The sequence below is a fragment of the Bdellovibrionales bacterium genome, from assembly GCA_016714165.1.
Classification (GTDB): domain Bacteria; phylum Bdellovibrionota; class Bdellovibrionia; order Bdellovibrionales; family UBA1609; genus JADJVA01.
On sequence record JADJNU010000001.1, the window covers coordinates 1,787,817 to 1,845,487 of the forward strand.

47 protein-coding genes and 1 pseudogene (2 of these 48 cut by a window edge) are annotated in these 57,671 nt (G+C 45.3%); 15 read left to right on the top strand and 33 right to left on the bottom strand.

Going from position 1 to position 57,671, the window contains the following annotated elements:
• From nuoF to IPJ71_08035, 4 genes and pseudogenes are all read right to left on the bottom strand, one after another.
• Positions 1-865, bottom strand: a pseudogene (gene nuoF, locus IPJ71_08020) (NADH-quinone oxidoreductase subunit NuoF); it reaches 423 nt to the left of the window's first position.
• A 1-nt stretch (position 866) separates the two neighbouring features.
• Complete coding sequence (locus IPJ71_08025; protein MBK7843624.1) at positions 867-1,340, bottom strand: NAD(P)H-dependent oxidoreductase subunit E; 474 nt, start codon at positions 1,338-1,340, stop codon at positions 867-869.
• A 12-nt stretch (positions 1,341-1,352) separates the two neighbouring features.
• On the bottom strand, positions 1,353-3,029 hold the full coding sequence (gene nuoD, locus IPJ71_08030) for an NADH dehydrogenase (quinone) subunit D (GenBank protein MBK7843625.1): 1,677 nt from the start codon (positions 3,027-3,029) through the stop codon (positions 1,353-1,355).
• 5 nt (positions 3,030-3,034) lie between these two features.
• The gene (locus IPJ71_08035) at positions 3,035-3,547 is read right to left on the bottom strand and encodes an NADH-quinone oxidoreductase subunit B (protein MBK7843626.1); all 513 of its coding nucleotides are present in this window, start codon (positions 3,545-3,547) and stop codon (positions 3,035-3,037) included.
• Positions 3,548-4,109: 562 nt separating this feature from the next.
• Between IPJ71_08035 and IPJ71_08040 the strand changes: the two genes are divergently transcribed.
• The 8 genes from IPJ71_08040 to IPJ71_08075 all read left to right on the top strand — a co-directional run bounded on the left by IPJ71_08040 (position 4,110) and on the right by IPJ71_08075 (position 12,656).
• The gene (locus IPJ71_08040; GenBank protein MBK7843627.1) at positions 4,110-5,639 is read left to right on the top strand and encodes a S8 family serine peptidase; all 1,530 of its coding nucleotides are present in this window, start codon (positions 4,110-4,112) and stop codon (positions 5,637-5,639) included.
• A gap of 132 nt (positions 5,640-5,771) precedes the next feature.
• Positions 5,772-7,634 (top strand): ABC transporter ATP-binding protein, encoded by a 1,863-nt coding sequence (locus IPJ71_08045; protein MBK7843628.1) that lies wholly within the window; start codon positions 5,772-5,774, stop codon positions 7,632-7,634.
• Positions 7,624-9,447 (top strand): ABC transporter ATP-binding protein, encoded by a 1,824-nt coding sequence (locus tag IPJ71_08050; GenBank protein ID MBK7843629.1) that lies wholly within the window; start codon positions 7,624-7,626, stop codon positions 9,445-9,447. Before IPJ71_08045 ends, IPJ71_08050 begins: the two co-directional genes overlap by 11 nt.
• Before the next feature lie 32 nt (positions 9,448-9,479).
• Complete coding sequence (locus tag IPJ71_08055) at positions 9,480-10,307, top strand: ChbG/HpnK family deacetylase (protein ID MBK7843630.1); 828 nt, start codon at positions 9,480-9,482, stop codon at positions 10,305-10,307.
• A gap of 16 nt (positions 10,308-10,323) precedes the next feature.
• The gene (locus IPJ71_08060; GenBank protein MBK7843631.1) at positions 10,324-10,977 is read left to right on the top strand and encodes a class I SAM-dependent methyltransferase; all 654 of its coding nucleotides are present in this window, start codon (positions 10,324-10,326) and stop codon (positions 10,975-10,977) included.
• Positions 10,974-11,597 (top strand): class I SAM-dependent methyltransferase, encoded by a 624-nt coding sequence (locus tag IPJ71_08065; GenBank protein ID MBK7843632.1) that lies wholly within the window; start codon positions 10,974-10,976, stop codon positions 11,595-11,597. The genes IPJ71_08060 and IPJ71_08065 overlap by 4 nt, the downstream gene beginning before the upstream one ends.
• The gene (locus IPJ71_08070) at positions 11,581-11,853 is read left to right on the top strand and encodes a hypothetical protein (protein MBK7843633.1); all 273 of its coding nucleotides are present in this window, start codon (positions 11,581-11,583) and stop codon (positions 11,851-11,853) included. The genes IPJ71_08065 and IPJ71_08070 overlap by 17 nt, the downstream gene beginning before the upstream one ends.
• A 101-nt stretch (positions 11,854-11,954) precedes the next feature.
• Positions 11,955-12,656, top strand: coding sequence for a hypothetical protein (locus IPJ71_08075; protein ID MBK7843634.1), 702 nt, complete (start codon positions 11,955-11,957; stop codon positions 12,654-12,656).
• Between the two features lie 66 nt (positions 12,657-12,722).
• Here the strand turns inward: IPJ71_08075 and IPJ71_08080 are convergent, their stop codons facing one another.
• The 13 genes from IPJ71_08080 to IPJ71_08140 form a co-directional block, all read right to left on the bottom strand.
• Complete coding sequence (locus IPJ71_08080; protein MBK7843635.1) at positions 12,723-13,763, bottom strand: PD40 domain-containing protein; 1,041 nt, start codon at positions 13,761-13,763, stop codon at positions 12,723-12,725.
• 56 nt (positions 13,764-13,819) lie between these two features.
• Positions 13,820-14,344: an EVE domain-containing protein gene (locus IPJ71_08085; GenBank protein MBK7843636.1), complete on the bottom strand. Its 525-nt coding sequence runs from the start codon at positions 14,342-14,344 to the stop codon at positions 13,820-13,822.
• An 86-nt stretch (positions 14,345-14,430) separates the two neighbouring features.
• Entirely contained in the window at positions 14,431-15,633 is a 1,203-nt protein-coding gene (locus tag IPJ71_08090) for a hypothetical protein (GenBank protein ID MBK7843637.1), read from the bottom strand.
• 10 nt (positions 15,634-15,643) lie between these two features.
• Positions 15,644-17,452, bottom strand: coding sequence for a hypothetical protein (locus tag IPJ71_08095; GenBank protein MBK7843638.1), 1,809 nt, complete (start codon positions 17,450-17,452; stop codon positions 15,644-15,646).
• A 317-nt stretch (positions 17,453-17,769) separates the two neighbouring features.
• Positions 17,770-18,138 (bottom strand): hypothetical protein, encoded by a 369-nt coding sequence (locus IPJ71_08100; GenBank protein ID MBK7843639.1) that lies wholly within the window; start codon positions 18,136-18,138, stop codon positions 17,770-17,772.
• A complete protein-coding gene (locus IPJ71_08105) occupies positions 18,135-18,401 on the bottom strand; it encodes a hypothetical protein (protein ID MBK7843640.1) in 267 nt (88 codons plus the stop codon). The genes IPJ71_08100 and IPJ71_08105 overlap by 4 nt, the downstream gene beginning before the upstream one ends.
• 8 nt (positions 18,402-18,409) lie before the next feature.
• Entirely contained in the window at positions 18,410-21,019 is a 2,610-nt protein-coding gene (locus tag IPJ71_08110; protein ID MBK7843641.1) for a hypothetical protein, read from the bottom strand.
• A gap of 10 nt (positions 21,020-21,029) precedes the next feature.
• Positions 21,030-21,857, bottom strand: coding sequence for an outer membrane beta-barrel domain-containing protein (locus IPJ71_08115; protein ID MBK7843642.1), 828 nt, complete (start codon positions 21,855-21,857; stop codon positions 21,030-21,032).
• Between the two features lie 73 nt (positions 21,858-21,930).
• Positions 21,931-23,430 carry an AgmX/PglI C-terminal domain-containing protein gene (locus IPJ71_08120; GenBank protein MBK7843643.1) on the bottom strand — a complete coding sequence of 500 codons (1,500 nt, stop codon included), beginning with the start codon at positions 23,428-23,430 and terminating at the stop codon, positions 21,931-21,933.
• 5 nt (positions 23,431-23,435) lie between these two features.
• Positions 23,436-23,678, bottom strand: coding sequence for a hypothetical protein (locus IPJ71_08125; protein ID MBK7843644.1), 243 nt, complete (start codon positions 23,676-23,678; stop codon positions 23,436-23,438).
• A complete protein-coding gene (locus tag IPJ71_08130) occupies positions 23,675-24,619 on the bottom strand; it encodes a hypothetical protein (protein MBK7843645.1) in 945 nt (314 codons plus the stop codon). Before IPJ71_08130 ends, IPJ71_08125 begins: the two co-directional genes overlap by 4 nt.
• Complete coding sequence (locus IPJ71_08135; GenBank protein MBK7843646.1) at positions 24,616-27,690, bottom strand: tetratricopeptide repeat protein; 3,075 nt, start codon at positions 27,688-27,690, stop codon at positions 24,616-24,618. The genes IPJ71_08130 and IPJ71_08135 overlap by 4 nt, the downstream gene beginning before the upstream one ends.
• A 224-nt stretch (positions 27,691-27,914) precedes the next feature.
• Entirely contained in the window at positions 27,915-28,784 is an 870-nt protein-coding gene (locus IPJ71_08140) for a DUF4339 domain-containing protein (GenBank protein MBK7843647.1), read from the bottom strand.
• A gap of 278 nt (positions 28,785-29,062) precedes the next feature.
• Here IPJ71_08140 and IPJ71_08145 point away from each other — a divergent pair, with 278 nt between their 5' ends.
• Positions 29,063-29,794, top strand: coding sequence for an HAD family hydrolase (locus IPJ71_08145; protein ID MBK7843648.1), 732 nt, complete (start codon positions 29,063-29,065; stop codon positions 29,792-29,794).
• An 83-nt stretch (positions 29,795-29,877) separates the two neighbouring features.
• On the opposite strand, the gene IPJ71_08150 is transcribed toward IPJ71_08145, so the two are convergent.
• The 11 genes from IPJ71_08150 to IPJ71_08200 all read right to left on the bottom strand — a co-directional run bounded on the left by IPJ71_08150 (position 29,878) and on the right by IPJ71_08200 (position 43,920).
• A complete protein-coding gene (locus IPJ71_08150; GenBank protein ID MBK7843649.1) occupies positions 29,878-30,540 on the bottom strand; it encodes a methyltransferase in 663 nt (220 codons plus the stop codon).
• Between the two features lie 6 nt (positions 30,541-30,546).
• Positions 30,547-31,548, bottom strand: a complete 1,002-nt coding sequence (locus IPJ71_08155; protein ID MBK7843650.1) for an HD domain-containing protein — start codon at positions 31,546-31,548, stop codon at positions 30,547-30,549.
• A 73-nt stretch (positions 31,549-31,621) separates the two neighbouring features.
• The gene (locus tag IPJ71_08160) at positions 31,622-32,317 is read right to left on the bottom strand and encodes a hypothetical protein (protein ID MBK7843651.1); all 696 of its coding nucleotides are present in this window, start codon (positions 32,315-32,317) and stop codon (positions 31,622-31,624) included.
• Positions 32,318-32,319: 2 nt separating this feature from the next.
• Positions 32,320-34,104, bottom strand: coding sequence for a hypothetical protein (locus tag IPJ71_08165; GenBank protein MBK7843652.1), 1,785 nt, complete (start codon positions 34,102-34,104; stop codon positions 32,320-32,322).
• Positions 34,105-34,139: 35 nt separating this feature from the next.
• Positions 34,140-35,654 (bottom strand): bifunctional phosphoribosylaminoimidazolecarboxamide formyltransferase/IMP cyclohydrolase, encoded by a 1,515-nt coding sequence (purH, locus tag IPJ71_08170; GenBank protein ID MBK7843653.1) that lies wholly within the window; start codon positions 35,652-35,654, stop codon positions 34,140-34,142.
• On the bottom strand, positions 35,654-37,039 hold the full coding sequence (locus tag IPJ71_08175) for an MCE family protein (protein MBK7843654.1): 1,386 nt from the start codon (positions 37,037-37,039) through the stop codon (positions 35,654-35,656). Before IPJ71_08175 ends, purH begins: the two co-directional genes overlap by 1 nt.
• Positions 37,036-37,809: an ATP-binding cassette domain-containing protein gene (locus IPJ71_08180; protein ID MBK7843655.1), complete on the bottom strand. Its 774-nt coding sequence runs from the start codon at positions 37,807-37,809 to the stop codon at positions 37,036-37,038. Before IPJ71_08180 ends, IPJ71_08175 begins: the two co-directional genes overlap by 4 nt.
• Before the next feature lie 2 nt (positions 37,810-37,811).
• Positions 37,812-38,669: an ABC transporter permease gene (locus IPJ71_08185; GenBank protein ID MBK7843656.1), complete on the bottom strand. Its 858-nt coding sequence runs from the start codon at positions 38,667-38,669 to the stop codon at positions 37,812-37,814.
• Between the two features lie 25 nt (positions 38,670-38,694).
• Positions 38,695-39,876, bottom strand: coding sequence for an alanine racemase (gene alr, locus IPJ71_08190; GenBank protein ID MBK7843657.1), 1,182 nt, complete (start codon positions 39,874-39,876; stop codon positions 38,695-38,697).
• Complete coding sequence (locus IPJ71_08195; GenBank protein ID MBK7843658.1) at positions 39,873-41,417, bottom strand: GGDEF domain-containing response regulator; 1,545 nt, start codon at positions 41,415-41,417, stop codon at positions 39,873-39,875. The genes alr and IPJ71_08195 overlap by 4 nt, the downstream gene beginning before the upstream one ends.
• 1 nt (position 41,418) lies before the next feature.
• Positions 41,419-43,920, bottom strand: coding sequence for a sensor histidine kinase (locus tag IPJ71_08200; protein MBK7843659.1), 2,502 nt, complete (start codon positions 43,918-43,920; stop codon positions 41,419-41,421).
• A 154-nt stretch (positions 43,921-44,074) separates the two neighbouring features.
• On the opposite strand from IPJ71_08200, the gene nadB reads away from it, so the two are divergent.
• Complete coding sequence (gene nadB, locus IPJ71_08205; GenBank protein MBK7843660.1) at positions 44,075-45,697, top strand: L-aspartate oxidase; 1,623 nt, start codon at positions 44,075-44,077, stop codon at positions 45,695-45,697.
• Positions 45,698-45,707: 10 nt separating this feature from the next.
• Here nadB and IPJ71_08210 read toward each other — a convergent pair whose 3' ends face one another.
• Entirely contained in the window at positions 45,708-46,244 is a 537-nt protein-coding gene (locus IPJ71_08210; protein MBK7843661.1) for a hypothetical protein, read from the bottom strand.
• A gap of 87 nt (positions 46,245-46,331) precedes the next feature.
• Between IPJ71_08210 and IPJ71_08215 the strand changes: the two genes are divergently transcribed.
• From IPJ71_08215 to IPJ71_08235, 5 genes are all read left to right on the top strand, one after another.
• Positions 46,332-46,991: an alpha/beta hydrolase gene (locus IPJ71_08215; protein MBK7843662.1), complete on the top strand. Its 660-nt coding sequence runs from the start codon at positions 46,332-46,334 to the stop codon at positions 46,989-46,991.
• Positions 46,991-47,173: an alpha/beta hydrolase gene (locus tag IPJ71_08220; GenBank protein ID MBK7843663.1), complete on the top strand. Its 183-nt coding sequence runs from the start codon at positions 46,991-46,993 to the stop codon at positions 47,171-47,173. The genes IPJ71_08215 and IPJ71_08220 overlap by 1 nt, the downstream gene beginning before the upstream one ends.
• On the top strand, positions 47,160-47,783 hold the full coding sequence (locus tag IPJ71_08225; protein MBK7843664.1) for a hypothetical protein: 624 nt from the start codon (positions 47,160-47,162) through the stop codon (positions 47,781-47,783). The genes IPJ71_08220 and IPJ71_08225 overlap by 14 nt, the downstream gene beginning before the upstream one ends.
• A gap of 182 nt (positions 47,784-47,965) precedes the next feature.
• Entirely contained in the window at positions 47,966-48,826 is an 861-nt protein-coding gene (locus IPJ71_08230) for a hypothetical protein (protein ID MBK7843665.1), read from the top strand.
• A gap of 28 nt (positions 48,827-48,854) precedes the next feature.
• Positions 48,855-50,297 (top strand): S8 family serine peptidase, encoded by a 1,443-nt coding sequence (locus tag IPJ71_08235; GenBank protein MBK7843666.1) that lies wholly within the window; start codon positions 48,855-48,857, stop codon positions 50,295-50,297.
• A 33-nt stretch (positions 50,298-50,330) separates the two neighbouring features.
• Here the strand turns inward: IPJ71_08235 and IPJ71_08240 are convergent, their stop codons facing one another.
• The 4 genes in view from IPJ71_08240 to IPJ71_08255 are tightly spaced (at most 32 nt apart) and all read right to left on the bottom strand, a layout consistent with a single transcriptional unit that may run on beyond the window.
• Entirely contained in the window at positions 50,331-53,450 is a 3,120-nt protein-coding gene (locus IPJ71_08240; protein MBK7843667.1) for a UvrD-helicase domain-containing protein, read from the bottom strand.
• The gene (locus IPJ71_08245; protein MBK7843668.1) at positions 53,408-56,185 is read right to left on the bottom strand and encodes a PD-(D/E)XK nuclease family protein; all 2,778 of its coding nucleotides are present in this window, start codon (positions 56,183-56,185) and stop codon (positions 53,408-53,410) included. Before IPJ71_08245 ends, IPJ71_08240 begins: the two co-directional genes overlap by 43 nt.
• 32 nt (positions 56,186-56,217) lie before the next feature.
• A complete protein-coding gene (locus tag IPJ71_08250) occupies positions 56,218-57,363 on the bottom strand; it encodes a hypothetical protein (GenBank protein MBK7843669.1) in 1,146 nt (381 codons plus the stop codon).
• Positions 57,354-57,671, bottom strand: the final stretch of a protein-coding gene (locus IPJ71_08255) for a hypothetical protein (GenBank protein MBK7843670.1). The gene runs 402 nt beyond the window's last position; only the last 318 of its 720 coding nucleotides appear in the window; its start codon lies off the right edge, out of view; the stop codon is at positions 57,354-57,356. The genes IPJ71_08250 and IPJ71_08255 overlap by 10 nt, the downstream gene beginning before the upstream one ends.

Below are 57,671 nucleotides of genomic sequence, written 5' to 3' on the forward strand. Positions count from 1 at the left end.
CGGAGCAGACGAGCCACCTGGAATGACAGCCTTCAATTCTCGACCGGAAATCAGGCCACCACATTCATTATTGATTAAATCGATCAAAGGATATCCTAATGAAACCTCGTAGACGCCCGGTTTTTTCACATTTCCGCTGACTGAAAATATCTTTGTTCCGGGTGACTTTTCAGTGCCAAATTTCCGGTAGGCCTGAGCCCCATCTCTCATGATCGGAACTACCGCCGCCAGCGTCTCAACATTGTTGACTATTGTTGGCTTAGCTAAATAACCCTGAACCGCTGGGAATGGGGGTTTCAATTTCGGTTGGCCCTTTTTTCCTTCAAGAGAAGAAATCATTCCCGTTTCTTCTCCACAGATATAAGCACCAGCTCCCGAATAAACATCTAAATCATGGTCAAAACCAGAGCCCAGAATATTTTTACCCAAGAATCCCGCTTTATAGGCTTCTGCTATCGCCTTTTCAACAGTCCGAATACACATTCGGTATTCGCCGCGGATATACACATAGGATTTCCTTTGAGCCAATGGCAAAGGCTGAAATAATCATGCCCTCAATCAGTTGGTGAGGAGCTCTTGATAACATTGCCCGATCTTTGAAAGTGCCCGGCTCCCCTTCGTCCGCATTACAAAGCAGATACCTCTCTTCTCCGTTTGCAGGAAGAAAACCCCATTTCATTCCCGTTGGAAAACCGGCCCCTCCTCGGCCTCTGAGACCCGAAGCCTTGACCTCGTCAATGATGGCCTTAGGACTTAACTTCAAAGCCTTTGATAGCACCTCGTATCCACCGTATTTTTGATAGCCTTGGATCCCAATAAATTCATCTTTGTCGTAATGCTGAGTGAGAAGCTTGATTTCCATCAGTTCATTCCAATTCTCGCAGAATCTTGACTGCTTTGTCTGGGGTGAGATTTTCGTGGTAGTCGTCATTGACTTGCATCATGGGCGCCGTCCCGCAAGATCCGAGGCATTCAACCCGTGTGACAGTATATCGCCCATCTGGACTCATCCCATCATCACCGATATTAAGGGACTTTACCAAGTGGTCAGCCAACTCACGTCCACCGTTCATCGCACATGAGATGTTGCAGCAGACCTGGACATGAAACCTACCGACAGGCTCCTGATTGAACATTGTATAAAAACTCGATACTTCGTGAACCCAACGTTCAGGAACATCCATTATTTTTGCCAGATAAGCTATGCTCTCCGGACTTACCCAACCACCATTTTCTTCTTGGATTTTGAAAAGGCAAGGAATGATCGCTGATCGCTTTGTCTCATATCGCTTCATTTCCTTATTAACGAATTCAAGGCCATCCTTTGAAAGTTCAAACATATTGCAGACTCCTTAGCGATCCAATTCACCCGCGATTAGATTTTGACTACCCAATATGGCGATGACATCAGCCACCTGACCACCGGTCACCTGCTCCACAAACGACTGGTAAATAGCAAAACAAGGGGGACGAACCTTCAACCGATAGGGATTGGCGCTTCCATCGCTGATGAGCCAAAATCCCAATTCTCCGTTTGCTGCCTCGGTTGCATCGTAGATCTCACCAACGGGAGGACGCAGTCCTTTGATCACGAGCATAAAATGATTCATAAGACCTTCGATATTTCCATAAACGTCTTTTTTCTCAGGGAGAGTTATGCCTCTGTCTCTCACTGTGTAATCGCCGCCTGGAACATTCTTTGCGACTTGTTCGATAATCCTCAGGGACTCCCTCATTTCGGCAACCCGCACCAAGTATCGATCATAGACATCGCCATTGGTCCCAATTGGAATTTGAAAATCAAGAGTCTCATAGCCATAATAAGGAGTCGCTTTGCGCAAATCCAGACTGACACCCGCGGCCCGCAAACAAGGCCCTGTGTATCCCCATTCAATTGCGTTCTCGGCCGTTATCGCGCCCACATCACGGGTTCTTTTAATCCAAATTTTATTCCCAGTGAGGAGGATATCAAGATCATCTACTCCTTTGCGCATCTCTTTGCAAAATTGCAAAACCTCATCAAACCACCCCTCAGGGGCATCCTGGGCCATGCCACCTATCCGGGTCAGTGCAACCGTCAAACGAGCCCCACAAAGTTTTTCAAAAAGAGTATAGACCTTTTCCCGATAGGTAAAGAGATGAAAGAAACCAGTCAATGCCCCTAGATCAACCGCATTTGCCCCAATGCACACAAGGTGGTCGATGATGCGAGACAACTCAGCCAAAATAATTCGCATCGCTTGAGCGCGAGGTGGAATTTCCACGTTCATCATTTTTTCAACAGCTTTACAATAGCCGATATTGTTCATCGGAGCCGAGCAATAATTGAGACGGTCCGTGAAGGGTATCACTTGATTATAGGGATGCGTTTCAGCCATCTTCTCAAAACATCGATGAAGGTAGCCCAACTCAACGCCAGCTCGGTGAACTTTTTCTCCGTCCAAGGCCGCCATCACCCGAAGTGTCCCATGTGTTGCAGGATGGGAAGGTCCAATGTTCAGGGGCACTAAATCGCGACCGTCATCTTTGTAACGATCATCATTATCGAAATGGATGGGCATTGCCTCTGTGCAATGTTGCTGTCTATCTGCTGGGTAGTCCTTGCGCAGAGGGTGTCCAACAAACTGATGATGAACAAGAATACGACGAAGGTTGGGGTGGCCCGCAAAACGGACCCCGTACATATCATAAATTTCACGTTCAAACCAATCGGCGCATTTCCAAATTGAAATCACTGAGTCAATTGACTCATCCTCGCCAACCTGAGTTTTCAATCGACAGCGACTGAAGTCTTTGGAAGAAAACAACTCGTAAACTATTTCAAATCGTCGTTTGCGCTCAGGAAAGTCAGCGCCAGCCACTTGCATCAAGAAATCAAAACGCCCTGAACTCTTTAGATGCTCTAAGACAGACAAGATTTGACCCTTAGGAAGGGACAGCACATTGTTGCCATAGACGTAGGAATATTCAAAAGTGTTTTCGACAAATTTCTTGCTTAGATCCGCACGTAAAGTTTCGATTATATTCATACCAATTACCTATAACTCCCAGGAACCCAGTTATCTCTCCAGGGCCGAGGGGCACCATCCGAAATCATTTTTTGTATCACCATCACTCCGTCAAGAACTGCTTCGGGCGTCGGGGGGCAACCCGGAACGTAGACATCCACAGGAACCACCTTGTCTACGCCCTGCAAAACATGATAGGCGCGATAAAAACCACCTGAAGAAGCACAGGCACCCATCGCGATGACATATTTAGGCTCCAACATCTGCTCATAGACCCGAGAAATAATCGGGGCCATCTTTTCGGTAATTGTTCCAGCCACCAGCAAGAGATCTGCCTGACGGGGAGAAAAACGCACAACCTCAGCTCCAAACCGAGCCAAGTCGTAGCGCGGACCCATAACCGACATCAATTCAATTCCACAGCAGGCAGTTCCGTAGGGCATGGGCCAAAGTGAATTCCGACGTCCCCAGGCAATGATTTTATCTATCTGAGTTGTAAAGGCAAAGGAACGAGTCGCTTCAACAAGCTCCCGATCCATCTGCCGCGTGGCAACCGCTGATTGAGCCATACTCACTCCTCTCTCTCTCCTCCTTCAAAAACGGCGAGATTTTGCCGAAATGTGCTTGATCAAAAACAATCAAGAAGAAGGAACCAAGTTATCTGCAACAGAAGTTGATTGAAGAAGACCAGCAACGACAAACGCGTTCATTAAGACTGAATTGCTAATCTTCCTAAGCCTTTAAGGTACTAACACCCTTCGCATATGGAGTCACGATCAATAGAATTCCCGAACTCATCAGGATCATTTTGTCCCTCACCTGTCCCGATGAAACTCCCTCTTCAATTGATAACGTTATGCATTAATGTTTTGTCGATAGGAGGCCAACTCGGCCTTCCAAATATTTTGCTCTGCTTCAAAATCGGACCAGTTTTTGTCTCTCGCCTGGTTTCAATTTGAAACCAGGCGAAGGTTATAGATAGAATTTCTCATAACGAAACTGGCGGTCTCGCCTGAGTTTGAATTCCGCGGCAGAAAGCTCTCCAAAGGACTGAGAGCCAAAGCCCTGAGAGATCGTCAAAACACCTATGGAGGGGGAAATATGAAAGCAGCTCTTTTTTCCACAATACTGTGGAGCTTCACGGCATGGGCCTCTGGGCCAACGGGTGATTACCTTGTCCAAATATCGCCCGAACTCAGATCTCAACCCTTAAGAATATTTAGCTTCATTCCTGCGGGAACAAAGATAGAAGATCTGGGATTGAACAATTGGGTTCGGATTCAAACGCCTGCAAACAGTCTGTCTGGTTTTGATATTGAGGCCCTGCGACAAAATCCAGACATCGTGAATGTCCAGCCCAATTATCGAATCAGCTTGCTTGAAACCTTTCACGTTAAACCTTCAAGCCGGCTCCAGCTGATAAGGCTAACCGCAGAAAAATTCTTTGGCGGCTCCCTTCTTCCTTTTCCCTCTCCTGAAACAGACCAGGATCGGAACGAAGTTGGAGCTTCAGGTCGAATTGCCGACAATCCTCCCATTCCCATCACAGGAAGCGGAGGTGCCGGAAACGATAATCTCTATGATAGACAATGGGGCATGAACAGTATGGGAGTGGTAGAGGCGTGGAAAATTAAACCGGCCACACAGTCCATCACAGTTGCTGTCATTGACACGGGAGTTGACTACACGCATGAAGATCTTGTCGATAATATTTGGAAAAATCCAGGCGAAACTGGAACAGACTCCCAAGGGAGGGATAAATCCAGTAACGGCCTTGATGATGACAACAACGGATATATTGACGATGTCGTTGGATGGGATTTTGCTTCAAATGATAATAAGCCGTTCGATCTCACTGTTCCTCCGACCGATCTTCTTTTTGGTGGTGGAAACCCCGGACATGGGACACATGTTGCGGGTTGCGTAGCTGCACGATCGTCCAATGGAAAGGGTGTTGTTGGAGTTGCCGACAACAACATTAAAATCATGGCATTGCGCTTCTTAACTGAAAAGGGACAGGGGACGACAGCCGATGCGATAAAGGCAATCCGCTACGCCGTCGACAACGGGGCACTTGTCTCAAACAACTCTTGGGGATCCGAAGGCGAGGATCCGGCCGAGTCAACTGAAAACAAAGCCTTGCGAGATGCTATCGCCTATTCCGAATCAAAGGGAAGTTTGTTCATTGCAGCCGCAGGAAATGGACACAACGGAGTCGGCTACAACAATGATACGGACTCTCTACCAGGCTATCCCGCCAGCTATCCAGACGACATTATCATCAGCGTCGCTGCAATTGATAAAAATGACAGCCTCGGCAGTTTTTCAAACTGGGGAGCTAAGTCAGTCGATATTGCGGCTCCTGGGGTTGCGGTGTTCTCAACAATGGTTGGCAACAAATACAATGATCTCGTCATCGATCTTTTTGGAATCAAGGCCACCTGGGATGGGACTTCGATGGCTTCTCCTCACGTTGCTGGTGCTGCTGCCCTCTACTGGTCGAGAAACCCAACCAAAACTTGGAAGGAAGTCAAAAACGCCATTCTTCAAAACACTCAAAGTGTACCTGCTCTTGGCGGCAAAGTGTCTTCCGGCGGAAAGCTGGACATTCGCAGTTTAATGAATCACTAAATGAAATCGTCAAAGAGTCCCGTCATCAAACGGGACTCTTGATTCGCAAAATGCTCTCCACCCAATAATCATGTTGACCTCTGATCTCGGTCAAATTAGCCATTATAGAGTGGCCTTTGAAAAGTTGTAAAATTGAAACAAAAGCTGAATTCTCAGCTGGTTGTCGCTATGCATGGAGATCACTTGCAGACCTCTGAACAGACCCAGCGCCCTTTATCGCCATCAGAGAGAGAGGCTGATGAACACCTGCTTTTGAATCGCCCTTTCTTTTACTATTTCTCCAAGAATTGGCGTGTTTTCTCTTTGGGATTGGTCACCTTGTTTTTTACAAATCTCTTTGATGCTTTGCCCCCATACATCATCGGTCTCGCCATCGATCAGATTTCACAGCAGGCCGGATGGCAAACTCTTGCTCGAACGGTTGCCTTCTTAGTTGCAACAGCTCTGTTCTTGGCCCTGTTTAGATACCTGTGGCGAGTTTTCTGGGGCAAATTCCACCATGGAGTTGCGGAAGATCTTCGCAATCGTGCCTTCGATAAATTTTTGGATCTTGGCCCCAGCTTCTACCAAAGACGTTCTGTCGGCGATTTAATGAGCTTGATCACCAACGATGTCAATTCCTTCCGCATGGCGATCGGACCTGGGACGCTCGTCATAGCTGATGCTCTTTTTATTCTCCTCATTGTGCCGCCTCTGATGATGTCGCTGTCGGTCTCATGGACCTGGAAGACCTTAATTCTCATGCCGATCGTACCTCCCTTGGTGGCTCGCATCCTCAAGCTTATCTACGAAAATTTCAGTCAGCAGCAAGAACGATTTGCTGCGATGTCAGGGGCAGCCCAGGAAATTGTTTCTGGTATCCGCGTTATTAAAAGTTACGCCCAAGAGATCAATCAAACTCGGTTGTTTGACCAGTTTAACAGAAATTACCAATTAGCCTGCAACCAAGTAGCAAAAATCGATGCCTGCTTTCCGCCTGTCATGGAGATGAGCGTGGCAATTGGTTCAGTGATCCTTTTGGCCACTGGCGCTCCGGAAGTCATGAAGGGCACTGTTTCGATTGGCGCATTTTTTTCCTTTTATCAGTACATTCAGCGCATGATTTGGCCCATGTCGGCCCTCGGCATCGGATTTAATCACGTTCAACAGGGAAAGGCTTCCTTTGCACGAATTGCTGAACTTCTTAGAATAGCAAACGATGTTCCTGATTCCGGACAACATCAATTGGATCAATTTTCAAACTTAGAAATCAGAGATCTTTGCTTTACCTATCCTGGCACAAACCATCCTGCTCTCCGCAATATCTCATTCAAAATTGAAGCCGGCGAGACGATTGGCATAGTTGGAGAAACGGGGGCAGGAAAGTCAACTCTCGTGGATCTGCTCTGTCGACTCTACCCTGTCTCGCCGAACTCCATACTTTATAACGGTATTTCAATCGAGCAACTGAGAAAAATTTCTCTCCGCCGAACAGTCAGCATTGTCCCCCAGGACCCATTTTTGTTTTCCAAACCCATCCAGGATAATATGGCGTTGGCTCGTCAGGAATGGTCCATGGATGAAATCCATACTCTGAGCCAGCTCGTTAATATCGCTGAAGAAATTAATGAGATCCCTGAAAAATATGAGGCTTACCTAGGAGAACGAGGTGTCAATTTATCGGGAGGGCAAAAACAACGGCTCACGATTGCACGAGCCCTGATGGCTGACTCACCCCTCTTGATATTTGATGATTCATTGAGCGCTGTCGATGCAAAAACCGAAAAAAATATTCTCGAAAATCTTCGGCAACGGGTCGAAAGAGACAATTTATCTATCACTCTCCTTATCGTTTCCCACCGAGTTTCTAGTTTGCAATGGGCCGATCGCATAGTTGTTCTCAATGGTGGCGAAATGGAAGCAATAGGCACACATCAGGAACTACTCCTCAAAAGTCCCACCTATTTGCGTTTCGTGACCTTGCAGTCCGAAAACGGGGGTTCTAATGAGTGCTAAAAAGCGCAATTTGGACCGATCTTTCCTTGACGAAGAGCATATCCAACACCAGTTAGGTTTTCTGTCATTTATGAAAAGAATATGGCCATTGCTGTGGAGTCACAGTTATGGATTTGTTATTCTGATTTTGGTTATCCTCAGTTATGTCGTCACAGGGCGACTTATGCCGGTTGTTTTTGGTCACGCCATAGACGAAGGGATAAGAAAAGACGACCTTTCCCTTGTTTATCAGGCCGCATGTGTTTACCTCTTTTTAGAAATATTGAGGTCAAGTCTGCATTTCGCTCAAACCTACGGTATTCAGCGATTTGGCAACCGAGTTCTCTATGATTTGCGTGAAAAGCTGATCTCTCATGTTCAAAGTCTGCCCCTCACCTATTTTGATAAGAATCCTGTTGGAAGAACGGTCACAAGAGTGACAAATGATATCGCTGCTCTCGGTGAGCTCTTCAGTCTGGGAATTACTGCTGTCATCGTCAGTGGTATCGAAATGTTTGCTATTGTTATCGCCATGTCATTCATTTCTTTGAAGCTCGCGTTGATTACAACGGCGGTAGCACCCTTCTTAACACTCCTTTGCGTTCACCTGAGCCGGAAAATCAGATTTGTGTTTAGAGATGCCAAGCGCAAGCTAGCTACAATCAATGCCTTTACGGCCGAAAGCCTCAACGGACTTAAGGTGCTTCAGCTTTTCCACAAAACTGCTGATCGACAGAATGAATTTAATCGCTATTCAGAAGAATTTAAGAAGCTCAATCTCAAAACCGTCCGTTTATTTGCCCTCCTTTGGCCGATTATCGAATTGTTTAATGTTATTGCGATGACGACGGCCTTATTTTTTGGTGGACTCTATCGTGAAGAGCTTGGCCTCTCCTTGGGTACTCTCACAACTTTTCTACTAATGGTTCAGAGTTTCTTCCAGCCTCTCAAGACAATTCTCGAACGATACACTCAATTTCAAAATGGCTTGGCAAGCGCCGATCGAATATTTTCCCTCATGGATGAGCCTCCGGAACCCCTCCATGGAGATTCACTGCCCAGTGAGCGCTTATCTGGCAAAATTCAGATTCGGGAACTCTCTCACCGCTATTCCCAGAACGGCCCGTGGGCCCTAAAAGATATTAATTTGGAAATTCGCCAGGGCGAATCATTGGCCCTCGTGGGACGCACAGGAAGTGGCAAGACCACCTTGATTTCTCTTTTGCAGCGTCTCTATGATCACACGGGCGGAAGCATCATCATTGAGGGACGCGATTTGCGGTCTGTTTCTCCCCGAGAGTGGCGCCGAAGAGTCGGAGTCGTCCTTCAGGAGAATTTTATTTTTAAAGGCACCATTGCGGGAAATATTAGCCTCAATGACCCTCAAATTTCTCGGAAACAAATCGAAAGTGCTGCAGATGAGGCCGGGTGCCTGAAACTCCTCCAAACGCACAAGGGTGGACTTAATGCAGAAGTTGAAGAAAGGGGGAATAATCTGAGCGTTGGTGAGAGACAGCTCATTGCATTTGCTCGAGTGCTCGCATTCAACCCTGATATTCTTATTCTCGACGAGGCCACAGCAAACATTGACTCCATCAGTGAAAGACTGATTCAAGACGCGATACAAAGAGTGATCAGTGGCCGCACGAGCGTCATTATTGCTCACCGCTTATCCACAATTTTGAACTGCGATCGCATCGCCGTCCTTGATCATGGCGAGCTTCTTGAGATAGGCTCCCACCAAGAGCTCATGAGCTTAAAAGCTAAGTATTTTGATCTTTACACATCGCAGTTCAAGAAAGAAAGGGAACCCTCCTGCCTGAGTCAAATCTAAAGTCAGATTTACATTTTCACTTAAGCTCAAGAATGAATTATCAATTGAATTTAAATTCCGATCCTGGTTATCGGCCATTTATTGTTGCAGACGATTTTGGTCTTTCGCCTTCTGTGAATTCAGCGATTATTGATTTGGCTTCCCGTAAAATTCTCAGCGCTGTTTCCTGTATGACCGTCTATTCAGATTTTGGCGGAGACGCTCACCGACTTGAAATTGAGAACCTTAAAATAGGAATTCATTTTACCCTTACGGGAAAAGCAGGAAGACCGTTAACAACACCGTCTCCGAAGAGCGGACTCATTGATCGTCAGGGACACTTTCGGAGCTCGATAGATTTGGCCCTTCGAGCCTATCGTGGGGCTTTAGACGCGAGGGCAATGCGGTCAGAGCTTCAGGCGCAACTCAATAAATTTCGCCAGATTTTTCAACGAAATCCCGATCACCTCGATAGTCACGAACACATCCATCAGCTGCCAATGGTCAGCCAGGCTTTTATCGATTTGATTATTTCTGAGAACCTAACCGATATTCCTGTGAGAACAACAGCTCAAATTCACTCTCCCGGACACTCTTTAAGGGATATCTCAAAAAGATTGTATCTGCGAAATCAAGGTTTCTCTTTGAAAAAGAACCTACACAGAAACGGTCTGAAAGCTCTCGCTCCTGTTATCTGCAATCTGGACCATCGAAATCTATGCCTCAAATCCACCGAAAAGTGCTTTCAGCTAGCAAATAGTTACCCTTATATCTGGATTGTACATCCGGGAGAAATTGATACCTGTCTGATATCCCGAGATAGTCTCACCCACGGCCGACAGCATGAGTATTTGTTTCTATTGTCACTCATCGAAAACTGATGATAAATTGCAATTCATGAGATCGGTCGAATTTAAATCTCAATTCTGGAATGCCAAAATTCTTAATTGGGAGACTTCGCGCTATTTCTACAATCAAGGCCTGTCGAAAACTCGTTTGAACTCAGTCAAAAAGCGGCTTGATTTGGCATCTGAACTTTTGAGCAAACATGCAAAAGGAAAAAGTCTCCTCGAATTGGGATGCGGCAGCGGAGTTCTTCTGTCCAATCTCAACCGCCGGAATTTCACGTCTTGGGCTGGAATAGACATTTCGCCGACCGCAATCTCAAAAGGCCAACAACGCCTGAAGGGCCTGGCCAGCTTCATCCAGGGAGACGTAACAACCTGCTCATTGCCTCAGGCCGATTGCGTTATTGCTTTGGGTCTATTGGATTGGCTGTCTCTGAGCGAGATTAAAGACTTGGCGTCCCGGCTCAATTGCACGTATTTCTTGTTTTCCTTTTCGGAGCGGAAATTCTCCATCATTCGCATGTTGCATCAGATCTACACATTTTTTTCCTACGGTATTTGGAATTCATTTTATGTTCCAAAATATTGGACAGAAGGAGAAATCCGCGACGCACTTTCACCCTTGAACAGGAGAGATTTTCCGATAAAATTTGTTCGCCATCCCGATTTATCCTTCGGATGCTTAGTCACAAATTTAACATGAAAGAATTGCATGGGATTGATCGTCAGAGCAAACTCTTGGATCTTCATTTCGACAAAGTTGCATCTTTATATGTTGGATCGTTCTCGGCGAAAATCATTAAGAAGATTGAACTCGTGTATTTGCTTTCTCTGTTGCCGAAGAAATTGGATGGGAAATTGGTTTTAGATATTGGCTGTGGTTCAGGATACTACATTCGGGAACTGCTTAAACGAAATCCTCAAGGGATCACGGGCGTCGACCGAAGTCGTTCTATGATTGAACAGGTCCCTTCGGATGACCGGGTCAAAACAATTTGTGGAGACTTTCTTTCAACAAAGAGCGATGGATTCTATGATTTCATTCTGGCTTTGGGCGTCCTTGAGTTTTGTCAGGATTCGCAAAGCTTTTTAAAGAACATTTCGTTTTGGAGTGATAAAATCGCGCAAGTTATTTTTCTTTATCCCCCCGACACTCTCGCAAGTCGAATTTATCAAACCTATCATCGCTCTCACGGCATTAAGATAAATACTTCCTTGTCGCGCCAAATTGATGACTGGGCCCATTCTGAGAATTGGAATTTGGCGAAGAAACATCGAATTCATCCCTTTGCCCAAATTGAATTGTATGTCCGAGGCAAATAGGAACTCAGTCCTTTTTGTTGTTTCTGGAGTTGGGCTTGGAAATTCGACCCGATGCCTCGCCGTCATCGAAATTTTGTCATCAAAAGGCATACCATGTGACGTTGCGACCTTTGGGATAGGAATCAAATTCTTCAAAGACCGAAAACTCATACGGGAACTGATTGCCCTCGAACCTATCAGGTATCGCAAACTCGGCATTTTTCTCTCATTATCTTGGGATTCCAATTTGCCAAAATATCTTTTGTTAACGAATTGAGAATATTTAACTTGGTCAGAAAAAAGCGACCAACAGTCCTTATCTATGACTCGATATACGGTATCCTTCCAAAAATTTTTCTCAGCTCAACAGTCTTGACTTTGAATAATTCTAATCAAATTTTTAGAGAAGTCTTAAAGAGAAAAAATCTCCCTCGCTCTAAATGGGCCCATTTTTGTTTGGTTGAATTCCTTGACTCGATATTTCAACGAATTGTTCCCAATTGGGTATTGAGTCCATGGCTCTTGCCGAACAAACAAGAATCAAGAAGTTCTAAAATCAAAAATATCAGCCCCATTGTCAGAAATCAAATAAGGGAATCAGGGAAATTTCAGAAGTCTCTGCGAATGGCAACAGTCACAACCGGATCTGGACTCAACAAAGACCTGACACGCTTTTCTGAAGATGTTGCGGCTCTCCTTAACGGGACCATCCTTCAAAAACCCCCTCCCCTAGAAGAATTAAGAAATAATACTGACTTCCTCAACCAGGCCGACCTCATTATATCAAACGGTGGGTTTAGCTCGATAAGCGAAGGCTTAAAAAGGAAAATTCCTTTGATAGTTGTCCCCCTTTCTGGTCATTCCGAACAATGGATCAATGCAAAATTGATTGAAGAACTTGATGTAGGTATACATATTGAAGAGGACGATCTACCTCATTTGGATTTAGACAAACTAAAGCTTAGGATTGAGAACTTATATTCAAGGTTTCGCGGATACAGTCCTCAGTGTGATGGGGCCAAAAAAACGACGGAATTCATAGAAACGCTAGTTGGAAGAAATGCCAGAATTGATAACTAGCACAGCTCTGGACTCTTTGTACTGAGGAGCGGATCTAAGTCTCTGTCTACTTCTAGCTCCTTGGGTTTAATCCTTTTCAGTCGGGAGTATTTTTGGAATCCACTTAGGTTGGTAATAATGGAAGGTATCAAAGGTGAGGCGGCGGGTATTTTTTCCGTCCACGTCAATCACGTAAATTTGATTGTACCCGGTGCGATCACTCGTAAAGACAATGTGCTTTCCATCAGGAGAAAAATCGGGAGATTCATTGTTTGCTGGGAGTCCCGCCAGATTTTTTGCTCGAGAGATTTTCAAAAGATTTTTCCCGCTGGCTTCAATGACAAAAATATCGAAATGACTTTTGAGGTAAGCCTGAAAGACCAAACGTCTCCCATCTCGAGACCACCTGGGCCGAGTGTTGTACACGCCGGCAAACAGAATTCTCACGTCATTCCCAGTCCTGAGATCCCGAACGTAAAGCGTCGGCCGCCCATCACGATCGGATACAAAGGCCATTCTTTCGCCTTCAGGAGAAATCGCTGGTTCGGAGCTCTGAGTGAGACGACCTGAATTCCGAGAAACACGACGTCCACGTGTGACTCGTTTAAATCCACTTCCGTCGAGCCCGATCCTGAAAACATCAAGTATCCGCCCCTGACGAATCGTGTAATATATTTCCTTTCCGCCAGGAACAAAACTCCCTGAGAGATTCAGGCCTTTCTTATAGGATAAGACCTTTCGTTCACGGGTCAGTAGATTATAAACAAATAAATCAGCATTTTTTATTTTCTCCTTGGCATGAAAAACAAATGACGTATAAGCCAGCCAAGGACTCTGATGCAAAATTTCAGGGCGAAGCGTTACCGTTCCGTGATCCGTCAATTGCCGATTTCGACCCGTCTTCATGTCCAGGATAAAGATTTCCTTTACTAATTCTCTTGGTGAAAGATCAACGGAATCCTTCATTGTCCTTGAATAGACAATTTGACCATCAAAATCGCCGATTCCGCTCTTACTTGCTTCCCAAAGCGGCACTCCAAGAAAATAGAGAAGCCCGGACGTTATCACCAAGACCAAAAGAATTCCAACCGTGATTCGCGCCCAGTTATCTCTCAGCCACTCTTTCACTGAACGGGACTCCTTCTACCAAGACTAAGCTAAGCTGCTCCAAAGAAAGACTGCCTTTAAATATGTTTACCTTTTATCTTCCTCATGGCAACCTCCCTGCGACCATCCCCGGTAGGTTTATTGGTCGAATGAGCGACAATAGTCTGGAATTCCTCCTTCGATACCGGCTGAATAGACAGGCGAGATCCTTTCCTTAGAACCATCATTGCATTTAGTTCAGGAATCTGGCGGAGAAAGTCGAGACTCATGAGACTTGGAAATTTGGACTTAAAAGCAATTTCCACACAATACCAAATGGGATTATCAAGGGAGGCCCTTGGCTCAAAATAATCTGATCCAATTTGAAGAGCAGTGGGGTCAGGCTGATGAGGTGCAGAAACTTCTGCAATACCCACAATTCCCGATGGATTTGAGTTGGAATGATAAAAGAGAACCTGATCGCCCACACTCATCTCTTTCATCATAAAATTGCGGGCCTGATAGTTTCGAACCCCCTCCCAAAGCGTCCTCTTAACTCGCTTCAAATCATCAATGGAAAATACACCTGCCTCAGACTTTATGAGCCAATACCTACTCCCCACAGCAACTCCCCTTCTTATGGTAATTGGAGCGACACCGAATAAAATCAAAGATCCTTTCTATACTAATTTTCTCAAACACGCCAATCTCAAGCTTGCCTACTCAAACAGCTATCATCGCGCTCGCGTTCAGATAGACACTGAGCCACCTCAAGCATGGCTTCGGCAAGACTGAGTAGGGCTGACTTGTCAAACAACCGACTAAAATCAACATCGTTCAAAATCGCTTCCGAAAACTTAACCCATCTCTGACGAAAAGACTTCGAAAAATATCTTCTTTTCTCCAAGAGAGTCCGAGAGACAAGATCCTCAAAGCGAAGATAGAGGTTGGTGGTATCAATCTCACCAAATCCCAAGTTCAACCAAACAGCTTCGTAGCGATCCAACGCAATCTGAAAACCTGCCGAAAAGACTTGCCCTGCATCCTTTGTGCAATATTCACGCATCGCCTTTGGAGAAAGGAGAATACACTCTAAGGGATCTCGATGGAAGAAACCCAGGGCTCCAGCGAGATCTCTCGCTTTGTCTTGCTTAAGAGAATCACTAAACAGTGCATTATAGACAGAATTAAAGGCCCCCACCAAATTCAATATATTACGACCATTGGAATCGGGAAGCCTCAGATAGAGTTTCTCTTGGATGATGTTCCATGACAATGTGTAGAGCCTCAAAGCCCGGCGCAAAAAGACTGACCGCCGGCTAAACTCTTCGCTCGATGAAATCGTAGAGGCCCATGTGTGCTGAAATTCCAATGAAGTGGAGAATCCGATAGCGAGGCGTTCTGTCATTTCCCTGATAATTGGATCACAAAATAAAATAAAATGACCCAAAATATCGTGGTGATTCCCCACAACCAAATATTTATTCTTAAGAAGCAATTGATAATAACGATCAGGCAGTGCACCACGACCATCCTTACCATAGCGAAAGCCCAAAACTCTCTCGTTTAAGCCTTCAGACTCCAAAGACGCGTTAATCGCAGGCAAAATTTCGGATTCAAAGATAGTCTGATATCCTGGAATATTCTCAGCAACAAAGCTCTTCAACTTTCTTCGTTGTTGACGAGTTGATATTTGTTCCGAGGACTCCATGACGAGATCCAACACCTGACTGCAGTATTTATCGTGACGATAAAACTCCTGGATGGTGGCCCAAAAAGGTCCCCATACATCCTCAACCCTCCACCCACGAATCAACTGATGATTGGCCGTCGTGACTGGTATTGCCAAGTTTTCAAAAGCGAGGCGAAATTGGTGAGGCGTCCATTTATTTGATGCGACAGACATATTCATGTTCTCACCTCTAGTAATCGCCCGTCGTGGTCGTCGTGGAGTCCCCAGTTGTAGTTGTTGTATAATCGCCAGTCGTGGTTGTTGTGGTTGTTGTGTAATCGCCAGTCGTGGTTGTTGTGGTTGTTGTGTGGTCACCAGTCGTGGTCGTCGTGATTATAGCAGGACTCTCGCCCGTCGTAACTATCACAGTGACACCTTGGTCTCTGTCGCCATCTCGTCCAGAAAGTGAGTCATCGCCTCGCAGACTATTATCATCAACGACCTCTGGTTTGTTTCCAAAATTCCAAAAGCCGTCTGTTTGCCTACCCAATCCACTTGAATCCTCCGGAACCGACTCCTGAAGTTGAAAACCCTCGTTCCCTAGAGTTTCAGCCTGTGGCAATGACGAGTCTTTGTTCAGATCATCCAGGACAATGACGGACCCATCTGGACCTACGTAAGTCTCAATAGAAGGCGGATGATCCAAAAAATTTGAGTGTTCGAGCCCTCGGTCCAAATCTCCATTGAAACTTCTTCCTTCTGCATCAGGCGATTGTCCGCTTGCCCCACCATGATATGAGGTCAGCTCCTCTAGCACCCACCATGGATACAAGACATTGCCATGAGAAATTCCAGGATATAAAATCCACGGATAGTAATAAGAGAAAATTGGATCAAGCGAACCAGATCTTCCACTCGTTTGAGTTTGAGCCACTCTTGCCGGAACAGCAACACTCACTCTCTGAGGACTTTGATTGGTCGGAGAAGCGGTAGGATCTGTCCGTGAAATAACTTTCATGTTTAGGCGAGATGATGGCAAGGCCAACATCTGAACGTTCATCAGATTTCCGAGAAACAATTTCGAATCAATTACCACCGAGAGAAGCCTGTCTGTTGAGCCCATGGCCAACCTTAAATTTTTCAGAACAAGCTGAAGCATGCCAAGATTCTTCTTATTCTTTGGATCGGTCTTCAATCGAGAGTCCAAACTCAGGGAAGATTTCATTTTGTTTGCTGCAAAAATAAGTGCATTGATTTCGCTTCTCAAGAAACCCTGATTTGCGAGAAAATGCGGCGAAGAGGCTATCGTCATCAATGCCACCACAACAACTTGCTCAGGTGTATTTTCTGTTAAACGGACTGGCAATGTAATATTGATGATTTGGCCTTCATTACCGTGAAAGGAGGCATTCACTCTCAATTCAAGTGCTCCCTGTAGAGCATTGGAATTCTTGAAAGTAGCCTTTTCAATTGCGAGGCGAGTGCCATCTCTTAAATTTGAATGCCGGGAATCTCCGTCAGCCTTTACTGTCTGTATAAAGCTTTCATAAATTTTTGTTCGATCAAGCCCCACAATTCCTTTATTTCCAAAAAGCCTTTGAACAAATCCGGCTTTAATATCAAACAGAAGCTCCACATCCCTTGATTCAGACTGCACCCCACCTCCCGCTATCTGGTCCTCCGGAAGGCCCCTTATTTTACGATAAATTACCTCTAGTCTTTCTGGCTGCGCGTAAACAAGCAATCTCTCCGCAGCCTGTTTGATGGCAGTCTTTCCAGACCCCGATCCCCCCTCCGCTGCAACAACTTTTCGACAGCTCTCCGAAGAAAGAGCACTCACCAGGCTCCCCACTTTTGAAGAATCAAGTCCGGCATCGATAAGAATTCTCCTAATCCGTTCCTGATATTGAGGCTGAGCTAAAATTGTGACGATTTCCTGGGCCATTGCCTCTCTAGATGCTTCTGCTTGAGAGCCCCTCGCTCCCCCAAAAGGTGCTAAGGCTGATGCTGTAAGTCCAATGAGAAGGCCTGATCTAGAATCTCTCTTTGATTTATTCACTTTCCGCTCTCCAAATAATTTTGAAATTAACTCACATATTAAGCATAATTTACCAGCAAACGAGGTACTTCTATGTTTGTGAGGTCCGCATACTTGACGGCTCAAATGCTCGACGAGCTTTATGCAAACGGCGTTCCGATATTTCAAGTGTGCTTGAATTAGAAATTCACAGCCCTCGGGAACAGAGTCTCATCCATCGTTCAGCTGTGATAGAAGTGGAGGCTGGAAGCGGCATCCTGAGAGATGTGGGTCCACATCTGTAAACCTATCGTCGTGAGTTTTTTATAAAAAGTCCGTAAAAATTCTGACCGCTAACTTCATTCAGCCATCTTGCGAAATTCAGTCCGGGATTTGACAGCCAACTTATGTTCGTTCTCCCATCGGGCCGATTCCTTTTCGTAAGATTTACGCTTTGCTCCCCATTTTTCATGGGCTTCTTTGGCTTTGACTTCCTTTTTGTCAATTTCAGTGAGCAATTCTCCCATGATTTTTCTTTGACTATCCCAATCGGCCTTCTCCTGGTCAATCTCTGCTGCCTTCAAGTCATAGGACTTCAAGTTAGCTTCTCTTTGAGCCTTGTTTTTTTCCATCTTTGCAAGAAGCTCCTTGAGTTTTTCAAGTTCCTTTTCCTCTTCGGCCAGCTTCTTCTTTTCCAAATTTTTCATTTCAAATATCTTAATCTTCACTTGATCCAGTGCCACTTTATTCTTTTCAAAGTCCTTGTCATTTTTCTGAAGTTGCCTCTTTTTTTCGCCAGATCTTTCTCTGCCTTGATGGCCTCCTGTTCATTCTGACGAACTATTTCGAGATTTCTTTTGTACTGCTCAAAATTTTCCTTGCTGTTCTCTTCGTTCTTTTTTAGCAACTCAAGATTTGACTCAATGTCGGTTTTAGCATCGACCGAAAATGAAATCCAAAGAGCCATAACCGTCAATGTAACGTACTTCATGATTCCCCCTACTTAGATTCTGCATTAAATGTTTGAACACCTGAAGAACCACCTGCTCCGATCTTTCCTTTTTGAGGACAATTGTCTTGAGCCTGGCTCCGATAGTTTCCAATCTCATCCTCCCAATACTCTCCATCGAATTCCCAATTTAAGATTTTCGTCGGCTTTACGTTGGAAGGTATTCGGTTGGCCGGAGCTGTTTCTCCGCCCGCAACCTGATAGCGAATGTTCTCGCCAGCACCCGCAAAAATTTCATAGCGTAAAAGCTCATTATTCTCCAAATATCTCTTCACTTCGCTTTTCATCTCAACTATACGCTTTCCAATTGCGATTCCAGCCGCCTCCCGCAATTGGCCTTTCTCATTGTTAAGCTGAGAAATGGACTTCATTTGAAAGATTGCGAGTTTTCGTTTGCTTTCATCTAACATATTGAGTTGAAATTTATATCCAACCAACAAGTCATAATCGTTATGTTTCTGAGCGGTCCACTCGTTGACGTTCTTCGCCAAGTCAGGATCCTTTTTCGCCTTCTGCAAGTTTAGAATCGTTGCAGCGTAGCGGGTTTTAGCTCGATTCATTCGAGTTTGAATGTCCTTAACTCCCAATGCCAATTGACCAGGAATTCCAGGATAACGGTCCCCTTCGTCTACCTTTTCATTGATGCCTGTTTGATAATTGAGAAAATCTCGACTTCTCCCCATTTCCCGAACAATCTGGGAGGGCAGCCCGTCTATATTCGAAGAACTTGCGGAGCGGAGATAATTTTTGATCGTATCGTAATAGTCTCCAGGAGTCTTCTTTCTCGCCAAATAGTCTTCCATGGCTTTTGCCCACGGAAGATGCTCTTGCTCCATTCGATGGAGAGACTTATAGGCATCTCCATATTGGCAGATGTTCAGATATCCAATAGAGCGAACCACATAGGACTCTGGTTTATAGACGGCCTTAAAATATGGACTATGCAACGAATGCATGTTGCCGATGGCACCCGAGTTATCTCCGACAAGGACTTGTGCCCATCCCTGTTCGATCAAACCCTGAAGCCACACAGGATGATCTTTGCCTATTTTCTTGTACTCTTCGAGTGAACTTTTGTAATTTCCGAGATTGAAATAAATTCGGGCCATATTGATTGCCATGAGCGAACTCACGTTTTTATCAGATTTCGCCTTCTTTTCCATCCACTCTCGCAATGAGAGAAGCGTCTTCATTCCAGCCTGCCCCTTGTCTGAGGCATATTCCGAAATTCCCAATAAGTAACGAGCTTGAATGTATCTCTTGTTCTTTTCACTTACCTTCTGAGCGCTCGAAATAGCCTGGTCGTATTTCTTTTGCTTAAAAGATCCCTTTCCGATAACGTAGTTGACATCATCTCGGCTCAATTCCGGAATAAGCGCCTTGTTTTTTAAACCATCTAAAATATTCGTCATCTTGACTTCATACTCGGCTGGCAAATCAGCAGCTAAAATCGAGATGGCTTGTGGAGCCATCACAGGATCCTCCGCTTCAATGACCTTAATCAAGCGAGAGAATGCTTGAGAGTAAAGCTTCAATTTTTGGGCGCAAATCCCCAACTCGAAGGAAGCCTCATCAACAAAGGGCTTTTTCTTGGAAAGATCATCCAACAGGCCAATAACCAACGGACATCTATCTCCTTTTCGATTCATTATGAGAGCCGTCAACATCGCTTGCTCGTCTTTGCTCAATGGCCGCACAGAAAGTTCGACAATTTTCGCATCCTCAAGCTCTGTAAGAACAATTTTATCCACCATTTCACGAGTGACTGGATATCCATCAACCAAGCCCTTTCTAATACCTTTGTAATCAAATGGGCCAAGCATCATGGGCTTCTTCTTGATCCATTTCTCGGCCTCGGAGCGATTGTAACCATCCGGTTGCTTCAGCGGTTTTGGCTCGGAGTACTTTGGATGAAAGACAGAAAACGCGAGGTCTATCATGCTCGTTGCGGAGATAGATGGTTCCTCTCCAATGTCCAATAGAGGAATCGCCTTTTTTCTTACTTTTAGGTCCTTACCGGCAGCCTTTTTCCCTGCTGTCTTTTTGGACTCATAGAAGTCATATTGAGGGGCTCCCCCCGCCTTTATTGGCAATTGACTCGTTCCCTGCCGGCCAGGAGAGGTCATCGTTATCGAATTGTTTTCCTGAATTTTTTTCTTAGCGGATTGGATCTCCTCACGAGATACTCCCTTATTTTGAACCTGATATTTTGGAAGGTCGTTGGGAACTTCGGTAACAACTCCAATGTTACTTGAAGGCTGGCTCACCGGGGTTGGGGAGACACTGGGGGCCTGAGTGTTCGAAGATTGTGAACTCGAATCTGCAAGCGAGTTTTTCAAATTCGAATCTTCAGATTTCGGTTGCATTTTTTCTGCTGTCTCTCGAGAGGTCTTTTGTTGGTCACCAAAATAACTTGTCCACAAATTCTGTGCTCTCGATTTGAGGTCCTTCCAAGTTCGTTCCGCTGAGACTCGAGAAACCACCTGGGCCCTTGTCGCCTCTTCGACGGATCCATCGGCGGCAATCTCCCTTGCAAAGCTAGGCCAACTAGCCCCTAAAATGAGACATACAGTGATACCACCGAAATACCATTTTCCCATGGATTGCTCCTTAGTGGTAATAGGTCACTCCAATAAAAAATACCGTCGAGTTTGTCGTCTGATTCTTCTGATGTGTGCCATAGTTCCAGTCCAAAACCTCTTCCGTCCACCAGCGATTCTGAAGATCAGCACGAATCGCAATGTGCTTGTTCAGAAAAAAATACTGAGAAATGTCAAATCCATAAGCGATTGAACTGCCACTTTTATCTCCGCCTTTAGATGTCTTTTCATAGTTCATCATGCCTATCGTCGGCGATATGGCCATATCAAAGTAAATGATCCTCTCTCCCAATAAACTCATCTTTGCGTAGATGGGAACCCAATTGTAGCCAACCCCCCACATCGAAGTGACTCGGCCAATGTTGGGCCTCACCCCGCCGTATTGATTGCTAAATCCTCTCACCGTTGAGTTATCAGAAACATTGAAAGACACATATTCGATTTGTGCTCCCATTCGTTCATTCCAAAAATAGTTTGCCTTCAACCCAAGATTGTAGCCCTCGTTAAAGGCATCATTTATAATCGGACCATACTGCAGGGAACCTGAAAACCTCTTCTCTTTGGTATAAGCGCGGTTCTGAACGACGCTAAAACTCGTATCTTTAGGAGCCCAATATTTTTGCTCCAAGTCCTGAATATTTAGTCTCTCAGAATCCTTGCTGGCGCCGGCCGGTGGGGTGACCCCTTGGCTTTGTTTTTTTGTTTGATCTTCAGTTTGAACCAAAGCCTTTGTGTCTTTTTTGCCCTGGGCTTCTGCACTTCCAATTGAAGACTGTATTCCCACATGTCCCAAAACCAACGACATCAACCATACTCTGAACACGTACTTTGAGCGCATAAGGCCTCCTTCAGGCTCTTGCCATTCCTTCATTTCAGCTTGAACCAAATCAATCTCTCGGCGAGAGACAAGTTTAATTCGTTGCCTTAAATAGGAATGGATATGTCACGACGACAGCCGTCCCACCCTTTGGCTTGGGAAACCGCCATCCTGATACACGCCTCAAAATACATCCCTCAACCATGGCGTTACTAAGTGTTGTCGATCCAATTGACTGTGAAACAACAGATCCCGTTTCACCAATCGTAAATTTTATTAAAACCTTTCCATAAAGATCAGGACTCGCACTTAACTGACGTTCATAGCAGTACCTGATCTGTCCGATCTGGGTTTTAATTACTCCCGCAATGACGTCCTTATCCAAGCCCCCGTCCACTTCCGTCTCCTCTTCAATCACGCCCACTGTGGCGTTCCCAACATTTCCGATACTCAGCCCGCCGCTACCCTTATATTCAGCAGAGCCTCCACCCTTACCAGATGTTGCAACCCCATCTACTCGGTATGCCTGAGTTCCAACCTTAGCTCCAGGTTTGATTGCGGCGGTTCCTGCTACACCCAAGGCCGGTCCACTGGGTACAGAATCCGGCGCCCGGCCAACAGATTCGATATAGTTGGCCGTGGTCGCAGCGCGCTTCGATATCTTTCCAATAAGTTGAGAGAGTCCAGCTGCACGAATTTTTGTCACAACCTTCGCGGCAACTTGAGAAATTTCTGGCCGTTTGCCCTGTTGAGAAGAGGTTGGCTTTAGCCCCTCAGCACCCATCGATTTAGATTCACCGACAATGGTCTTTGTGGCCTTGGTTGCTTGCTCTCTTTTACTTTTTAGTGTTTTCGCGTCAAAGATCATACGAGTGAAATTATTCGCATCTGGCTTAACAGCCATTGAATCTGATGGCTTTCTCATTTCGAGAATCAGAAGAATCGAGATTATGAACCCCAGGGCCACCGCAACCATAAGGGAAAACTTGAGATTAGAATCAAAAAACGGCTCATCTGAGCTCTCCTTATCAGAGTCAATATCAACCCGCGTACCAACCCGCCTCTGCTGAACAACAATGTTACCAAAATTTTGATTTGTCCACTTATGATCTTCCGGGCAATTTAAGCTCACTTCCTTATCAGCCACCATCATTCGGTATGGAGTGCCCAGATCCAATAAAAGCGTCTCTTGTACGAAGCCATCCTTCTTTACAATCACCTGGTGAAAAATTTTGGATCCAGGTGTTATCTCCGAATTAGCTTGTTCAGATGAAAACAAAGTCAAATTTATCTCTCGGGGAATAATGTTAATCGTATGCCCGCCAATGCTAACCAGAGTTGGGGAGCTAATTGTCTGTTCCACAATGGGCCGCTTTTCAATCCAAGTGCCCTTATCGCTGCCCATGTCTGAAATCTTCCAACCCTGATCATTTTTTTCAAGAATGGCATGAACCCCGCTAACATCCTCTCCCAAAAGATGAATATCAGCATCTCGAGATGAACCCAATGTAACGGTTGAACGCCCCTTCAATCGGTGCCGACCGACAAAGCGACTCTTATAGCTGTGAACTAACTCCAATTCAAATCTTCGCATTGGCCTCACCTTAAGTAATCTACAGAACTCTTTATTTCGTCATCAAAATGCTTCTGGACCTTATAAAGGGGCATAAACTTAACTCCCTTTTTCTGCAAGAGGTACGCGCCATCTGGATTTCTCACCTGGCCATCAATATCAGCTCCCTCAAAGTTAACCTCTTGAGTCTTTTTATGACCCTTGCCTTTCTCCCCGTGCGCCACAACGGAAATAAAAAGAAGCGGTAATAGTACCAATATAAATTTCATTTTCCTACCTCTCTGCCAGCATCTTCCTTCCCTCGAAGACTCACCTTTTCTTGAGTGGCTGGCTTTCGTTGACTCAACGAACTCTCTAGAGACTTAATCTTACTGTCAATATTAAATGAAGGAGTACCAGAAAGCTGCCCTTTCAGGATGAGGGATTTGACCTTGCGATACAATTCAAGTGCTCCCTCTTCATCTTTCATCTGCTCTTCAAATATCTGTGCTTGGCGAACTCTCAGATCCACGCGATTGGGCGAATGCCCAATCGCCAAATCGAGTAACTCGAGACTTTCTTTAGACTTCTTCAACTTAAAATAGCAATAGGCCAATTGGTCCACGACAATCGGATCTTTCGCTTTTTCCTTAATCACAAGACTCAAATGATCTGCGGCTTTGGAGAAATCCAAATCCCTTAAATAGATCTGACCTAGGAGGAAATGTGCGGCGACATTGTCCGAATCAAAGCGCAATGACTCCTCGACAGAGGCTAAGGCCGCCACATTTTCCTTCATGAACCACAACACTCTGCCTTTTTGGTAATTAAATATGCCCGTTGCCGGAGCTTTCGCCAGGGCTACATCAATCATCCATAGAGCGCGCCGATAATCCCGTCTCTCCAGAGCCCCAAGACTCAGGTAATAGACACCCCAAGGACTCTGAGGTTCAATTTGTGCAAGCCTATGACCAATGGCCTCCACCTCTTTCCAGCGATTTTCTCTGAGACAACCATTCGCCATTTTTACCAATTCAATCCAGATTGTTTGTTTTTCCAAGCTTACCGACTTCGGACAGCTCACATAGTAATTCGTCGCAAGAACAGAATGGCCTTTGACTGATCTTGTGTATTTTCTCCCATCTACCTTTGGTTTCGATCCCACCGATGCACACCCACTCAAAATGACCAGGGTGACAAGTCTCATTTGAAACACGGAAAATATTCTCATGTGCCGACCTCCTGGCTAAAAACGGGGAGAACAGGGGCCGGTGCCAAAACATCGACTCGAGGTATTTCATCGCTGATCATATTGGTCTGGTTGAGCTTTTGCTGTAGTCTTGCTACTGATCCATCTCTAATTTTTAGCTTTCGCGATAATTCGAGAGATTGAGCCAACGCCTCCACACTTTTCTCTTCAAGTGGAATCGCCAGCTTTTCCATTTCTTCCCTAAGAACAGGTTCATCTCTTGATTCCAGACCTTCAGGGAGCTCCATGTTGCGAAGGCTGTTCACAAAATGCCGGTAAAGATCACTTAGTTTTTCAAGTGAACTTACGGTCGTTTCGGGATCTCCATATTTAATCGAATCCTGGTAAGCTTGTTGGGCTTTTTCTAACTTCTCGGTCTTTAGAGCCAAAACGACAGTTATCCTCTCAGCTTTTGACTTTACGCTTTGATTATAAAATTCCTTTTCAAGAATTTGGGCTTGAATAAATCTGGCTTTTGCTAGGGCCTTTTTCGAAGCGCTTTTTCCCAGTGACACTATTTTTTTCGCTTCATTAAAGGCTTCAGAAGTATCTCCAGCACTATATATTTCTTCAAGAATTTCAAGACGTGCTAAACTTGCCTGTGGTTCGTGCCCGGAATTAGCCACCGCCTTAAGAAGGCCCTTTCGGGATGATCCCACCGCCTTATCGCGAGATAATACTTCGAGTTGCTCGAGAGAATGAAATGAGATGGCGGCGTCCTTAGAGGATCTCAACTCCTCGTACAAAGAGATCGCCAGATCGAGACGTCCAGAAATGGATTCATAATCAGCTGCTAAACTCTTCCATTTTGACGATGAAGAGACATCTGCCTTACTCAAAAGAAGAAGAACACGCGAAGCCTTGTCCAGCTGAACAATTTCCTCATACGTCTGAGCCGCTCTCAAAAGAGCCTCAACGGATTTTTTTGAATTTGGATATCTTTGATAAAATTGCTCGCATGCGTCAGCTCCTCCCAATAGATCTGACAACTTAAAGTGCACCTGTATCGAATTCCACCACGCTTTTTCTGTCAGAGGCGAGGTTGGATTTGCTGAAATAAAGCCTTTATACCCCACCAGGGCTTGACTGAGATCGCCTTTCTCCTCAATCGTTTGAATCTCCATAAAATAGGCCTGCTCATATATCTTCGTGAGCTTGTCTTTTCGATCACCCGTCCCCTTTTCAGACTGTCTCAGCTGCGCGGCATAATTTTTGAGAGTGGCATACTCTTTTTGTATGTTGAGAATGTCCAAATAAAGATCTTGAGACTTACGACCTTTTTCATCTTTCGCAAAATCAGTTCCCAAGCGACGAAAGATAGGAGCTGCATCCCCATAACGGCCTTTATCGTAGGCGATGAGAGCAACTTTAAACTCAAGGTCTAACCGAAATTTTCCGTCCTTGTGGCGATTGATGTATTCTCTCACAAGAGAACTAAACTGTCTTTCGTCCTTATCACTCCACTTTTCTCCAACTGCCTTTTCAAGTGCGAGGGAGGCTGCATACAAACCCTCGTGGCTCTTCTCCGCTCGAGTCGACCCCTTTCCGACAATTGAATAGCTATCGCTCGCTTCACGAAATTTATTTCTTTGAAAAAGAAGTTCTGCATATGAAAATCTCACATCAAATGTTTCTTCAGAAACTGTGGCACGACGTAAGTAGATTTCAAATGCCTTTTCAGCGTTCTCAGCCAAGTTTCCATTTTCATTTTTTGTTCGCCATAGCTTGTGCCATCTCTTTGCCAAGCGCAATGAAGTGCTTTCCAATTTTTCATTACAAAGATCATGTGGCTGAGGAGCGACGTCTGCGCTTGAGCTCTTTGCACCATTCGATTTTTGTGTGGGTGCGTTTGCCGAAATTTTTCCCAATTGAACCATCTCCCAACGCCCTTTGGGCTCGCAAATTTTGAAGAGAGATTCCAATTGAGCAACAGCCGATGAATAATCCTTCAAATTATCGTAAGCTATGGCCAATTCATTATCCACATCAGGCCGTAAATCAGACTCCGGTTGATTCTTCGAAAAATCCTTCAGAACCGCGACGACATCTCCAAATCGACTGTGCCGCTTGTATAGATTTGCCATCTTAATCAAGTAGGGACCCACCTCAAGGCCCTGGGCCTGTTCGCTGAAATAAGTCCAAGCCTTGCTCGCGGGATACACTTCTTCAAAGAAGATTGTCATATCTGAAAGAGCTTCGCGTCGCAAATCAAGCCGAGCATCAAAGTTGTTCTTGACGACAAAACGACCATATTCGACGGTCTTTTCAAGCTCCTTTAATCCAGCAAGTGCATTTCGCATGTTGTAATAAGTCCATCCGGCTTTATACAAGCCGTAGGGATAGACTCTCGAATCTGGATACTTTTTTATAGCATTAAAGTGATCAAGAGCATTCTTAAAATCTTGACGATCAAATGACAACTCGCCAATTGCCAGATGACAATCTGGAACCAGCGACGATTCACCAAACGTCTTAATCAGCAGCCAATAGCGCTGCTCAGCTTCTCTATTTTGGCCCAACTGCTGTCGTGCAAAAGCGTTGTTAAAGAAAACGACATCCATTTGCCCATAATCACGAAACTTGCGCTGGATGGTTTCATAAATGTCAATGGCCGACAGGATTGCCTTGCGAGATGAAACTTTGGTTATCTCTTCGGGAACCAATGTCACAACTGTATCGGAGAGGCGATTCAGCTCAAAGAATGTTCCTGACTTTGCTCTCCGCATATACATCTCTGCCAAACGAAACATGAGGTCCGGCTCCAAAGGCGTACCCCTGTATTTCTTTAGCAAGGACTGAATTTGTTTTACCGCTCGCTCTTCACTTGCTGTGATCAACATCTCTGTTTTGATCGCACGAACTTCATTTCCTTTTTCATCTCCATCAACAAACTTAAGATCCTTTAAACTTCCAGAATCGTCAGGAACTCTCTCCTTCCCCTTGGCCGTTGCCACTTCGCTGCAAAAAAGAGCGACAATAACTCCAAACATCAGAATCCAGAGCCGAAATACGAAATGAATTTTTGGATTCCGAAGATCCCTATTCACTTTCATCACCAATTTTAAGCTGTATGAAATTTTGTTCTAAACTGTCAAAATAACAGATAGACCTGTTCAGAATACAGCATGTACCTATTCTATTTTTATCTTCCTGGACGTCTCATCACGTCCATATCCGCTCTCAAGGTACATGCAAGACTTCGAGCTTTCCTATTTCATCTAACCAACTATCAAATCCCAATCAAAAAAACACATGCAAATCCAAAAAAACTCAGTTCCTACGCCACTTCTGTGCGATTCGTAAATTCCTGCAAAAGGCTCTGAGCTGACGGACTAATATGAGTGAATTTCAGTCCATATCGAATAGGCGTATTGCGATCCTTAACTCCCTCTACAAATTGCTTGCTAACAACTTCACAAGTGGCATTAAATGGCGGGACCTCATCTCCAGGTTTGAAATGAAGATAGAGAATTTGTCCTGGCACTACCATGGCATTTTCCATGACAACGCCTGCTCCTCCTGCACTTATTTCAACCCCCGTCCCCTTCCAGACACTTTTATTATCATGAATAAGTACAGTGCCGCCAAATTTCACACGACGATGACGACGACGGAAAAAAACTTCGGATATATCCGGCATATCCGCGGTTTGAATCTGACTGATATAAGCAGGCTTGAATGCATCAAGATCCGCTATCCTCACCCAGGTCGAGAGGCCAGGGTGCCAAGCAAAATCAAACTCAAAGGCAACCTTTTCCTGAAGCATTTTTAGAACTTCGCGATAAGAAAATGGCCCGAACTTATTGTCACCTTTGAGAACGTACCATTCGACAGCCTGTTGGGTCATCTTCGATTTCAAACCCAATACGGCCTCATCTAATATTGGATCTGTTTTATATTCATCGCCTTGAGGGCCATTCAATGGCGCATGTTCTTTGGGTTTTGGTGGGCTGGAGGGTTTGTGATCTTTTAGCATCAATGTCAGATCGGGATGTTCCATAAGCAATACCCAATCGGACTTGACCGGGTCATAAAGATAATCGAGGGCTGTTAACTCCGATTTTTTCACCATCTCAAAAATGGCATGGACAGAAAAAGGGCCAATCTGATTTCCATTATGAGAAACATAGAAGCTTTCCGAACTCATAAAAAAATCCTTATTTTATTTAACAAAACTCAGCTATCTAGTGTAACTATCGGATTTTGCTAAATCTGACTTAAGCCTGCTCAATCATTTTTCATCAATCTACAGGCTTACATCAATTATCTCGTGCCATTTTGAGGCAAATGAGACCAAACTTTGAACCAGATAGAATTCGAATATCTTGGTTGACAAGATCTCGCTTTCCAAGGAAAGAAGGTCCGAGGCCTATCGATGAAAACGGAATTTTTGGATAAGCTTGCGCATTTAGAAAGGAAATTCGATTGAAGAACGCATTGGAAATTAAACATGTTTTATGTGATTTGGCTCGAAAGCGCAAAGAGCTGAAGGACTCAACACCATTGTTGGCTGTTTTTGATTTGGATTCCACCCTTTTCGAAGTGAGCCCACGAACGCAATTCATTTTGAGAGAATTCGCAACTCATGATGAGACAAAAAGGCGCTATCCAAAAGAAGCTGTTGAGTTGGAACAAATTGTCATACATCCCGTTGACTGGGGAATAAGGCCTCCCTTGGAGAGAAGTCAGATTCGATCGACTCTCGATTTCTTTGAAACTCTTAGAACGTTTTGGGTCGAGAGGTTTTTTAGCAACGATTATCTCCAGCACGATGTCCTTTATGAGGGCGCTTTGGAATTCGTACAGGAACTTCACGAATCAGGTGCCACAATCAAGTATCTGACAGGCCGAGATCATGAGAGAATGGGACGAGGAACGCTGGAAGTTCTCGATCAATGGAACTTCCCCGTTCACGATCCACATTCTCACGTGATCCTTAAGCCACATCAGAGTCTGGAGGATGCGGCATATAAGGTTGAGAGGCTCATCAATCTTTCCAGCCGATATGACGAAATTTGGTTTTTTGAGAATGAGCCTGTGATCATCCATGAAGTGATATCCAAAGTTCCAAAAGTTAAAGTGGTCTTTGTTGACACAATTCATAGCGGAAAAGCCGAGGTTCCAATTGATTTACCCAGCATCAAGGGGAGGTTATAAATAGCAGTCCATACTCAAGAGTCAAACGGTCGCTTAGGCGACTGTATTCTTGGTAATTCCTGTGGAGAAACAATTACTGATTGTCATTTTAAGGGCAAAAGAATGAGGACAAATTCAGCCTTATCGACCTTGAGTTGGCTTAAAACTTTTTTCGCATTTCCCTCAAGAAATACCTCGTCAGTCTGGCTGAGATTAAGCCCCAACAAAATGAGGTTTTCTGGGTGACTGACTGCTAACTCCGCTAGGATTTTTTTTAATCGGTATGGAGTATCCATCAACACAACTGGAATTTTCAAATTTTTTAATTCAGAAAGCTGAGAAATTCTCTCTTCCGTTTTCGCAGAAATAAATCCACGAAAAAGGAACTGATCCAAACGATAACCACATATGCTCAATAGTGACATTAGACTTGAAGGCCCTGGTATGGATTGGATCTTGATTCCCGCTTTCCTGCAGCGTGAAACCAGCTCGGCTCCAGGATCACAAAAACCTGGAGTCCCGGCATCAGAGACCAAAGCAGTCGATCTCGTTCTACAAATTTCCAGAAGCCGGTTTATTTCCTCTCTATCTGTATGTTCATTGAGAACCTCAAGCGGAACCCCAGATATACCATGATAACGCAAAAGCTTGGATCCTTCCTTTCGCTCTTCGGTAATAATGACCTCAACCTCACGGAGAATATTGAGAGCTCTAAGTCCTATGTCGTCATTGTTTCCAATAGGCGTTGCGATCACGTAGAGAGACATATAGACCTACGGTCCTAATCGATTTAGCTGCTTGCGAAATATTTCAAGGTACAGATAACGATCAAATTGTTGATTGTAACGAGTCCATGCCTCTCCCTGATCCAATTCAAATTTCAAGGCCCCAACCATGGTATTTATTTTTGAATCCAGTTCATCAACCATTGCCACCACCATTGCCTCCAGAAACTTAGGCCGCTTGGGAGATCCATACTCCAGCTTTCCATGATGGCTCAATACGATGTGCTTGAGTTCGTCCTTCAAAGCCTTTGGAAAACCCAATATCCTCCCTGCCTTCTCATCAATAATTTGGCAGGCTATTGCCATGTGACCAATTAAGCGACCAGCGTCGGTATACTGAATTCCAGATGAAATCTCGAGTTCCCAAATTTTACCTAGATCATGAAAAATAGCGCCAAAAATCAAATAATCTCGATTCAAAACTGGATAATGTTTCGCAAGAAACTCCATGATTCCGCAAATACTCACGATGTGCTCAAGCAGGCCTCCGATACTGGCATGGTGAATTGTTTTTGCAGCAGGGCTTAGCAAAACTCTTTCCCTAATCGTTTCATCATTAAATGATGATCGAATGAGTTCTCGAATGTGAGGATCAGACAACGAATCAATAATCACACAGAGTTCAGCGTACATTTCTGACGGGCTTCTGAGAGCATCGGCAACAAAATCTGCTCGATTTATTTTATCAACCGGCACCCTCTTTAAATCATGTACGACAAGCTGACGACGATTTTGGTATAAATGGACGTGTCCCTTCACAAAAACAAAATCGCCCTGTTGGAATAATTGAGCTATGGCCTCTGCCTTTTCCCAAACCTTGGCGTCAATTGCTCCGCTGACATCAGAGAGACTGAGACTTAAATAAGAACGCCCATTCTTATCCGTTAATGCAATCTTTTCCTGGACCAGAAAAATAGCCTCTACCGCATCCTTGTCCTTGAGCTCACGAACATATTGCTTAGCTAAATTCTCAGCAAAAATGTCACTCATCGCGGACCCCTTTTCGAAGTGATAATATCAAGAAAACAGAGATCATATTAAAGATCACCTTTCATTGCACCATCTAGAGTAGACAGAGTTGGCTCTTGTAGCGTGAATCTGTGATCGAGAGACTCGTCACTAATAACTCTTCAGGGCTCGTGTATACAAACAAATAGGTCCCAGAAACAGCATAAATATATCTTTGCTGAGTAGAATTAAGTCTCCATCCCAATTGACTCAAAGTTTGGTGATAAAAAGAGGTAATCTCAGAATATTTATCACAGCCCATTCCCCATTTTTCACCCTCGAAATTTTTAGTTGGAGCACGACTGACAAAATAGACCTTCAAATGCTTGGGTTGCATAGATTCGGGTAACTTCACTTTTGCGGACCAATAGAAATCTCCCCGTACCCCCGTAACCCAATCCGCCAAATCGAGGACACCCCCTCCTCTTGCTAAATGAAACTCAGCATTACCTCTTAAGATCCCAGCCCCCTCCGCAACCAGTTTTACGGTCAGCTCAACTGATCGACGAGGAATCTGAGCAATTATTTCACCATCGGTCTGAGAATTTTCTGGCTTCGCTTTCCTGAAAACCTTCAGGTATTCGGACTCAACCTCCTTGATGAGCTCAACCGGGACCTTTACGTATTTGTCGGTCCCATTCATCTGCCCACTTGAAAGATTCTGAGACGATAAAATCGGTGATGATTTCGAACAGCCCAAACCGAAAAGGCCCAATATTACCCAAACAACAAAATACTTCGATAGTTTCACAACTAAAAGCTTCCCTTAGGCATAAGGCCCTCACGTTCAGCCCTCTTCTTAACGCGATAAAGCGGACGGTAATCCTTAGACAAACGAAAACCCTCCACCAGATAACCTTGCGCTTCAGAGTAGTTCTTCAAAGAGAAATGAGCCTCAGCCAGACCAGCCAAACCAACCAGGGATTTTTCGTCTGCGCGATACAGAGACTGCCAAAGCTCTAAGGCCATCTTATGTTTGCCCGCTCGAGCGTAAAACCGACCCTGCAAAATCATCGGCAATGCAAGTCTAATGCTTGCATTTAGCTCTGTCGCCTTCCCCAAAGCCACAGAAGCTCTCGTCTCCTGCCCAATTCCATCAAGAATAAAGGCATAGAGAGACTGGACCAACGCATCCTTCACCCCCTGAGCCGCGGCATCATCAACAGATTTAAGGGCTTCCACTTCCTGCCCTCCCCGAAAATAACAATACCCACGCAAAGCCTTCACTCTTGGTGAAGGCGTCAAGCCGCCAACCATTTGTAAACACAATTGATGGAGCGACTTCCAAGAGACTCGACCACGATACACAAACAAATCGTGACGGTGATCTTCTGTTTGCATGGGGTCTATGTCGAGAATGAGACCTAACTTTTGTTCTAACTGCTCATTTCGACCCGCTATGAAATCAATGTAACCGAGCATCAATGCCGCTTCCTGAAAGTAATCAAAGGATTTCTGCATCAGTCGTGTCAGTTGTTTCTGTGCGTGTTCTAGGTAGCTGGGATCCTTCTCTTCGCGGTAAAGATTGATATCGGCCTCAGCCAACATAAGATAAGCTGCCCCCTCGTCGATACCCTGGTCGACGACAGAAGAAAGCCACTCCCTTGCAATTTTAAATTCCCGACGCTGTAAGGCCGAAGCTCCCAGATTAATCTTTGCCGGCGCATAGTAGGGATCCAGAGCCAGGACCTGTTTGAATTTGTCATCTGCTGAAATTGAATCTCCATCAATCAGGTCGGCGATACCGATGGCAGTCATCGCCAATTTAGGAAAAACGCCACGACCGCTCGAGATGACCTCTTGAAGTTTCCTACGGCCCACGACCGTTTGACCAGCGACTTGAATTTGGAGGGTCCCTAAATAGGCGTAAATATCGCCGTCCCGCGGGTCCAGGCGATAGGCCTTTTGAAAGCCTTCCATCGCTTCGGCATAGTCCCCGACGACAAGAGATTCCATTGCCAAACGTTTGACATCTGTCGCCGTTTCTCTGTTTTGAAAAGGAACAGCCACAAAGCGATTATAAAAAACGAAAGTACCGATGCCAAAAAGAATCGCTCCAGTTACCAACCAAGCCAATCGAGCAGTTGCTCGAGCTTGGTTAGCAATCACCATATCATTTTGATAACCAAATGATTTATAAGGCTGTGACCCACCCGCCTGTGATGAGGGTCTGGATCCGTCATCTATATCCTCATAAACTATTTCAGCCCTGGATCTTTGAAATTTATTTAGATCATCCGTGCGATCATCTAAGACCGCTCCATCGACCGGTTCAGTTACAGTAATTGTTCCTGTTCCTTCAATCGCAGTTGTAACTGTATCCTCACCAAACTTAAAATTCTGAACTCGAACTTCTTCGATTACTTTCGCAAAAAAAGGAACATCTTTGGCGCAGTTCCAACGTCTACATGGCTGTGAAACCTCATCCATCACTGAAATTTCGCGAGATCTTAACAGCTGTTCAACTTGCTGCTTAGAATAGGGGCCCACCACTCTCCCCCCGCTTTTAACCAACCATGGCTTATCTTGAGCTGTCAATCCCCCCCCTATAAGCTCCCTTAGCTCCAATGCTTCTAATGCTGAAAATGCCTTGTTCCTGTAAGCACCATAGTCACACCAAGGTCTTTCGACCTACTGAAGACTTCCTCATCCTTAAGCGAACCGCCTGGCTGGATCATCCACTTGATTCCTGCTGCCGCAGCGATCTCAACAGAATCTGGAAAAGGAAAAAATGCATCGCTTGCCAAAACAACCGGCTTAGTCTTTGAATGAAACTTTCGCATTCGAACAATCGCCTGTTCCACCGCATCGACTCGGTTCACCTGACCCATTCCAAGCCCTACCGTGACGCCTCCAGCAACCAAAGCTATTGCATTACTCTTAAGATGCGCACACACTTTCCAAGCCAAACTGAGGTCGCTCCTCACCTCTACGCTCGGAGATTCTCCGATAATCTTCCAAGCGCTGGACCAACCAACCACCTCGTCCTGCGTTTGAACCAAAAAACCACCGCGAATCGATTTCAATTTTAGTTCTCGCGAGCGATCCACAATCTGTGGCCATTTCAAAACCCGTAAATTCTTCTTTTTTGAAAAAATCTCCAATGCACTTGGAGAATAATCTGGAGCAACGATGCATTCCAGAAAAATCTCGCTGAGTTTTACCGCCATATCGCCATCCACTTTTCCGTTAATGGCCACAACGCCACCAAAGATACTCACTGGATCTGCCTTCAAGCTCCCCACCACGGCCTCAAATGCCGATTTTCCTATAGCTACGCCACAAGGATTGTTATGTTTGACGGCAACACAAGCGGGCTCGCTAAATTCATGAAGAGTGTCAGAAGCGGCATCCAAATCTAAGATGTTATTAAACGAAAGGGGCTTTCCTTGAAGAACTTGGGATTGATGAAGGCCTGATTTTGCGGACGGCAATTGGTACCACCCAGCAAGTTGCTGTGGGTTTTCACCATATCTCAGAGGAAGAACAAATTCTCCGCCAAGCGCAAAAGTAGGATATGTTTGGTCGGCCCCAAGATAACGAGAAATCATTGCATCATAGCTCCCAGTCAAGGCATACACCTTTGCAGCCAAAAACTGACGGTCCATCAGAGTCAGTTCACTTTTTTGGCTGATCCAAGCATAATCTCCAGGACTACATACAACTGAAACCCGCGAAAAATTTTTTGCGGCCGACCGAAGCATCGAAGGGCCACCAATATCGATAAATTCAATCTGCTCCTCTTGAGACTTCTCCTGTTTCAATGCCTCGGAAAAAGGATAAAGATTGACGACAATTAAATCAAAAGGCTCAAGGCGTTCTTCCTCAAGAAGTTCCATGTCTGAACTCACCAAGGCACGTGCCAAGATCGGCATATGGACTCTCGGATGAAGAGTCTTAACTCGACCATCCATAACCTCAGGAGAACCCGTTTGCTCTGAAATATCGACAACTGTGAAACCAGCTTCCTTTAAATAACGAGCCGTTCCGCCAGTTGAAACAATGCGAAGACCCTTCTCAGCAAATGGTCTTAGAAATTCAACCAACCCAGACTTGTCAGATACGCTGACCAAAGCATTTTTAAACATTAGAATGAAACCTTCGAAGCTAAAGCTTTCAAATCATCGTTAGTAATAAAGATCCCTGCTCCAATAAAGGAACTGAATTCACCAGCACGCCCCAAGATGTTATCGCCACCAGCAATCGCATAAATACCAGTCATGAGATTGTATCGAGCATAAGCTCGAACATATATATCATTAAAATTAAAAGCCTCAAGACTTAGTCGCAAACGGCGATTCAAAAGGTGATAATCAAAACCGACCCCTCCTGAGTTCTCAATTATTCCACCTTTTATGGTAAAATCGTGAAAATTCTTTGCAAAAAGGGCATTGAACTTCACTTGATTACGATAGGTTTTCGTCTCATCAGTAATCGTTGGCGCACCCCCATTCACTTCTGTGGATGTCGAAGTTGACTTCACGAGACCCTTCGGGTCATCCACGACACCTAACTCATAATAGCGATCAAGCCCGGGCTGAATTCGCAAAGAAAGAAATGATTTCGCATCTGACATCTGAGTCAAATATTCTGAATGAAAATCAACACTTGTTTCCATCTGGGCGGCTCCACCAATGAAGTCATTCACATTGCGTATGGCGGAATTCAGCTCATCCACGGTTTCTTCGTCGTTGACTAGCCTACCAATTGTACCTTCCCCGCGGTTGACCTTGTCTGTGATTTCTTCGATATTTTTTAGTGTGGCATCGATTCGATGAAGCCCATCGACGGCTTTCTGCCAACCTGTTTTAAACCCTTTGGGACTGTCATCATTGATAAATTCATCCAAAGTTGAGGTGATGCCATGAACCTGGTCCACGATATCATGAATCTTGCTCTTATTCTTACCGGTCAATTCGCTCAGATCTTTAGAGACAGTCTCAATGTTTCTAAGAATACGACCAATGGTCGTGGACTGGTCGCCCTCGCTCGCCGCATTATTGAGCGTATCAGACAACTTTCCCAGCGATTCGGTAATTCTTCCGACTTCATTCATAATCTTGTCCATCGAACCCTTTTCTGAGGCATTGAAAATCTCTGAACCCTCAGGAAGGAGTGGATCGGCTGGATTTCCCGGAACCAGCTCAACGTGTTTGTCGCCAAGAATGCCATCAGCCCGAATTTCAACCTTTCCAGACATCGTGAGTGGAACGCCCTTGTCTATGACAATCTTCACTCGAGCCTTGCCTGCCTCCAATACAATCTCATCGATAACGCCGACCTTGATACCCGCCATCTTTACAGAACTGTTGCGCACGAGCCCACTTGCATCTTGGAGGACAAAACTATGCTTGCTGTTGCTGCCCAATATCCCGGGGCCCTCAGCTACTTTCATTGACATCACGGCGATGAGGCCCGCGACCGTCACCACAAGAACTCCCACTTTAAATTCGGGTGCATTTAAAAACGTCATTTTTTGTAAAAACCCTTTTGCACAAATCTCTTAACCAGATCCACCTCTGAATGCAAAAAATCATCGACCGTTCCCGAGAGAAGCACCTTTCCCTTATCCAACATCACTATGTATTCACCAATTCGAAAAGCAGCAAAAAGATCGTGGGACACAATCACCGAAGTGCATCCTTTTTGACGACGATGAGTTTCCAATATCAAATTATCCACCATTTCAGTGAGAATGGGATCTAATCCCGTCGTTGGTTCATCGTATAAAATGATTTCTGGATCAAGGGCCAACGCACGAGCTAATCCGACACGCTTTCGCATCCCTCCGCTCAATTCGCCGGGTAATTTTGCAAAATGTTTGGCTTCCATTCCTGATATTTGCAATTTATTTACGGCGATATCGATCACCGCCGCAGGACCCAAATCGCGACGATGCTCCTTCAATGGAAAGCAAACATTTTCCAAAACAGTCATGTCATCGAAAAGTGCTGCATACTGAAACAGAACTCCCAATCGGCATCTGTACTCGACTAGATCTTTATCTGACATGTCCCAAAGATTTCGATTAAGCACTTCGATGGTCCCGGATGTAGGCCTTAGAAGGCCCAATATATGCCTCAGCAACACACTTTTTCCAGTGCCCGAGTAGCCAATCAGTACCGTGATAACACCCTTTGGAATACTGAGATTGAGGCCATTGAGAACGAAATCCTTACCCCCATCAAAAGACTTGTGGAGATCCTTTATTTCAATGGCTGAGCCCAATGAAGCTGTCTTCATCGTCATTGAATTCCCATGATAGCGTAATAAAAACGAATCAGGTTGGTCATAAAAAAGTTGGAGCAAATAATAAGAACCATACTGTAAACGACACCCTTGTTGGTCGCTTCCCCAACCCCCTTTGCTCCGCCCGTTGTATTAAACCCCATATAGGTGCACACGGCCGCGAAGACCATACCGAAAACACCGGCCTTTAACAGTCCTTCGTTTATATCTCCTGGATCCAGCCACAAACGAATCTTATCCCAAAACACGGCTTCATCTAGGCTCAAAACATGGATACATAAAAACTGAGCTCCGGCCATCGCAACGAAATCAAAAACACCGCACAACAAAGGCATTGTCAAAACCGCCGCCAAAATCCTTGGACTGACCAAATATTGCCGTGGGTCAATACCCATCACTTCGAGTGCATCAATCTGCTCCGATACTCTCATTGTGCCAAGCCTTGCCGCCATCGCACCGCCAGCTCTCGCCGAAACAATCAATCCTGTTAGGACAGGTCCCAATTCACGTGTGATCCCCAGAGCCACGGTTGGCCCCACGAGATTCGTTGCATTTACCAAATTAAAGCCAAGATAAATTTGGTAAGAAAGTGCCAGGCCAGTAAAGACGCCGGTAAGAGCTATAATGAGAATCGATTTGTTCCCAACAAATTCCATGTGCCTGACCATTTCGTCAAATCGAAAGGGCCTTGTAAACGCCAACCGCACAGACTCAATAAAAAATATTGTGGCTTTTCCACACACAAAAAATATTTCATAGGTGTAGCGCCACAAGACGAGAAAAACTTGATCAATTTTATCGTTTAGGGTTCGGCGATAGGAAATCCATGAATCCAAAAAACTCCGTGAAGCCATATTTCACCTTCATTGTCTTGCCGGTTCACTCTCTCTCTCGTCGTGGAACCCGAGCTGTAATTCCCGTCATGATTTCATAGGAAATCGTGTCTAAATCTTGAGCCAAATCGACAGCCCTCAGAAGCTTAGTTGGATCCCCAAAAATTACCAGCTGATCTCCTACCTTCGGCTGTTCTGGCTCCGCAAGGGAAGACAAATCTATCATTGTGTAATCCATACACACACGACCTATCACCGGAACGGTGTGCCGACCGACTAAAAACTTCCCTCTATTTGAAAATGCTCGACGATAACCGTCCCCATAACCGACGGACACAACGCCAATCCGAGCTGGACCGCCCGCTTGCCAAGTTCCTCCATAAGAAACGGAATCCCCCTTTTTAAGGTCCCGAATCACAATCAATTCGGCATTGAAGGTCATTACAGGTTGCAGCTGCGAATCCACCCAAATTTCGGCCTCTTTGGATCCGCATTCACGGATATCAAGGCCCCCGTACAAAGCGATTCCCGGTCGCGACCCAAGTCCTTTATACTGACCCAGTGACAATCTATCTTCACTGGAGAATCTTCGATTGATCAATCCAGCGCTATTAAGAGCATGCTTAACCAATTTCTGGGTTCCAAAAACTTTCTCAACAGCAAAGAGCTCCTCTACCTGAATCGACGACCTCGAACTTTGACAACCCACATCATCGCCGCTCACCAGATGAGTACAAAGACCGCTTAACTTCAAACCCGAAGATTTTTCAAAATGCCTTTTTATCTCGAAAATCTGACTGAATTGAAAACCGAGACGCCTCATACCTGTATCGATTTTAATATGTACCTTCAGGGTCTCACCCCGCCGCAAAGCCTGACGAAGAAATTCAATTTCATCAAAGGTCGAAATAACAGGCACCAAGTTCTGATCAATAATAACTCGCGCGGCATTTCGATGAAATATTCCAAACACGAAGATATCAACCTGGGTCAGACCCGCCTGACGCAGCTCCAAGGCTTCTTCAATAAGGGCCACCCCCAAACACGAGACACCTTCTGTGGAAAGCCAACGACCCACCCGAACGGCGCCATGACCATAGGCATTACACTTGACCATCGGACAAAAAAATTCATCCCGTCCCGAAAGAGATTTTAAGGCTCTGTAATTCGCAATGAGGGCCTGTCGATTTATTTCCACCGAAGTATTTCTAAATAGCTTCGTGGTCACGTCGGACCTACCTCAAAATCAGCCACAAATCCATCGGGTACCGAAGCTAAACAGACCCTGTTCATGCCAGCCTCTTTAACTTGAAAAAGAGCGTTGTCAGCCGACTGATAAAGTTCGTCGGCATCGTGACAAAACGAGGGATATTCGCTCACTCCCACGCTTACAGTCACGGCCTTTTGTCGACCCAAAACCTTTGAGAAGTCTGCTGACTCGACCATTCTTCTCAATCTCTCCGCCTTGATAGCGGCTCCCCTGCTGCCAGTATGCGGAAGCACCAACCCCAACTCCTCTTCGCTCAACCGTCCAACGATATCATTGATTCTACTGGTCTTTCTCACTATTCCTGCAACTGCTCTCAACAAGAGCCCTATGGATTCACTGTCCGCTGTCTTTTTAATCTCTCCAAATCGATCAATCCCGATTCTAATTAAGGATACTGGCAATTTGGTTCGGCGAGAGCGAGAAAGCTCTTCTCTTAATCGGGTATCAAAACTCCTTTGGTTCCAGACCTGAGTCGTTGGGTCGGATGTCTCCAAGCTGTGAATCCGGCCCCTCAGTGCCAACTGGAGACAATGGCTCCACACATAATTCAACATCAGACGAAAAGGGACTTCATCAATTCCAAGATCCTGTTTGGCAACGACAATGATTCCCTTCACTCCGCCATCCTCGATCAAGGGATAGGATAAAAATTCTCTGATGTTCAAAGCAGATGCTAACATCTCTCGAAATGCTGGAATATCTGCTGGGGCTTTCAGTTGTGCCGAATTAAAGTCCATTTGTCCCAGGGAAAAATCAATTCCGACGCCACGATACTTTTCTGTCGCCAAGCCCGAAGCCAAATTCAAGAAAAGCGAACGTCTCGCAGGCAGATACTTAAAAAAAATCACTGGCTGACCGAGCCAAGCGTAGGCATTTTCCAATAATAGCTCAATGCCTTCCTGCATTGTCCCCGCACCACTCATTTTCTTCATCAATTCACCAAGGCTTTGTAACTGAACAGATACGCGCGTTTCGAGAGGTTGGGTGCCTTGAATATTTTGAGTACCCAATTGCGCGGCCTTCGACTGCTGATTTGCATTTGGGTCCCGATTTTCATCGGCCAATTGGTCCTTCAAATCCTGTATTTTTGCTATTAATTGCTCGTTCTTATACTGAAAATAATCGCGCTCAGCACCCCGATCGATGGCCCCGACTAATTGTGCGCTGTCGATAAGTGGCCAACTCAATACATCGTAGAGACCCTTTGTTACCATTGAGAAAAATTCTTGTTCTTCTCCACGATTAGAAACTGCAATCACATGAGTTTCTGGACACAAATCAAGAAATTCACGCAAGCGATCATAAGAAAGGAGTCCTCCGTCGACAATGATGAAATGGGGTGGGCTCTTTGGCAAGGCGGCCAAAGCCCCTTCGAGTGATTCGTGTTGGTCAACTCGATAATCCAAAGTAGAGAGAACGTCAGAAATAAATCTCCGCCTTGATTCGTTAGAATCAACTGTATAGACGAGAAAGGAACTTCGGTACTTGCGTATATTCAACTCACAGCCTTACCTTGGGCGGACGAATCGTCACTTCAAAATCATCTCCAATCACCAGCGGATCAGAATCAAGACGTGATTTTGGCTCCCCCAGATTTCCCGGTTCAGCATTTTTCGCCACAACCTCCGAAGCTTGATTGACCAAATTGATGGTCATAAATCCACCCTCATCTTCTCCTTCATCGAAAGTCATGGCCACATCAGCATCCTCTGAAACATCAGGGCTCCTCGAGGTCTTAAGAGTTGGAAGAGAGGCAACAAACTCGGATTCGATATTTTGGAAGAGTGATTCGCTCTCCTGCTGAGGAGACTCTCCAAAGTCATTCGAGGATCCAATGACTTGCCCGACCAGAGTGATTTCGTCATCGCTCGGGGCCGAGGGCAGCATTGCCGAGAGACTTCCTGTCAACGGCTTCATGTTGTTCAAGTCAACTCTACTCGGAGAAACGGCAGGATCCTCAGCGAATGGCCCACTTCGAATTGTCGAGGACAGGGGCTGAGCTGGGGCCAGCGTCGGGGGGTCTGGAACCTCCCCCTTGTCAAACCCCATATTCTCGTCAATACGAAACGAAGTAACCGTCAATTCTTCAAGTTCTCTCTGCGGAGACAAAGTCTTCAATGTTCTCTCATCATCAAACACTCGTCGCTCCGTGCCAATGATTGGCAATTCTATGATAACTCGGGTTCCCTTGTTCTCCTCAGATTCGATTGCAATGGTTCCGTTCATCATCACCAACGCCCTCTTTGCCATCGTTAATCCCAGGCCAGGTCTCTCTTCATGTCCCTGGGTTGTAAAAAAAGGATCAAACACCCTTCCGAGTAATTCCTTCTGGATTCCCTTTCCGGTATCCGAAAAAATCAAAGCGATCTTATCACCTCGAAGTTGAGTGGTTACCTCCAGCTCTCTCTTAGGGGCCTCTGTCATTGCAAAGATGGCGTTCCGAATGATTTCCTCAACGACAAAACGAATTCCCTTCATAGACAACATCACTGTCCCATTTTCGTGGAGAGACTTCTTTAATTGCACTCCCTTGTTTAGAAATTCAATTCGCTGAGTAGAGAGAATGGATAACACTACCTCTTGGAGATCAGCCTTCGTCAGATCAGATTTTTCTTCTTTTGAAAGTCCTTCAAGGTTTTCCAATATGTCTCTCAAGCGCCGAGATTCTCTTTCAATAATTGTAAAGTGTTGTTTTAACTGATTGTCGCTGCCACTTTTCGATCGAGCTAATTGCGCATGTCCCAATATGGCAGACAAAGCAGGCCGCAAAGATTCCACAAGACCAAGACCGACCTCGCGAAGGAATTCAATTTTATCAACCGGAGCCGCAATCAACTCTGAGGGCCGCCTCTCTTTTAATGATGATGCAGATGGAACCAGCGGAACCTCGAGAATTTTCTTCTCCACTGGCATTGCGGGTTTCGCCGGACCAGAGCTCAATTTTATCAAGTCCTCACGGAGATCCGAAATATCGGGAATCCGGTCACCTGGTAATAAAAAAGCCTGCCCATTGGCGAGTTGTTTCACTAAACCCTTCAACCAATCAAACCCGAGAGATTGACGTCGAATCAAAAAAGTAAGAAAAAATCCCGCAAAAAGTGCCAAGACGACTGCCATTCCCGCTAAACTGATAAGGTAACCTGGAAAGAAAGAACTCAGTGTGTCGACGGGATTGGTCATCATCACATAAAGATTTGAATCACCCAACTTCTCGGAGGCAAAAATAGCTCTCTTTCCTTCAAGATTTGTCGACTCACCAGATGAAGACACGGACCCAAGTTCAAACATGCGCCCGACGGCAGGATGATTGAGAATCTGAGATCCTACGTATTGTGGACTCGTGTAGGCAAATGCAAAACCCTTCTCGTCGACCAAAAGCAGCTCGGCACTTTGTGCCTTATAAAAGCCACCAATTTCAGAAAATATTTGCGCTGGTAAAATCCCTACAGCAATTCCGCTTCCGCCCGTTGTTTTTGCCTCCAGCAGCATCACAAAAAGCGGCTGACCATTGTCCTCCGTTAGGCGAGCCCAAATGACCGAAGAGCCTTGGGCGGCTAAAACCGGCAATACAGATTTGCGTTTCTCAAAAAAATCAAGACTTATCCTAGTCGCGATCTCAGGACGCGCGGCCAACCACGATGTTGTCCCGCCCTCTGGAAGCCAAGCGACAGCAAGAAACTCTCCAAGTCCTTCCCGTTGACGAAAAACCTCTTGCGAAGAAGAAAGGCCGCCGGAGCCCTCTCGCTCAAGGTTTTGCAACAACTGCCTCGATAGATCACCTATCTGTATCTGAAATGAATGACGAGCAAATGAAACCTGATTCTCCGTCAGAACCTTCAGCTGTTCCCTCTGATCGTTGGCAAAGGTGCCGGCAGATTGAAATCCCGCCAATACTGCCATGAGCAGTATCGCCCCAACGGCAATCGCCACAACCTGCACTTTACGATTCAATATTTTGCTTAGTCCCATCTTATGACCACCGCCGCCAGACCTCTCAACCACGCAATAAGATCCCGAAGTTATTCTACTTTTGTGGGAAGGGATGATCCAGACATCGCCCTTGGTTGAGCTTTTTTTAGAGAATATAATGCAAAGCATTGATCGATTCCATTTAACGATGATGGCCAATCTTAGGTTCCCTGATATAAGATCCAAGATGAATGCTCGCACAGATATCTTAGTTATTGGCTCCGGTCTCGCCGGGCTTGCCTTCTCTCTTAAGGCGGCAGAATTCGCACAAGTCACCTTGATAACAAAGACGCAGATTGAAAACACAAACACTCGTCTTGCCCAAGGAGGAGTGGCTGCCGTTACCTCTACTTCACCTTTAGACAGCGTGGAAAGTCATATCCAGGACACATTGATAGCTGGGGCCGGTCTCTGTCGTGAAGACGTTGTTTCTGAAGTGGTTAAAAGCGCGGCGAATTGCATTGAGGATTTGATCCGTTGGGGTGTGAAATTTGATTTTGAAGCAGGAAGCTTGGCCCTCACTCGCGAAGGCGGACACTCACATCGTCGCATTCTGCATATTGCCGATCAAACCGGAGAGGGAATCCTATTGCCTCTTGTTGAACAGGTCAGAAAGTCTTCGCAAATTCAGGTCTTGGAAAACCATTTTGCCATTGACCTCATTTTAAATAAACAATTGAGTCCCTTTGATTTTAGTCCCGATCGCTGTCTCGGCGCCTACGTGTTAAATAAAGACACAGGTGAAGTCGATACGATCATGGCTCGAGTTGTTGTACTTGCCACGGGCGGGGCTGGAAAAGTCTATCTCTATACATCAAATTGGAGCGGTGCCACAGGTGACGGAATAGCCATTGCCTATCGCGCAGGAGCCAGGATTGCCAATCTCGAATTTATGCAGTTTCATCCCACCTGCCTTTTTCACCCTCACGCGCGTAATTTTTTGATTTCGGAAGCTTTGCGCGGAGAAGGTGGAGAATTGGTAACCTCGACTGGTCAGGCGTTCATGCATAAGTATCATGCCCTTGGCAGCCTTGCACCTCGAGATGTTGTGGCACGCTCTATCGATGCCGAAATGAAAAGAGCAGGTACTGATTGCGTTTATCTGGACATGAGCCATCTCTCTGGCAGTTTTCTCACCGAAAGATTTCCCTCCATTCACAGCCGCTGTTTGGAGTTGGGAATCGACATGACAAAGCATCCGATCCCTGTTGTTCCTGCAGCCCACTATCTTTGCGGAGGGATCTTGACAGATGTGAATGGTCAGACTGATCTTCGCGGTCTCTATGCATTAGGGGAGTGCGCTGCGACGGGTTTGCATGGAGCCAATCGACTCGCCTCCAATTCCCTGCTTGAGTGTTTGGTTGTTTCGCACAAAGCCAGTCAACATGTGCAGGGCCATTTTCACGAATTGGATCATTCTACCATTGGGCCACCCGAATGGTTTCTGCACGACAAAGAAGATCCCGACGAAATGATTGTCGTGACTCACATTTGGGAAGAAATCCGGCGTCTGATGTGGAATTACATGGGTATTGTACGCTCCACCCGCCGGCTAGAAAGAGCGCAACACCGTTTGAATAATATTCTTCATGAGATACGAGAATATTATTCCAATTTCAAAACCCATTCAGAAATTCTGGAGTTGCGAAACATTGCTCTGGTCGCAGATCTTTCTGTCAAGTGTGCTTTGAATCGACGGGAATCTCGAGGTATCCACTATAATATTGACTATCCGTTCTCAGATGAGCCTGGCAAAGGTCGTGATACAATTTTAGACCCCCTCAATTCTGAGTTTAATTTCAGAATCTAGCTGCTCTGATCTAGGTAGAACTCCCGCTGCTCGCTCCCTTGAAGCGAAACTCAAATCCAAACCCGATATAAAGAGAAGTCCCCGGATTGACGTTGAGTTTCATATCCGCCCGAAACCAAACTGTGGGAGAGATGTTGGTCATGACTCCACCACCCAGGTGTCCACCACCAAACATCTTGGATTCTTTGTCAACCCCCTTAAACTGTGTCCCATCGGCTCCGATGTAGACCGTCCCCACAAGACCTTCGATAGGGAAATCTCCACGTAAACTGACGTGGAGATTGGCCCACTCCGCTCCCCGGGCATTTCCCGCAATGCCACCAAACTCTATGAAGGCTTCCCTAAAGCGATAGCCTCCGTGCACACCCCAAAGGGGCATAATTTCAGTCACCCCATCTATTTGCGCGGGAAGCAGGTTACCCAGGTGAAATCCAAACTCAGAGGTTACGTCCTTAGAAAAGTCATCCCCACTTTGGGCGTTGCAAACCGACGTAACCAAAAAGAAAACGATCAAAGTGATGGCCCGTTTAATTAGCGAAGTGTCCATAGATACGATGTTAAGAGTTTCTCAATCCAAAAAGCAAGCAACAATGGCACTTGACCCAAAAACAGGCTACGCTCAATATACGAAACTATGAAGAGATTTGAAGGTACTTTCTTTGGTTCCAAGGGTGCTGAGATTTTCTACCAAACCTGGCAGGTCGCAAACCCTGTTGGGTCCATTCTCGTGACTCACGGTCTTTCCGAACACAGTGAGTGTTATCATTCCTTTGCCCAAGTGATGAATAAATCGAATTGGGATGTCATTGGGTGGGACTTACGTGGCCATGGTCGATCAGAAGGCAAACGAGGGTACGTTGAAAACTTTGACGATTATTGCAAAGACCTCAAACTTCTTACCGAACATTGCGTCGAAACTGGTCTCTTTCACTCCAAATGCCCGCGCGTTCTTTTTGCCCACTCGATGGGAGGATTGGCCGCTTTAAAGGCCATCATTCTATATGGCGACATGGGGTATCGAGCACTTTGTCTCAGCGCTCCTCTTCTCGGACTTTCCGTTGAGGTCCCAAAATTGAAAGAGAAAGTGGCTCAAATAGCTGGGAAGTGGCTCCCCAAAATGACCCTTTACAATGAAATTCATTACGAGGACCTTTCGCGCGACGAAGAAATTATTAAATCTTATGAAAAAGATCCTCTGAGACACGATAAAATATCACCTCATGTCTTTCTCGGAATGGTCGATAACATGCAATTGGTTAAAATGGGGGCAGGAAAATTCAAATCCCTATACTGATGCAGCTCAGCGGCCAAGATCGAATCGTCAGCTCTCAGGATGCCGAGAAATTTTTTAAAAGCCTTTCAACGCCCAGAAAAAAGCTCCATATCTACCCAGATAGTTATCATGAAATTTTTAATGATCTTGATAAAAGCTTAGCTTACCAGCATCTCAAGGAGTTCCTCAGTGGGCTGGTTTAATTTTCTCTGCTTTCCAAGTATTCTTTTTTTGACTTTTGGCCTTTTGGGGCTGGCAGGCTGTGGGCATTCACCCATTCAAAATGGCAGAGTCATTGATCCCGTGGATGAATCTGAATACGCGGCCACGATCAATAAGTATACACGTAGCGATCGGCAATATTCCGGATTTTATCAATCCTATGAATTGGCAGGAACCCTCATTACGAGCGAGACCTCTCAGGCAATCCTAAAAAAGCGAGGAACTTACCTTCAGTGGGATGCCAAAGCCCTGTCGAGCGAAAGAGAAAAGGCTCTGCAAGCCCTTTCCTCTCAAACAACATTTTTGTTTAGCCTCTACACGCCTGAGAGGACGCACAACGATCTAAATAAAGGAACTTCGATTTGGAAAATCTACCTTGATGCCGATGGAACTCGTTACGAAGGAAAAGTAAAAAAGAGAAATGAGAAACTGGTCGATATCATTCATTTGTTTCCCTACCACAGCCGCTGGAGCATTGCTTATAGGGTTGATTTTGATGTTCCCACCTCTGTCATCGAAAGATCCTCTAAGGTCAAGATCGTATTCACCAGCAGCCTCGGAGCTAGTACCTTTGAGTTTAATCCGAAGTAGTCGGCCGTCTGCGGCCTCTTTATGAGCTGAAGACGTTGTTGTTTGGCCCTCAAGAATCGGCCAAATTCGTCACTACCGGTTGGCCAACAACGACAGTACTCGGCACACCAAAAACCGTCAAATCAAAATTAAAACGGTTTGTACACCAGAATTGACGGCATCAATCTTGCCTAAGAAACCTTATGGGTAAAAAAATAATCATAATATTCTTTGTTGGTATTTCTTTAGGCTTCAATACCTATGGATATGCGTCCTCTCAAGAAATTGTACCATCAACTCGTTGTTCTTCAGTAGTTATTGATTCTAATTCTCATAATAATGAAAATAACTCGCGAAGTGATAACTGGAACCAGCATATCGGGCAAATTTGGGAAGACATATTTTTATCAGTATCACTGCCATTGAATGGAGTGGTAATTGAAGTTGCGCCAGGAGATGTTCCCAAAGTTGGAATTGGGTTAGCAAACATTAATTTTCACGGAACTTTAATAATTATTGAACCTGAGAAAGAATCGGCTAAAAAAATATCTGCTTTATATAGGAAACTACTCCCAAAAGCTCAACTAATTGTTATGGGATCAAAACTGGATGACGTGATAAATAAACTTCCAAAAAATGTAGATCTGATTGCATCCAATCATCCTCTTGATGATATGCTCGTAGGAGAGTACTTAGGAAGTTCAGCATTTCAGAATTTTTTCAATGACCATTATAATTCTCCTGCTGAGGAAACTCGAAGGATCTGGCAAGAGCTGGAATTGAGGTCAAATATCAATTTTCTTCAAGCAAGGGTTGCAGGTTCATGGAATCGTGTTTTAGTTGATCTACATCCAAAATTTCTGATCATATCTCAGTACGAAAGTTTCTTTTTTAAATATAATGGAATTGCCTCTCCTGATATCCACGCCCTAAATGTGCTAAAATTAATTAAGAAAAATATCGACCCTGCTTATTACGAGGAAATTCCTGTTCTCAATTCTAGAATTAACCAACCAAATAGGTGGGTTATTTTAAAGAAAAATTCATTAAGAGAAATTCCCTAAGACTTGATTTGTGACTGAGGAGGCAAAGATGGCTTATTTTTCCGCACGAATTCTGATTTTTTTGCTGCTGTTTCTCCCGGCTTCAGGAAAAGGAGAGACACCTCGCGATCTTGTTTTTCATTCCTCGTTTGATGGATCAAAACTCAAAACATTTTCAGGAATTCTATTTGAAGAAGGCCTTCTCATCGCACAATCCATCTGTAATATGAGGGAGTTACCTCAGGCCTACGCTGCTGTCTCTCGTAACGAAGAAGATAGCGCCGGAATCACAGAGTCTGTGTATGAAAATACTACAAAACAATTGCTGGTTTCCATTGGAACATTGAGTTCAGATTCGGACCCTTGGATTGAAATGCAAGATCTGACAAGTCAAAATCTCAAAAGTGCAAAGTTTTATCTGAACAAAAAAAACTGTCAGGTATCGAATTTAGAAACTAAAATTGGGGGCGAATATACGAAAGATTTGGACAACTCCTTTCGGATCTCCTCATTCCCGCAATCCGATCCGAGTGCAACCTCTAAAGTCATCGTTGCCGTAGTCGACGAAGGAACCTTTTACATTGACCATCCCATCTTTGAAAAAAAATGGCATAGAGACAATGATGGAAACTTGGCAAGCCCAAGCTCCCCCTTCAGCTATTCCCATGAAAATACTTTTCTGCCTGCTCACCCTAATTGGGTCATAGATATCGTCTTGAGTGAAACGAAAGGGGTATTTGCCCTTCCAATCAAACTATTTAAGCCACGCGTTGTTGGGTTTAGTGTTCCAGACGAGCCCATTTACGCAAGCCAAGGAGGCCGGCAATTTCTGGATCTTTTAAAAAGAAAGCAATATAACGATATCGATTATGCCCGAAAAAATGGCTCCTCAATAGTCAACATGAGTTTTGGCAGCTACGAAGGATTCCAGGGCTTTCGTGCGGCCAATGGCAATATTATCAGCTGGAGAAAAACTAACCCTCCAGGATTCTTTGATGGGTACAAGCAAGCGATGAGCACGATGAAAGAATTGGTTTTTGTGGTATCTGCGGGGAACGAAGGAGTTAATTTGGATGATGAGAAGACCCGTTGGCTCAAGCAACCTCGAGACAATGTCATTGTCGTTGGCGCAACAGATAAAAATGGTCGGATTTGGAAGGCATCTAACACCGGTCAAATAGTAGATTTTGCGGCATTGGGAGTTGAGGTCGAGGCCATCGCACCAAGAGTTCAGGATGATTTGGGAGTTTACAAATATGCTGAAGGAGTAAAAGCCCTCATAAATGGGACATCCTTCGCGGCACCCTATGTTTCCAGAGTTATTGCTAAAATTTTACAAATCCGGCCGGATTTAGCTGGAAAACCGAAGCAAATCAAAGAGTTTCTTTGCGCCAACGTTGTCAAAGATCCCTCTCTCACTCAGACCACTCGGTGCGGAGGATACATTTCAGAAGACAAAATCCTCTCTTTGCTGAGTCAGCAGAGTCGCTGATTGGCTTTTAGAAGCACCGATATGTCATTCCGCTCATTCAAACAACTCTGGAAAAAGAAGTTTCAGCTCATCTACGCTCGGGGCCAATTTCACATGGCACTTGCAATCAAGAGGATAAACAACAGCCAAAGAAATATCACCCGTGATGCCCAAGTGTCTAAGTGCAAAAGAATAAAGGCTCAGCTGATGAAAAGCCTTGTTTAAGAAACGGTCCGATCCCGATTTGTAATCAACAAGCCAATAGGTTCCCTGCTCATCACGGCCCCAGAGATCAATCTGCCCCTCTAAAATCCCTTTTCGAGTTGGCACCTGAAATCCCCATTCGACATTGCCCTTAGGTATTAGGATATCAAAAGGAGGTGCCTTGCAGGTGCGAACATAGTCTAAAGCATTTCTAACTCTCTCGCTGTCCGATCCAAACCAGTCTGCCAGCACGGGAGTAAAATCAAAATTCCAGCTGTAATGCAAAACTTCCATCAAACGGTGAACAAGAATACCTGCGGCGCTGGCCCGAACTCGCGTCAGCACCTGATCTGCGCCCGGCTGCACGAATTCCAATTGAGGGAGTTCGAGCTTCTCCTCCAAATAATTGCTAACTGAAAACTTGGGACCCACTCCTTGTGTTGACTCCGTCTCCGGCAGATTCAGTAACGCCCGAACTTCATTGGATTTTTCCTCTTTCCTTCGATATTGGACGACAGGCCATGGACCATAGTCCACAAAATAATCATATTCCTCGCGATGGTGGAGTCCGGCAGACTGCACCCAACCACTCAATGCTTCTGCCCAACTTCCCGAAGAAGGACGAGAACCACTCCAGCTGAGTAGAACAGATTCCTTGGCTCTCGTAAGCGCAACATAAAGAAGCCTTTCTTGTTCCAAAATCTCGCGACCTTTGCGTTCCTCGCGGCTCAACAATTCGGGAAGACTCACAATGTTTTCATCGCGCTCCTCGTCTCTATACGAACCTCCCCATGATTCAGATATTTCATCGACTCCGAAGTGACCTTCCCCACGGCCTTGGCGATAGGAATCACAGCGCGGAAGAATCACATGAGCAAATTGCAATCCCTTTGAAGCATGGACCGTCATCAAATTAATTCGGCTTGGCTCTAAAGAAGTGATGGCGTCACTCTCTTCAGATCCATTGTCAGTGCTTCCCTCCTGGCCCTGACCAGAACCTATATTGAGAAACCGAGCGCCCGGCCTTCTCATGACTTCTTCTGTCTGGCAAAGAAGCTTCCATAGATTTGCTTCTCTCCTCCCCGTTCCATCATAAAGTAAGGAAAAATCCAAAAGCCCATCCCGGCTCATCATTTTGCGCAAGGTTTCACTCACCCCAAAAATTCGAGCCTCTTTCAGGTAGGCACGCAAACGATCTAAGCTCGGGTGCGAGATTTCTCCCCGTTCTATTTTTTCCCACAAAGACTGAGGCTTCTCTGCCATCCAAAGTCCAAGCTGCTGATCACTGACTTTAAAAAAGGGGCTCCTCAATATTTCGATTAGGTTCAAATTATCCCTCGGGTTTAGCAAAAATCGAACAAGCCCGATCCCATCGCGCACCTCGCGTCGATCATAAAATCCGCTGGCGGCGTGAAGATGAACAGGATAGCCATATTTTGCCAGACAGCGTGCAATCTGATTCAACTGTAAGTTCGTTCTACCCAAAACACAGATATCTTGAAAACCCACTCCTCTGTCGCAAAGAGCTTGGATGTGACGAAGGATGGCACCAATCTCTGAATGAGAGATGTCTTCCTCATTGATAAAACAATTGGAAACGGCAAAAGTCGCCACGCACCGAAGTGTGTCGCCGTCCATTTTTCTTGCGATCATGGGTTTGAACTGTGGACCCACTTTTGAAAAGACATCATTAAAGAAATTCAACAAAGGCGAAATCGAACGAAAATTCATTAATTTCTCAGATTGAATTCCACCACGCGCTCCGATTTCCTCCCACTTTTTCTGAAAGACTTCACTTCGGGCTCCTCGAAACAAATAAATGGACTGTTGGGGATCCCCCACAAGAAAAACTTTGCGATCTCCAATTAAATACTCTAGAAGCTCAACTTGCAGAGGGCTCGTATCTTGAAATTCATCGATCAGCCAATAGTCCCAGTCCTGAGCAAAGGCTGCACCTACTTCTGGGTTTTTTCTTAGTTTCTCTAAGGTAAAAATCTCAAGATCGCTCATCTCCAATTGACCTGACTGTTCCTTCTTCAACTGAAAGCTTTCATGAAAGCTCTGGGCTATTCTATAAAACTGCAAACTTCGATGCTTGAGGCCTGTCCAACTATTAAAATCAAGGCCCGGCCTTTTCAGTTTCTCAAAAAGCTCCTTGCATCCATTGTCAATGAGGTTTCTTAACTCAACTGAAAACGCCTCCGGAACTGACTTAGTTGAGAACGGAGGTTTGCGGCCCAGTCTCAAGACGAGCCCTTGAACGCCCTCCAAATCGCTAGGAGCATGAAGACGACCGATCGTTTGCACTATTTCGGAAAGCCTCGTGAGGTACTCCATCCAAGATTTTGATTTTACCTCTCTCTGAGCTTCCTGAATCGCATTCAATAAATCGCTGCAGCCGGATCCAAGGTATCGAGTCAGAAGCGAAAAATACAATTCTTCATCAGGAACTTTCAAATTAGGGCGAGTCAATATAGCCGAGTGGTAAGATCTCAGCATTTCAGTTAAATCTTTGATTGTCCATATTTCGAGAATCTCAGCCTGCTGAGGTTCTTCTAAAAGAATTTGTCTCAGAACACTTTTGGCAAGATGACTGGAATCGGCCTCCGAAAGAATTCGAAAACCAGAATCCAAGCTAAATAGATGTCCGTAGCGCCGCAAGAACAAACTCAAAACGCCATGAATGGTCGAAATTTGAATTTTTGACTTTGAAGAAATATAATCCAAAAATTCAGATTGATCGCTCTTAATTCCCTCAACGATCAGTCTCTCTCGCAGTTCCTGAGTCGCCTTGCGTGAAAATGTTGTGACGACCATTCGTGGAAATTCCCGATACACATGAAAATAGTCAAAAGCGGTCTTAAATACCTTTTTGGTCAGAGTGGTCGTTTTTCCCGCTCCGGCTCCCGCGCGCACGATTTCATCATCTAATTGAAATGAGGGGCTCGACATATTTTTTTCCAATTGCACCTGCCACAAGTTTGATTGATATCGCGGGGCCGAGGTCCGAGATCACCCGCCACAATGGACTTCACAACGTTTCCAGTTATTTCACAGGCCTGTTTAAATAAATTCAATTTCTGATCTGTCTCAATGCGTGAGTAGCGGGATGTATCATCGATAAATCCATCCACTCCTCCTGCCTTGATAAATCCCTTATTTCTTTCCATGTTCTGTGCGACAAAGTAGTTGGCCGCAACGACTTCAGCTTTTCCAATCGATGAGAGTCCCAATTCTAACCAATGAGAGTAGAGAGCCAGTTGCAACTGACTGTTTCCAATCCAGGAGCCATGATACTTAAGTTCACCGCCGCTAGATTTATAATCAATGACCACCAGACTCCCTCGATCGTCTGTATCCACACGATCAATTTTTCCGCGAAATATGATCCCATCTATTTCACCTTCAGCCTTTTCGTCGAAAACAGGAGAGAAAGTATTTTCTTCAAAATCAAATTTCCCTCCTATTTCCAACTCACGCCCCAAGGTTCGAGTGAGTGGATATTGACGCCGCCATTCGCTTTCAAAAGCTAAAAATCTTTTGGCCAAATCCACCAGTTTTCCTTGCAATGGAGGCCAAAGTCTCTCGTCAGCCATTTGCAGATCACTCTCCACTCGCGCCCGATTGACAATTTGAACGAGTGCCTCGTCATTAAGGGATGTCACCAAGGGATGGTGGTCAGTGAGAAGCTCGAAGATTTTATGAAGAAGGCTTCCGCGACCCATACGATCAACATCTAAATCCAAATCAGGACGGTCTGATAGCCTGAGAAGCCGACTCGCTGCGACCTTAAAAGGACATTCAAGATAGGCCTCTATCTGCGTCACCGAAAGCGAAAGATTTGCAGGAGGAGTCCACTTCTCAAAAGGCTCTAAACCCCATTCAATTTTCAAATCTCGACACAAATGATCCCTCTGGTCTGGGCTCCAATCCGTTTGATGAACCAAAGACTCGAGCGGCAATTCCTGAATCTGATCCCAACGAGTCGGCGCTGGCGAAACACAATGCTCCCAATCCTGACCTGCTTCAACAACCCTTTTTAACCACATCAAAGCGGGGGTCTGCACATCTCCTGAGAAATTAGCGATCGATGTCGATAAAAATACCTGCACCCACGGACGATCCAACATCCACTCCACCTCAAACTCGGCTTGAATCCGATCAGGATAAACGAGATGAACTCCCAGATCTCTCTCTAAAGATAAAACATCACTCAGTAGAATTCCTGCAGATTCCGTCTTTCGCATCTTCTCGTCAGATAGGCCCATCACCCAAAGATGAGTGGAATCTATCCATTCTCCAGACATCAAATTCAACAAGAGCAGGCCATTTGCATGGGAATCGGCCACCTTGACCTCAATGCGAGAACAGAGCATTTCGGCATACTTAAGCCAATTGAGAATACTGAGTCGAGTGGAAGGCAGAGAATCTTGAAAAATCTGCTGTCCCAAAATCTCCAAGTGCCCAATTCCCGAAGTTGATCGCCATCTCTTTGAAGCCCAGGCAACAAATTCTTCGCAATTTAACTGGCTCTGTGAGTTCATCTCGACTTCATAAAGACGACGAATTTTAATTTCGCGATGAAGATCCTCTATATCGTAAAAATTTGTGAAGAGCCGTTTAAACTCGTCATAATGAAGGGGCGCGGCCAAATGATCGCCGTAAGCGCTGAGTTCGATATCAACACTTGATCCCACTCCCATCTCAACACGAAGCTGAGCCAGCCAAGCCAATATGTCGGGAAATGATTGCAAAGTGGCAAGCCTTTCTTTGGCCGTTGGTATCCCTTCCCTTTCAAAGTAGGCAGATAAAACGGGCCAGTATTCTTCTATGTCTGGAGCCATCACGACTATCTTTTCGACTGGAACTCCAGACTCAATCCACCTTCTCACTTGATTCACAACCTCTTTGACTTCGCCCAACATCGAAGAATATTTTCTAAAATTAAAACTTGGGCCGGAGGCATAAGAGAGTCTTCCTTCTTTTCGAGGGCCGGGTAATCCCATCTTTTCTTCTAGAAGACGATACCCGCGAAGTGAGCTTCCGAAAGTTTCACACCACTGAGAGCCGGGCCTGAGCACAACAACCTCAGTGGTCTGAGACATTCTCCAGACCACCTCTGACTCGACCGCACTTAGTTCACTTCCTAGATCGACGAAAATTTTTCGTGGCCAGTGGTGCACCCCCAGCTCATTTGAATTCAACCAAGAACTCACCCAAGGGGATGGCACCAACTTTGATTCATCCAACTTCGCCCAAGCCCATTTTGATAAATGATACCAATGGCCCCAACGCAAGAGACTCTCCGAATGGTTCTCCCACCACTCCTTCATCACTTCATCCCCATCCTGTTGAACAAGAAGGGGCAGGAGCTGGGCGCAATAAGAAAACAGATTTTGTGCAGCTCCGGGCGAGCGCGCCCAAATAAATTCAGAATCTTGCAACCACTGGGCAAACAAAGCGCGAGTGAGGTCGGCCGAAATGACCCGATGACCAGGAAAACCCATTGACAAAAACTTCAACCAAAGTTCACTTGCTCGTAAAACTGAATCTTCGGCGAGCAAGTGACCTTGACGTAAAAAGCGTTTCTGAATCTCCAGTTTAGATTTCAGATCAGAGACGAGCCATGTTCCCGAACGAGGATCATACTGATCGAATATTTCCAATTTGTGATGGGGATGATGAATGACCTTAATCTCAAGCATCGCAGAATATCCTCGCTCTGATTCGGATATCTCTAGCGTCGCTGCTTCAGATTCCTTCCACCGCCACCACCACGTCCACCACCTGCTCCGCCTCCCGATGAGCCCAAAAATCCAAGGCCCATATCGAGGCCGAGCTCGAGAGTCAACTGCAGTGCATAACGACGATCCTCAAGCTGCCCTGGATATTCTCCCATTTCAACACCATAGGTAGCTAAATCTAATTTCAAAAGTCCCAAATTAAGCCCAGCGCCCAGAGTATAATACCCTTGATAAAATCCGCCCCGAATATCTACCAAAGGTAATCCCAATTCAACTCCCAAGTGAATTTTCTTCCCCAGCTGAACATCATTGCGATTGAGATGCTTGACCTCAAGGGCAGGCGTTATCGAAATAATGCCTGCATCAATCCCAAGAGAGGCTCCAATGGTCATATCGTCTTCTTCGCTTGGAGGTGCTCCGAGTGCACCATCAGAAGTAAATTTTGTTTTCCCCAGGTTTCTCCACAAAGCCGACAACGTGGGCGAAACGGGGCCTGGCACTCGAATATTAATACCAAGATCAGCGGCATATCCTGTTCCGGACTTCTCGATATTGCTGATGATCGCATCTGGATCAAGGCTCGCAATAAAGCTCGGTCCAAAGGGCGCCCTGGCTCCCTGTCTTGTTATTCTTTTCAGCACCCCGCCAACATGGACCATCGGTAAAATTGGAAACCCAAACCCCAGCACATATCCCAAGTCGTTGATAACAGAAATGTCCATTGTTGGATAAACAGGATTATTCACGTCTAGGCTTGCATCGATATCGTCATAGATAGCAAACCCCATGAATGGCAAAGTGATCGCTGTTTTTCCGCCTGCGGCCAACCACACCCTTTCTCCATATAAATTGCCCACGGTATCTGCAAAAGTTCCGCTCCCTTGCAGATCTTGCATCTTAGAAACAACTTCAACCCCACTTGCACCCAGACCCAGATCAAAAATCGTCCAATTGATTCCACCCACTTGGGCCAAGCCGGCGGGATTATAGAACAAAGAGTCCGCATCGTCCACCACGGCCACGTAAGCATTTCCCATTCCGAGAGCTCTCACCGATCGATTCACATTGTAGATTTGATCTCCAAAGGCAGAGGTGGACGCTAAAATGGCGACAAAGACAAGTCGATGGACTAGGGACATAGGCAGTTCCCCAAGGTGTCATTGCACGACCCAATTCCAACAAATTCATTGGCACTCACAAGCGAGCGAATTGCCTGCACATGCAGGGCCGTGAAGCTGCTCGCATCAGTGGTAGAACAGAAGTTAAAGGCAGGATTGATGGTTTCCAAATCGGCGCAAACATCCGTAAAGCTTGTCAACTGACTTCCCCCTACAGCGCCACCTATCGCCGTGAGACTCAGAAGAGCGTTGGCAAGTCCCGTGCCAACTTCTCGAACGCTTGTTTCAGGAAAATTGGAAGCATCATCTGTACAAGCGTTCCATCCAGC

Excerpts from the sequence above, each read along its gene's own strand:
- IPJ71_08120 (MBK7843643.1), bottom strand. The coding sequence starts at position 23,430 with ATGCGAAGATTTGAATTGGAGTTAGTTCACAGCTATAAGAGTCGCTTT.
- IPJ71_08060 (MBK7843631.1), top strand. The coding sequence starts at position 10,324 with ATGAGATCGGTCGAATTTAAATCTCAATTCTGGAATGCCAAAATTCTT.
- IPJ71_08035 (MBK7843626.1), bottom strand. The coding sequence starts at position 3,547 with ATGGATCGGGAGCTTGTTGAAGCGACTCGTTCCTTTGCCTTTACAACT.
- IPJ71_08130 (MBK7843645.1), bottom strand. The coding sequence starts at position 24,619 with ATGAGAATATTTTCCGTGTTTCAAATGAGACTTGTCACCCTGGTCATT.
- IPJ71_08230 (MBK7843665.1), top strand. The coding sequence starts at position 47,966 with ATGGGTAAAAAAATAATCATAATATTCTTTGTTGGTATTTCTTTAGGC.
- IPJ71_08115 (MBK7843642.1), bottom strand. The coding sequence starts at position 21,857 with ATGCGCTCAAAGTACGTGTTCAGAGTATGGTTGATGTCGTTGGTTTTG.
- IPJ71_08245 (MBK7843668.1), bottom strand. The coding sequence starts at position 56,185 with ATGCTTGAGATTAAGGTCATTCATCATCCCCATCACAAATTGGAAATA.
- IPJ71_08175 (MBK7843654.1), bottom strand. The coding sequence starts at position 37,039 with ATGACGTTTTTAAATGCACCCGAATTTAAAGTGGGAGTTCTTGTGGTG.
- IPJ71_08250 (MBK7843669.1), bottom strand. The coding sequence starts at position 57,363 with ATGTCCCTAGTCCATCGACTTGTCTTTGTCGCCATTTTAGCGTCCACC.
- IPJ71_08150 (MBK7843649.1), bottom strand. The coding sequence starts at position 30,540 with ATGTCTCTCTACGTGATCGCAACGCCTATTGGAAACAATGACGACATA.
- IPJ71_08065 (MBK7843632.1), top strand. The coding sequence starts at position 10,974 with ATGAAAGAATTGCATGGGATTGATCGTCAGAGCAAACTCTTGGATCTT.
- IPJ71_08140 (MBK7843647.1), bottom strand. The coding sequence starts at position 28,784 with ATGAGTTCGGAAAGCTTCTATGTTTCTCATAATGGAAATCAGATTGGC.
- IPJ71_08040 (MBK7843627.1), top strand. The coding sequence starts at position 4,110 with ATGAAAGCAGCTCTTTTTTCCACAATACTGTGGAGCTTCACGGCATGG.
- IPJ71_08090 (MBK7843637.1), bottom strand. The coding sequence starts at position 15,633 with ATGAATATGTCTGTCGCATCAAATAAATGGACGCCTCACCAATTTCGC.
- IPJ71_08220 (MBK7843663.1), top strand. The coding sequence starts at position 46,991 with ATGCAGCTCAGCGGCCAAGATCGAATCGTCAGCTCTCAGGATGCCGAG.
- IPJ71_08110 (MBK7843641.1), bottom strand. The coding sequence starts at position 21,019 with ATGGGAAAATGGTATTTCGGTGGTATCACTGTATGTCTCATTTTAGGG.
- IPJ71_08155 (MBK7843650.1), bottom strand. The coding sequence starts at position 31,548 with ATGAGTGACATTTTTGCTGAGAATTTAGCTAAGCAATATGTTCGTGAG.
- IPJ71_08215 (MBK7843662.1), top strand. The coding sequence starts at position 46,332 with ATGAAGAGATTTGAAGGTACTTTCTTTGGTTCCAAGGGTGCTGAGATT.
- IPJ71_08025 (MBK7843624.1), bottom strand. The coding sequence starts at position 1,340 with ATGTTTGAACTTTCAAAGGATGGCCTTGAATTCGTTAATAAGGAAATG.
- nadB (MBK7843660.1), top strand. The coding sequence starts at position 44,075 with ATGAATGCTCGCACAGATATCTTAGTTATTGGCTCCGGTCTCGCCGGG.
- IPJ71_08235 (MBK7843666.1), top strand. The coding sequence starts at position 48,855 with ATGGCTTATTTTTCCGCACGAATTCTGATTTTTTTGCTGCTGTTTCTC.
- IPJ71_08050 (MBK7843629.1), top strand. The coding sequence starts at position 7,624 with ATGAGTGCTAAAAAGCGCAATTTGGACCGATCTTTCCTTGACGAAGAG.
- IPJ71_08070 (MBK7843633.1), top strand. The coding sequence starts at position 11,581 with ATGTCCGAGGCAAATAGGAACTCAGTCCTTTTTGTTGTTTCTGGAGTT.
- nuoD (MBK7843625.1), bottom strand. The coding sequence starts at position 3,029 with ATGAATATAATCGAAACTTTACGTGCGGATCTAAGCAAGAAATTTGTC.
- IPJ71_08185 (MBK7843656.1), bottom strand. The coding sequence starts at position 38,669 with ATGGCTTCACGGAGTTTTTTGGATTCATGGATTTCCTATCGCCGAACC.
- IPJ71_08125 (MBK7843644.1), bottom strand. The coding sequence starts at position 23,678 with ATGAAATTTATATTGGTACTATTACCGCTTCTTTTTATTTCCGTTGTG.
- IPJ71_08055 (MBK7843630.1), top strand. The coding sequence starts at position 9,480 with ATGAATTATCAATTGAATTTAAATTCCGATCCTGGTTATCGGCCATTT.
- IPJ71_08105 (MBK7843640.1), bottom strand. The coding sequence starts at position 18,401 with ATGAAGTACGTTACATTGACGGTTATGGCTCTTTGGATTTCATTTTCG.
- IPJ71_08210 (MBK7843661.1), bottom strand. The coding sequence starts at position 46,244 with ATGGACACTTCGCTAATTAAACGGGCCATCACTTTGATCGTTTTCTTT.
- purH (MBK7843653.1), bottom strand. The coding sequence starts at position 35,654 with ATGTTTAAAAATGCTTTGGTCAGCGTATCTGACAAGTCTGGGTTGGTT.
- IPJ71_08180 (MBK7843655.1), bottom strand. The coding sequence starts at position 37,809 with ATGAAGACAGCTTCATTGGGCTCAGCCATTGAAATAAAGGATCTCCAC.
- IPJ71_08135 (MBK7843646.1), bottom strand. The coding sequence starts at position 27,690 with ATGAAAGTGAATAGGGATCTTCGGAATCCAAAAATTCATTTCGTATTT.